This is a genomic window from Pseudoalteromonas sp. APAL1 (genome assembly GCF_021532475.1).
Lineage (GTDB): Bacteria > Pseudomonadota > Gammaproteobacteria > Enterobacterales > Alteromonadaceae > Pseudoalteromonas > Pseudoalteromonas lipolytica_C.
Window position 1 is genome coordinate 1 of the sequence record NZ_JAKGAW010000004.1, and the last position, 55784, is coordinate 55784.

The 55784-nt window shown below is 41.9% G+C and carries 63 protein-coding genes, 4 tRNA genes and 1 riboswitch (1 of these 68 running past the window's edge); of the genes, 41 read left to right on the forward strand and 26 right to left on the reverse strand.

The window, feature by feature from the left end; translation table 11 throughout:
- Positions 1-461: 461 nt before the first annotated feature.
- Positions 462-1475, reverse strand: coding sequence for a UDP-glucose 4-epimerase GalE (gene galE / locus L1264_RS03055; protein ID WP_235382406.1), 1014 nt, complete (start codon positions 1473-1475; stop codon positions 462-464).
- Between the two features lie 229 nt (positions 1476-1704).
- Between galE and L1264_RS03060 the strand changes: the two genes are divergently transcribed.
- On the forward strand, positions 1705-2208 hold the full coding sequence (locus L1264_RS03060) for a DUF3016 domain-containing protein (RefSeq protein ID WP_135923396.1): 504 nt from the start codon (positions 1705-1707) through the stop codon (positions 2206-2208).
- 291 nt (positions 2209-2499) lie between these two features.
- On the forward strand, positions 2500-3015 hold the full coding sequence (locus tag L1264_RS03065; protein WP_135923397.1) for a DUF3016 domain-containing protein: 516 nt from the start codon (positions 2500-2502) through the stop codon (positions 3013-3015).
- A gap of 156 nt (positions 3016-3171) precedes the next feature.
- Here L1264_RS03065 and L1264_RS03070 read toward each other — a convergent pair whose 3' ends face one another.
- Positions 3172-3462, reverse strand: a complete 291-nt coding sequence (locus L1264_RS03070) for a hypothetical protein (RefSeq protein WP_054561134.1) — start codon at positions 3460-3462, stop codon at positions 3172-3174.
- Between the two features lie 72 nt (positions 3463-3534).
- Between L1264_RS03070 and L1264_RS03075 the strand changes: the two genes are divergently transcribed.
- Positions 3535-3747, forward strand: coding sequence for a hypothetical protein (locus L1264_RS03075; protein WP_135923398.1), 213 nt, complete (start codon positions 3535-3537; stop codon positions 3745-3747).
- A 249-nt stretch (positions 3748-3996) separates the two neighbouring features.
- Here L1264_RS03075 and epmB read toward each other — a convergent pair whose 3' ends face one another.
- Entirely contained in the window at positions 3997-5010 is a 1014-nt protein-coding gene (gene epmB, locus L1264_RS03080) for an EF-P beta-lysylation protein EpmB (protein WP_235403621.1), read from the reverse strand.
- A gap of 41 nt (positions 5011-5051) precedes the next feature.
- Here epmB and efp point away from each other — a divergent pair, with 41 nt between their 5' ends.
- Both efp and epmA read left to right on the forward strand, forming a co-directional pair.
- Complete coding sequence (gene efp / locus L1264_RS03085; protein WP_135923400.1) at positions 5052-5618, forward strand: elongation factor P; 567 nt, start codon at positions 5052-5054, stop codon at positions 5616-5618.
- Between the two features lie 66 nt (positions 5619-5684).
- Complete coding sequence (gene epmA / locus L1264_RS03090) at positions 5685-6659, forward strand: elongation factor P--(R)-beta-lysine ligase (protein WP_235403623.1); 975 nt, start codon at positions 5685-5687, stop codon at positions 6657-6659.
- A gap of 60 nt (positions 6660-6719) precedes the next feature.
- On the opposite strand, the gene L1264_RS03095 is transcribed toward epmA, so the two are convergent.
- A complete protein-coding gene (locus L1264_RS03095; protein WP_235403624.1) occupies positions 6720-8819 on the reverse strand; it encodes a TonB-dependent receptor in 2100 nt (699 codons plus the stop codon).
- A 123-nt stretch (positions 8820-8942) separates the two neighbouring features.
- Between L1264_RS03095 and L1264_RS03100 the strand changes: the two genes are divergently transcribed.
- From L1264_RS03100 to L1264_RS03135, 8 genes are all read left to right on the forward strand, one after another.
- Positions 8943-9332 (forward strand): acyl-CoA thioesterase, encoded by a 390-nt coding sequence (locus L1264_RS03100; protein WP_054561129.1) that lies wholly within the window; start codon positions 8943-8945, stop codon positions 9330-9332.
- A 123-nt stretch (positions 9333-9455) separates the two neighbouring features.
- The gene (locus tag L1264_RS03105; RefSeq protein WP_235403626.1) at positions 9456-9860 is read left to right on the forward strand and encodes an META domain-containing protein; all 405 of its coding nucleotides are present in this window, start codon (positions 9456-9458) and stop codon (positions 9858-9860) included.
- 66 nt (positions 9861-9926) lie between these two features.
- A riboswitch (TPP riboswitch) is annotated at positions 9927-10028 on the forward strand.
- 144 nt (positions 10029-10172) lie between these two features.
- Complete coding sequence (thiC, locus tag L1264_RS03110; protein ID WP_235382410.1) at positions 10173-12125, forward strand: phosphomethylpyrimidine synthase ThiC; 1953 nt, start codon at positions 10173-10175, stop codon at positions 12123-12125.
- 72 nt (positions 12126-12197) lie between these two features.
- Positions 12198-13202, forward strand: a complete 1005-nt coding sequence (locus tag L1264_RS03115) for an FAD-dependent oxidoreductase (protein WP_235403627.1) — start codon at positions 12198-12200, stop codon at positions 13200-13202.
- An 8-nt stretch (positions 13203-13210) separates the two neighbouring features.
- Positions 13211-13408, forward strand: coding sequence for a sulfur carrier protein ThiS (thiS, locus tag L1264_RS03120; RefSeq protein ID WP_058585948.1), 198 nt, complete (start codon positions 13211-13213; stop codon positions 13406-13408).
- A gap of 1 nt (position 13409) precedes the next feature.
- A complete protein-coding gene (locus tag L1264_RS03125; protein ID WP_235403628.1) occupies positions 13410-14192 on the forward strand; it encodes a thiazole synthase in 783 nt (260 codons plus the stop codon).
- A 15-nt stretch (positions 14193-14207) separates the two neighbouring features.
- Positions 14208-15731 carry a thiamine phosphate synthase gene (gene thiE / locus L1264_RS03130; protein WP_235403629.1) on the forward strand — a complete coding sequence of 508 codons (1524 nt, stop codon included), beginning with the start codon at positions 14208-14210 and terminating at the stop codon, positions 15729-15731.
- Position 15732: 1 nt separating this feature from the next.
- Entirely contained in the window at positions 15733-16488 is a 756-nt protein-coding gene (locus L1264_RS03135; protein WP_199527672.1) for a HesA/MoeB/ThiF family protein, read from the forward strand.
- Positions 16489-16567: 79 nt separating this feature from the next.
- Here L1264_RS03135 and asd read toward each other — a convergent pair whose 3' ends face one another.
- Positions 16568-17434, reverse strand: coding sequence for an archaetidylserine decarboxylase (gene asd, locus L1264_RS03140; RefSeq protein WP_171040440.1), 867 nt, complete (start codon positions 17432-17434; stop codon positions 16568-16570).
- An 18-nt stretch (positions 17435-17452) separates the two neighbouring features.
- Positions 17453-18511 carry a small ribosomal subunit biogenesis GTPase RsgA gene (rsgA, locus tag L1264_RS03145; RefSeq protein WP_138558220.1) on the reverse strand — a complete coding sequence of 353 codons (1059 nt, stop codon included), beginning with the start codon at positions 18509-18511 and terminating at the stop codon, positions 17453-17455.
- A gap of 122 nt (positions 18512-18633) precedes the next feature.
- On the opposite strand from rsgA, the gene orn reads away from it, so the two are divergent.
- The 5 genes from orn to L1264_RS03170 all read left to right on the forward strand — a co-directional run bounded on the left by orn (position 18634) and on the right by L1264_RS03170 (position 20053).
- Positions 18634-19179, forward strand: a complete 546-nt coding sequence (orn, locus tag L1264_RS03150; protein WP_135923411.1) for an oligoribonuclease — start codon at positions 18634-18636, stop codon at positions 19177-19179.
- Positions 19180-19292: 113 nt separating this feature from the next.
- Positions 19293-19368 (forward strand) — tRNA-Gly (locus L1264_RS03155).
- Between the two features lie 103 nt (positions 19369-19471).
- Positions 19472-19547: transfer RNA gene (locus L1264_RS03160), tRNA-Gly, on the forward strand.
- A gap of 102 nt (positions 19548-19649) precedes the next feature.
- Positions 19650-19725, forward strand: a tRNA-Gly gene (locus L1264_RS03165).
- Between the two features lie 252 nt (positions 19726-19977).
- Positions 19978-20053 (forward strand) — tRNA-Gly (locus L1264_RS03170).
- A gap of 70 nt (positions 20054-20123) precedes the next feature.
- Here the strand turns inward: L1264_RS03170 and L1264_RS03175 are convergent.
- The 3 genes from L1264_RS03175 to L1264_RS03185 all read right to left on the reverse strand — a co-directional run bounded on the left by L1264_RS03175 (position 20124) and on the right by L1264_RS03185 (position 21523).
- The gene (locus tag L1264_RS03175) at positions 20124-20549 is read right to left on the reverse strand and encodes a secondary thiamine-phosphate synthase enzyme YjbQ (protein WP_130166180.1); all 426 of its coding nucleotides are present in this window, start codon (positions 20547-20549) and stop codon (positions 20124-20126) included.
- Positions 20546-21013, reverse strand: a complete 468-nt coding sequence (locus L1264_RS03180; RefSeq protein ID WP_135923412.1) for a chemotaxis protein CheX — start codon at positions 21011-21013, stop codon at positions 20546-20548. Before L1264_RS03180 ends, L1264_RS03175 begins: the two co-directional genes overlap by 4 nt.
- A gap of 75 nt (positions 21014-21088) precedes the next feature.
- Positions 21089-21523: a transcriptional repressor gene (locus tag L1264_RS03185; RefSeq protein WP_138558083.1), complete on the reverse strand. Its 435-nt coding sequence runs from the start codon at positions 21521-21523 to the stop codon at positions 21089-21091.
- Between the two features lie 94 nt (positions 21524-21617).
- Here L1264_RS03185 and L1264_RS03190 point away from each other — a divergent pair, with 94 nt between their 5' ends.
- From L1264_RS03190 to L1264_RS03230, 9 genes are all read left to right on the forward strand, one after another.
- A complete protein-coding gene (locus L1264_RS03190; protein WP_135923414.1) occupies positions 21618-22238 on the forward strand; it encodes a MarC family protein in 621 nt (206 codons plus the stop codon).
- Between the two features lie 97 nt (positions 22239-22335).
- Entirely contained in the window at positions 22336-22815 is a 480-nt protein-coding gene (locus L1264_RS03195; protein WP_135923415.1) for a hypothetical protein, read from the forward strand.
- A gap of 226 nt (positions 22816-23041) precedes the next feature.
- Entirely contained in the window at positions 23042-24019 is a 978-nt protein-coding gene (gene dusA / locus L1264_RS03200) for a tRNA dihydrouridine(20/20a) synthase DusA (RefSeq protein WP_135923416.1), read from the forward strand.
- A 236-nt stretch (positions 24020-24255) separates the two neighbouring features.
- Positions 24256-24930 (forward strand): PspA/IM30 family protein, encoded by a 675-nt coding sequence (locus L1264_RS03205; protein ID WP_235403630.1) that lies wholly within the window; start codon positions 24256-24258, stop codon positions 24928-24930.
- Positions 24931-24940: 10 nt separating this feature from the next.
- Positions 24941-25147 carry a PspC domain-containing protein gene (locus L1264_RS03210; RefSeq protein WP_135923418.1) on the forward strand — a complete coding sequence of 69 codons (207 nt, stop codon included), beginning with the start codon at positions 24941-24943 and terminating at the stop codon, positions 25145-25147.
- Between the two features lie 9 nt (positions 25148-25156).
- On the forward strand, positions 25157-25483 hold the full coding sequence (locus tag L1264_RS03215; protein ID WP_135923419.1) for a hypothetical protein: 327 nt from the start codon (positions 25157-25159) through the stop codon (positions 25481-25483).
- Between the two features lie 80 nt (positions 25484-25563).
- Complete coding sequence (locus L1264_RS03220; RefSeq protein WP_135923420.1) at positions 25564-26070, forward strand: copper chaperone PCu(A)C; 507 nt, start codon at positions 25564-25566, stop codon at positions 26068-26070.
- Positions 26071-26078: 8 nt separating this feature from the next.
- A complete protein-coding gene (locus tag L1264_RS03225) occupies positions 26079-27065 on the forward strand; it encodes a DUF2333 family protein (RefSeq protein ID WP_135923421.1) in 987 nt (328 codons plus the stop codon).
- A gap of 4 nt (positions 27066-27069) precedes the next feature.
- Entirely contained in the window at positions 27070-27837 is a 768-nt protein-coding gene (locus tag L1264_RS03230) for a TIGR04219 family outer membrane beta-barrel protein (RefSeq protein ID WP_235403660.1), read from the forward strand.
- 31 nt (positions 27838-27868) lie between these two features.
- Here the strand turns inward: L1264_RS03230 and L1264_RS03235 are convergent, their stop codons facing one another.
- Both L1264_RS03235 and L1264_RS03240 read right to left on the reverse strand, forming a co-directional pair.
- On the reverse strand, positions 27869-28756 hold the full coding sequence (locus L1264_RS03235; RefSeq protein ID WP_138558040.1) for a TIGR03899 family protein: 888 nt from the start codon (positions 28754-28756) through the stop codon (positions 27869-27871).
- The gene (locus L1264_RS03240) at positions 28725-29261 is read right to left on the reverse strand and encodes an SRPBCC family protein (RefSeq protein WP_135923423.1); all 537 of its coding nucleotides are present in this window, start codon (positions 29259-29261) and stop codon (positions 28725-28727) included. The genes L1264_RS03235 and L1264_RS03240 overlap by 32 nt, the downstream gene beginning before the upstream one ends.
- 233 nt (positions 29262-29494) lie before the next feature.
- Between L1264_RS03240 and L1264_RS03245 the strand changes: the two genes are divergently transcribed.
- Positions 29495-31690, forward strand: a complete 2196-nt coding sequence (locus tag L1264_RS03245) for a bifunctional diguanylate cyclase/phosphodiesterase (protein WP_235403631.1) — start codon at positions 29495-29497, stop codon at positions 31688-31690.
- A gap of 121 nt (positions 31691-31811) precedes the next feature.
- Positions 31812-33989: a YgiQ family radical SAM protein gene (locus L1264_RS03250; RefSeq protein ID WP_235403632.1), complete on the forward strand. Its 2178-nt coding sequence runs from the start codon at positions 31812-31814 to the stop codon at positions 33987-33989.
- A 35-nt stretch (positions 33990-34024) separates the two neighbouring features.
- Here the strand turns inward: L1264_RS03250 and mgtE are convergent, their stop codons facing one another.
- The 12 genes from mgtE to L1264_RS03310 form a co-directional block, all read right to left on the reverse strand.
- Positions 34025-35383, reverse strand: a complete 1359-nt coding sequence (gene mgtE / locus L1264_RS03255) for a magnesium transporter (protein ID WP_135923426.1) — start codon at positions 35381-35383, stop codon at positions 34025-34027.
- A gap of 211 nt (positions 35384-35594) precedes the next feature.
- Positions 35595-35867 carry an HPr family phosphocarrier protein gene (locus L1264_RS03260; protein ID WP_135923427.1) on the reverse strand — a complete coding sequence of 91 codons (273 nt, stop codon included), beginning with the start codon at positions 35865-35867 and terminating at the stop codon, positions 35595-35597.
- Between the two features lie 11 nt (positions 35868-35878).
- The gene (gene rapZ, locus L1264_RS03265; protein ID WP_135923428.1) at positions 35879-36724 is read right to left on the reverse strand and encodes an RNase adapter RapZ; all 846 of its coding nucleotides are present in this window, start codon (positions 36722-36724) and stop codon (positions 35879-35881) included.
- Positions 36725-37177: a PTS IIA-like nitrogen regulatory protein PtsN gene (gene ptsN / locus L1264_RS03270; protein ID WP_135923429.1), complete on the reverse strand. Its 453-nt coding sequence runs from the start codon at positions 37175-37177 to the stop codon at positions 36725-36727.
- A 3-nt stretch (positions 37178-37180) separates the two neighbouring features.
- On the reverse strand, positions 37181-37468 hold the full coding sequence (gene hpf / locus L1264_RS03275) for a ribosome hibernation promoting factor (RefSeq protein WP_135923430.1): 288 nt from the start codon (positions 37466-37468) through the stop codon (positions 37181-37183).
- Between the two features lie 26 nt (positions 37469-37494).
- Positions 37495-38991 carry an RNA polymerase factor sigma-54 gene (locus tag L1264_RS03280; protein WP_135923431.1) on the reverse strand — a complete coding sequence of 499 codons (1497 nt, stop codon included), beginning with the start codon at positions 38989-38991 and terminating at the stop codon, positions 37495-37497.
- A gap of 117 nt (positions 38992-39108) precedes the next feature.
- A complete protein-coding gene (lptB, locus tag L1264_RS03285; RefSeq protein ID WP_135923432.1) occupies positions 39109-39834 on the reverse strand; it encodes an LPS export ABC transporter ATP-binding protein in 726 nt (241 codons plus the stop codon).
- Positions 39831-40352: a lipopolysaccharide transport periplasmic protein LptA gene (gene lptA, locus L1264_RS03290; protein ID WP_135923433.1), complete on the reverse strand. Its 522-nt coding sequence runs from the start codon at positions 40350-40352 to the stop codon at positions 39831-39833. Before lptA ends, lptB begins: the two co-directional genes overlap by 4 nt.
- A complete protein-coding gene (gene lptC, locus L1264_RS03295) occupies positions 40342-40896 on the reverse strand; it encodes an LPS export ABC transporter periplasmic protein LptC (protein ID WP_135923434.1) in 555 nt (184 codons plus the stop codon). Before lptC ends, lptA begins: the two co-directional genes overlap by 11 nt.
- Positions 40893-41444 carry a 3-deoxy-manno-octulosonate-8-phosphatase KdsC gene (kdsC, locus tag L1264_RS03300; protein WP_235403634.1) on the reverse strand — a complete coding sequence of 184 codons (552 nt, stop codon included), beginning with the start codon at positions 41442-41444 and terminating at the stop codon, positions 40893-40895. The genes lptC and kdsC overlap by 4 nt, the downstream gene beginning before the upstream one ends.
- Before the next feature lie 3 nt (positions 41445-41447).
- Positions 41448-42419 (reverse strand): KpsF/GutQ family sugar-phosphate isomerase, encoded by a 972-nt coding sequence (locus tag L1264_RS03305; RefSeq protein ID WP_138558036.1) that lies wholly within the window; start codon positions 42417-42419, stop codon positions 41448-41450.
- 3 nt (positions 42420-42422) lie between these two features.
- A complete protein-coding gene (locus L1264_RS03310; RefSeq protein WP_138558035.1) occupies positions 42423-43394 on the reverse strand; it encodes a calcium/sodium antiporter in 972 nt (323 codons plus the stop codon).
- Between the two features lie 247 nt (positions 43395-43641).
- Between L1264_RS03310 and mlaF the strand changes: the two genes are divergently transcribed.
- From mlaF to murA, 7 genes are read left to right on the forward strand one after another with little or no spacing between them, the layout of a single operon-like run.
- The gene (gene mlaF / locus L1264_RS03315; protein WP_135926228.1) at positions 43642-44460 is read left to right on the forward strand and encodes a phospholipid ABC transporter ATP-binding protein MlaF; all 819 of its coding nucleotides are present in this window, start codon (positions 43642-43644) and stop codon (positions 44458-44460) included.
- Positions 44453-45232, forward strand: a complete 780-nt coding sequence (gene mlaE, locus L1264_RS03320; RefSeq protein WP_135923438.1) for a lipid asymmetry maintenance ABC transporter permease subunit MlaE — start codon at positions 44453-44455, stop codon at positions 45230-45232. The genes mlaF and mlaE overlap by 8 nt, the downstream gene beginning before the upstream one ends.
- Before the next feature lie 13 nt (positions 45233-45245).
- Positions 45246-45794, forward strand: a complete 549-nt coding sequence (gene mlaD, locus L1264_RS03325) for an outer membrane lipid asymmetry maintenance protein MlaD (RefSeq protein WP_135923439.1) — start codon at positions 45246-45248, stop codon at positions 45792-45794.
- Between the two features lie 2 nt (positions 45795-45796).
- Complete coding sequence (locus L1264_RS03330) at positions 45797-46474, forward strand: MlaC/ttg2D family ABC transporter substrate-binding protein (RefSeq protein WP_199526676.1); 678 nt, start codon at positions 45797-45799, stop codon at positions 46472-46474.
- On the forward strand, positions 46467-46760 hold the full coding sequence (locus L1264_RS03335; RefSeq protein WP_199526666.1) for an STAS domain-containing protein: 294 nt from the start codon (positions 46467-46469) through the stop codon (positions 46758-46760). Before L1264_RS03330 ends, L1264_RS03335 begins: the two co-directional genes overlap by 8 nt.
- A gap of 5 nt (positions 46761-46765) precedes the next feature.
- The gene (locus L1264_RS03340) at positions 46766-47023 is read left to right on the forward strand and encodes a BolA family protein (RefSeq protein ID WP_065978178.1); all 258 of its coding nucleotides are present in this window, start codon (positions 46766-46768) and stop codon (positions 47021-47023) included.
- Between the two features lie 15 nt (positions 47024-47038).
- Complete coding sequence (murA, locus tag L1264_RS03345; protein ID WP_135923441.1) at positions 47039-48298, forward strand: UDP-N-acetylglucosamine 1-carboxyvinyltransferase; 1260 nt, start codon at positions 47039-47041, stop codon at positions 48296-48298.
- Between the two features lie 49 nt (positions 48299-48347).
- On the opposite strand, the gene L1264_RS03350 is transcribed toward murA, so the two are convergent.
- The 3 genes from L1264_RS03350 to L1264_RS03360 all read right to left on the reverse strand — a co-directional run bounded on the left by L1264_RS03350 (position 48348) and on the right by L1264_RS03360 (position 51448).
- Complete coding sequence (locus L1264_RS03350; protein ID WP_135923442.1) at positions 48348-49430, reverse strand: trypsin-like peptidase domain-containing protein; 1083 nt, start codon at positions 49428-49430, stop codon at positions 48348-48350.
- A gap of 98 nt (positions 49431-49528) precedes the next feature.
- Positions 49529-50881, reverse strand: a complete 1353-nt coding sequence (locus L1264_RS03355) for a Do family serine endopeptidase (protein WP_135923443.1) — start codon at positions 50879-50881, stop codon at positions 49529-49531.
- Between the two features lie 123 nt (positions 50882-51004).
- The gene (locus L1264_RS03360; RefSeq protein ID WP_135923444.1) at positions 51005-51448 is read right to left on the reverse strand and encodes a YhcB family protein; all 444 of its coding nucleotides are present in this window, start codon (positions 51446-51448) and stop codon (positions 51005-51007) included.
- Positions 51449-51626: 178 nt separating this feature from the next.
- On the opposite strand from L1264_RS03360, the gene zapE reads away from it, so the two are divergent.
- From zapE to L1264_RS03385, 5 genes are all read left to right on the forward strand, one after another.
- Positions 51627-52715, forward strand: a complete 1089-nt coding sequence (gene zapE / locus L1264_RS03365) for a cell division protein ZapE (protein WP_135923445.1) — start codon at positions 51627-51629, stop codon at positions 52713-52715.
- Positions 52716-53056: 341 nt separating this feature from the next.
- Complete coding sequence (rplM, locus tag L1264_RS03370; RefSeq protein WP_062568574.1) at positions 53057-53485, forward strand: 50S ribosomal protein L13; 429 nt, start codon at positions 53057-53059, stop codon at positions 53483-53485.
- Between the two features lie 8 nt (positions 53486-53493).
- Positions 53494-53886, forward strand: coding sequence for a 30S ribosomal protein S9 (gene rpsI / locus L1264_RS03375; RefSeq protein ID WP_095209788.1), 393 nt, complete (start codon positions 53494-53496; stop codon positions 53884-53886).
- Between the two features lie 632 nt (positions 53887-54518).
- On the forward strand, positions 54519-55109 hold the full coding sequence (petA, locus tag L1264_RS03380; RefSeq protein ID WP_054554178.1) for a ubiquinol-cytochrome c reductase iron-sulfur subunit: 591 nt from the start codon (positions 54519-54521) through the stop codon (positions 55107-55109).
- Positions 55109-55784 carry the 5' portion of a cytochrome b gene (locus L1264_RS03385; RefSeq protein WP_135923447.1) on the forward strand. The gene runs 590 nt beyond the window's last position, so only the first 676 of its 1266 coding nucleotides appear in the window; the start codon lies at positions 55109-55111; the stop codon falls past the right edge of the window. The genes petA and L1264_RS03385 overlap by 1 nt, the downstream gene beginning before the upstream one ends.

A 55784-nucleotide genomic window follows, 5' to 3' on the forward strand; every position in this document is an offset into this window, starting at 1 on the left:
TTACAAACTTGATAATTATTTTTTGCTAAATCAATCGCAATAACGTTAAGATTCACCATGTATGGACTCCTTTTGTAAAAGTTTTGTCGCTTATTACGTTACCCCCCTGTGGGAGGGGAGTCCATACATCTCTGTGGTTCAAATATTGTTTTTACATGATTTGCACAAATACATGATTTGCACAAAGGAAAGTGAATGATAAGAGAGTGAATGAATCACGAGATTACTTTTTACTTCCTCTTAAGCGCAGCGCCTCTTATCCTCTTTGTGAATTAAAGAGCTTTTTCTAACCACAGAGGACACAGAGAGCACAGAGGAAGAGAAGATGAGACTTAACTTTTTTAAATATAGGTTTCTCTGTGTAGCGCGCAGCGCCTCTTGTCCTCTTTGTGAATTAAAGATCTTTTTCTAACCACAGAGGACACAGAGAACAGCCATTTGTCTAACACCTAGGCTAGTGCTTATTTATAACCGTTAGGGTTTTTACTTTGCCAGCGCCACGTATCTTGCATCATCTCGTCAATGCCGCGCTCAGCTTGCCAACCAAGCTCCTTAAGCGCCTTTTCTGGGGCAGCGTAACATGCAGCTATATCACCCGCTCTGCGCGGCGATATTTGGTAAGGAACAGCTTGTCCGCTGGCTTTTTCAAAGGCATTAACCATTTGTAATACCGAATAACCATTGCCTGTGCCAAGGTTAAATACGTGCGAACCTGTATCACTAGCAATGCGGTTCAGCGCTTTTAAGTGACCAAGTGCTAAATCAACTACATGAATATAATCACGCACGCCCGTGCCATCTACCGTATCGTAGTCATCACCAAACACACCTAGCTTTTCTAATTTGCCAACTGCCACCTGAGAAATATACGGCAGTAAGTTGTTAGGAATGCCATTAGGGTCTTCACCGATTAGCCCCGACTCGTGCGCACCAACAGGATTAAAGTAACGTAAAATTACAAAGGCAAAGCGTTCATCCGATTTAGCAATATCTTGTAGCATCATCTCAACCATGAGTTTAGATGTACCGTATGGGTTTGTTGTGCCACCAACAGGGAAGTCTTCGCGAATTGGTAAGCTTGCTGGGTCGCCATAAACCGTTGCTGATGAGCTAAATACTAATTTGAATACACCAGCGTCGCGCATTGCATCAACCAGCGTTAACGTGCCTTGTACGTTGTTTTGGTAATACTCAATAGGTTTAATAACCGATTCGCCCACGGCTTTTAAACCTGCAAAGTGGATAACGCTGTCGATTGAGTGCTCACTAAAGATTTTATCTAAACAGGCTCTATCTAAAATATCACCTTGGTAAAATGTGACATCTTTACCCGTAATTTTTTTAACACGAGCCAATGACTCATTTGATGAATTGCTTAAATTATCAAGTACAACAACATCATTACCCTGTTGTAATAATTCTAAAACGGTATGTGAACCGATATATCCGGCTCCGCCGGTGACTAAAATGGTCATAAGATTTCCATAAACTATACCTGATTAAATTAGGCTTATTTCATCATATTTAGCGCTAAATTACATGAATAAAATGTGATTATTATTCTGTATGGCAAGGTGAGGTAGTTGTTTTTGATTACACTTTATACCATATTGGTTACACCTAGCTGATTACATATTAAGCTATAGTTAATCGTCAGCTGCTAAATTTTTAAGCACTAGCTAAACCTGTTAACTGGAGAATATGATGAATATAGTAAAAAAAGTTGCGTTAGCGCTTATGGTTACGCTCCCGGCTTTTGCTCATGCAGGCGAAGCAAAAGTTAAATGGCATGACTTTAATGATTATCGTGATGTACGCCCAGGGAATAACTCACCAAAAGGCGCATTTCATAAAAATGTGGCAAATAATTTTGAAAAACACTTTAACAAACTAGCTGAAAAGCTACCCGAAGGTTATACCTTTAATGTTGAGGTGACAGAGCTCGATCTAGCTGGTGATGTGCGTTTTGGTACCATGAATGAGCTACGTATTATCAAACCAATTTACTTTCCGCGTATCGACCTAAATTATTCAATTACCGATAAAAACGGTAAAGTCGTAAGCGAAGCAAACGATGTAAAACTCAAAGATATGGGATTTATGGATCGTATGAAGATGGGTCGTGATGAGGCTTATTATTACGATAAACGTTTAATTACTGATTGGTTCGAAGATGAGCTATTACCTTCGTTAAACCTTGATGAATAAACTTAGTCACTATGTGGCTGTAGCAGTAAGTAAATAGTACAACTAAATACATATTTAACTGCTGCTACAACTTATAAATTTCATTTTATTGAGACTACCCGTATATAAGTTTTTCTTTTAGCTTATTCGTTTAACGTTCAATACCTAAAGTACTAAAAGTATTCATAGTCTTGATCTTGGTTACATTTTGAACCATATTATTATTCTATTACATGATTTTTACTTGGTGTTCACACTATACATTTTATAAATGTTGATTATGTAATAGTTTGAAACCTATGGAGAAATGGAATGATTAAGATCAATAAAGCTTTACTTGTAACTAGTTTACTTTTACCTGCTTTTGCCTACTCTGGTGAAGCCGAAGTAAAATGGCAAAATTTTGATGAATACAGTGATGTGCGCCCAGGGAGTAACTGGAAAAAAGAAAATTACTATAACAGCGTTAAGCGTAACCACGAAAAAACGTTTAGAAAGTTAGCAAGTAAATTACCTGATGGTTATGTTTTTTCTGTTGAGGTAACAGATTTAGATCTTGCTGGTGAAGTACTGTTAGGTAATGGCAATGGCAATAGTACCGAACCTCGCGTAATGTCATCTACATACTCACCTAAAATTACCTTAAATTATACAGTTAAGAGTAATGATGGAAAAGTTGTTAGCCAAGATAGCAACTTGAAACTTAAAGATATGAGCTATCTAGATGGTATCGTAATGCGTTACAAAGATTCATACTATTACGATAATAAACTGATTGCCGAGTGGTTTGAGGATAAACTGCTTCCGTCAATTGACTCAGCTGAATAAATACGCTTTTATGGCAGCAACTTTATATCGAGTGCTTTTATTTGCATAATTAACAAGATATAAAAGCGCTGCCAAAATTAACTATATGAGTTTTAACGATGAATATACTCATTGTTAAACTTATGGCTAAAGAGCCACTTTCACTTTTCCGTTAGTTTACTTAAACGTCGCTAACAGTTGTAATAGCTGTTGCAGTTTAATAACGGTTTTTTTCAGTTTTTCTTCGTCCATACCGTCGTTGCTTAAGCTTTCTACATCAGCAGCAACATCGAGAACGTAAGGTTTAAAGCGTTTAGCTTCAAAATCAAAGCCAGCATCTTTTGCAAATAAGGCTGTGAATTTGCCGTGCCCTTGCTGCTGTAAGTCATCTAATTTTTTATCGGCATCAAGTGCCTGACGGTAAACGATTTTTAGGTTAGCATTTAGCTGTTCTATAATTGAATCCATTTTTTTCCTAAAGCTTTAGACTGCAATGCCGATATAGTACGTGGATTGTCATAAAAAGTCAGGTAATGAACTATGAATATATCAGGATCAAGCTTACCAGCGATGAGTGGCGGTGGTGAAAGCGCCGAAGTTTACAGCGCATCGCTTGCTAAAAAACAGCAAAAAGCAGAAGGTGCAGCAGCTCTAGCGCTAATCGAAGGTGCAGCCACATCGAGTGCAGCAGCGCAAACACCTGCTAAGTCGGTAACTGCGACACTAGGTAATAACGTTAACGTATACGTTTAACTAGATAGGGCGTGTTGACCCTTTATGATTGATTTTGCAGGTATTTAGGCAAGGCAGAGCCTATGCAGTGTAGTTGTTCCCCATAAATAGGCGATAACGCAGCATTAATGCCAAACACGCGCTGCCCTTCGGGTTCTTCCTAGGGGCGATTAACTCTTTGTTACTCGATTTTTACTTAGTCCACTAGGTTACAAATCTCGCGCCGCGATTAAATCGCCCCTAGAGTGAACAAATTTCAATCAACAAAGGTCAACACGCCCTTAGATCGATTGGCGTTTTACTTTTTTCGCCGCCGATCTCGCGCACCAGTTTAGGAACCAAAAACCCCGGCAATGCTGCCAGCATAGCCGTCACGATTTCTCGTGCCTGACCCTCAGCTATATCAAAATGGCTGGCACCTTCCACTTTATCTAGTAGATGTAAGTAGTAAGGTAATATATCGGCCTCGAACAGTGCCTCACTTAGCGCAACTTGCGACTCGACAGAGTCATTCACATCTTTTAGTAACACCGCTTGATTTAATAAGGTAACACCCACAGCTTTTAATTTTTGCATGGCAGCTTTAAAGTCATCATCAATTTCGTTGGCGTGATTGATATGGTTTATAAACACCACTTTTAACGATGATGCAGCAAAGCGTGCACATAGCTCATCAGTAATTCTTGCAGGGATCACCACAGGTAAGCGGCTGTGAATACGTAGGCGCTTAATTTGCGGTAGCTGCTCTAACTCATCCATAAACCAACTAACGGCATCGTCTTTGGCCATCAATGGATCACCACCACTTAAAATGACTTCGTTGATGTTGCTGTCGGCTTTAATATAAGCCAGTGCGTCAATTAAGCTGCGTTTGTTTAATTGGTTTTCTTGATACGGGAAATGGCGTCTAAAACAATAGCGACAATTTACCGCACAACCGGTTTTAAACATCACTAAAACGCGAGAGCGATACTTGTGTAACAAACCCGGTTGGTTGTTATCTTGCTCTTTTAAGGGGTCTTTGTCGTAACCTGTTTTTGCTAAAAATTCTTGATGGCGAGGCATCACTTGCAGCAAAAGAGGGTCGTTTATGTCGCCATAACGCATTTTTTTGATAAAAGGCAGCGGCACGCGGACAGGAAAAAGACTGCGTGCTTTGAGGTCTTTTTCGTCTACTTTGCTTGATAATCCTAGCATTTCTAGCAAGCGTTCAGGACAAGTGACAACATTTGCCAATTCTTTTTGCCAGTTTTTATGCAAATTTACTTCATTTCTTTGTATCATTGACACGTAGATTACTCGAAATTATTTAGACAGAGGAAACGATGGCGAATTATAGCACCAATGAGTTCAAGGGCGGCCTAAAAATTATGTTAGACGGCGAACCTTGCAGCATCTTAGAAAATGAAATGGTAAAACCAGGTAAAGGCCAAGCGTTTAACCGTGTTCGTATTCGTAAACTTATCACAGGTAAAGTACTAGAAAAAACGTTCAAGTCAGGTGAGACCGTTGAAGGTGCAGACGTAATGGATACCGATTTAGCGTATCTATATACTGACGGTGAGTTCTGGCATTTCATGAACAACGAAACATTTGAGCAAATCGCTGCTGACGAAAAAGCACTTGGCGACAACGCTAAATGGTTAGTTGAAAATGACGTATGTACAATCACGCTTTGGAACGGTAATCCAATCGCCGTTACTCCACCAAACTTTGTTGAACTAGAAATCACTGACACAGATCCAGGTCTAAAAGGTGATACAGCAGGTACTGGCGGTAAACCAGCAACATTAAGCACTGGTGCTGTTGTTCGTGTTCCTCTATTCGTACAAATCGGCGAAGTGATCAAGGTTGATACACGTAGCGGTGAATACGTGAGCCGCGTTAAGTAATAGGCTTTGTTAAGCAATTTATTATAAAATCCCAGCTTCTGCTGGGATTTTTTTGAGAAACAGTTTATGTCTAAAGCCCTTTGGCAACCAAGCGCCGATATTGAAACTTTACGCCACCGTGCCGCCATCATTCGCTGTATTCGTGAGTTCTTTTATGCACGCGATGTTATGGAGGTTGAAACACCAAGCCTAAGTGCTGCCAGTGTAACCGACGTTCATTTAGCGACATTTAGTACCGAGTTTGTTGGCCCAGGTCATGCTGGTGGCTTACCACTTTATTTGCAAACGTCACCAGAGTTTGCCATGAAGCGTTTACTTGCTGCGGGCTCTGGGGCTATTTTCCAGCTGTGCAAAGCCTTTCGTAATGAAGAGGCGGGTAGTCATCATAACCCTGAATTTACGATGCTTGAGTGGTACCGCCCAGGCTTTGATGAGTTTGCGCTTATGGATGAAATGGATGAGCTTATGCAATTGGTGCTTGGCGTAGAAAGCGCAGAGCGACTCACTTATCAGCAAGCCTTTATGAACGCCTTAGGTGTTGACCCTTTAACTGCTGATATCAGCACATTGCAGCAACTCGCAACAGAGCAGGGCTTTGCCGATATTGCTGCGAATGAAACACATCGCGATACCTTGTTACAGCTATTATTTTGTATGAAGGTAGAGCCAACAATTGGCCAAGAAAAGCCTTGTTTCGTTTATCATTTTCCAGCTTCGCAGGCAGCTCTTGCACAAATTTGCCAGCACGATGAGAGAGTTGCAGGGCGCTTTGAGTTATATTTCAAAAATATGGAACTGGCAAACGGCTTTAATGAGCTGACCAATGGCAAAGAGCAAGCAGCTCGTTTTAGTGAAGATAATCAGTACCGTGAAGCAAATGGCTTAAAGCAAGTGCCAATGGATGAGCGTTTAATAGCTGCTCTAGAGCATGGTTTGCCACAATGTGCGGGTGTCGCATTGGGTATTGATCGACTCATTATGCTGGCAACGAATAAGCAAAAGATCAAAGACGTGATCGCTTTTGATGTTGAAAGGGCTTAACTTATTTGGCTCTAGGCTCAAGGCTCATGGTGCTAGGTAAAAAACCTAGCACCCAATTACTTATAGCTCGTAAATAAATGTCACACCGGCAACCATTGGTTCGCCAAGTTGTGTGTATGTATGAGTGGTGTAACCGTCTAATGGATCGTTACCAAACTCAAAACCACGAGTTGGTACGTCTTCATCAAATAAGTTACGTGCCCATGCATTAATGCTCCAATTATCACTTTCATAACCAAACGAAGCATTTACCAAGTTGGTGCTTGGTGCTTGTGAGTTATGGCTGTCAGAGAAGTAATAATCGTCTTTGCCTTCTACACCAATTGATGCGTAAAGTGCTGGCGTAAAGTTATAACGCGCAGTGAATGCATATTGGTATTTAGGTGCTTGTGCTTGGTCACGGCCATCTTGATCAAGGCCTGATTGCGCAACAAAGTCATTGATTTCTGTATGTAAATAACCTGCACTACCCGTAAGTAGTAAATTGTCAGTGGCTTGGAAGCTACCTTCAATTTCTAAACCGTAGTTTTCACCAGAGCTGGCATTATCGATATAGCCTGTGAATTTTTGACCTTCAACCTGCCACGATTTTAACTGCATATCTTCGCGATACATGTAGAAAGCAGCAAGACGTAACACAAACTTATCGTCTAGTGAGCTGCCTTTCACACCAAACTCACCGCTCCAAAGGTATTCAGGGGCAAATGATGTGTGATTAGCGAAGAAATCAGCATCTAGATTTAAGCTTTCATCTTTTGCTTTTGCTAACGCTTCAGAGTTAATACCGCCAGCCTTATAGCCACGAGTAATGCTGGTGTAGATCATGGTGCGATCAATCACTTGGTATTCAAGTGCAAGCTTACCGCCCACCATGACATCATCAGTTTCTTCAATAAAACCGTTGTTGTCGGTGTAGTCGCCTTGATACTGCTCGACACGCAAACCCGTAATTAAGGTTGTTTTTGGACCAATAGGTGTTGCTAATTGACCATACGCTGCAATATTGCTGGTTTCATAATTTGATGCAAATGGTTGCGTAAGCCAAGTGTATTGGCGTTCTAAATCAACTTCGCGGCCTTGGTAGTAAATACCGGCAACCCACTCACCAGACTTACCGCTAAATTGCAGCTCGGCTGCTTGATCTTGACGATCGCGAAAGTAAGCATCTGTTGAGCTATAGCCCCATTCATGCAAGCCTGCAGCACATAACTCTGGTTGGGCTTCATCATTACACACCCAGTCTTCGTCGTAGCTGTATAGCAGCTCGCTGTCGATACCTGAAAGGTTTAGGCTAACATCAAACCAGTCGAAGCCGGTGTAAATGTTGGCAAGGCCAACTGCAATGCTTTCTTGGTTATCTTGGCCTGGTTCATCAGCCACACTGTAACGGCTGTTATCCAAGGTGAAGGCATCATAGCCGTTATTAATATCAATGTAATGAACGCTCAGTTCAGTACGTAGGTGATCGGTCAATTGGCTGTGTAATTTAAAGCGAGAAACGAGCTCATCTTGTTGTTGGGTATCTTCGCCTAAATAACGGTTTTCAACATAGCCATCAGACTCACGTTGATAAATACTGGCGCGTACTGCTGTGTCGTCGGTAATACCCGTACCTGCGGCAATACCTGCTTCATAGCTGTTGTAGTTGCCCGCACCTAATTGTACTTTCACACTTGGGTCAAGGGCGGGTGTTGCAGATTCCATTTGAATCATGCCAGCTAATGCATCAGCACCAAAGCGAGTCCCTTGTGGGCCGCGATAAATTTCTACCTGGTCGATATCAAATAACAGTGAACTGCCGCCTAAACCAGAGTAGTTGATGCCGTCGATCACTAAGCCAACCGAAGGATTAATGGGGTCAACAAACTGTGAGCGTAAACCTACACCACGAATTTGCACGAAACGACCACGAGATGCCCCTGAGGTAAAGTTTACATTCGCTGCACTAGCAAGCATTTCATCTAAAAACTTTGCACCACGTTGATTGATTTCATGGTCTGAAAATAAACTAGCACTGGCACTTAATGTTTGAATGCTTTCTTTTTTGAAATCACCGGTAACTACAATTGTTTCCAACTCACCATCTTCAGCGTAGGCAATCGAAGATGCTGCAAATAAAGGCAGGATGGCAGCAGATAATAATGATAAACGTCGTTTCATGTGGATTCTTAACTCCATTTTCGGGACTGCTATTCTAGCAACCTAGCTAGCCAAATGGCTATAAAATCAATTTTTATGGTATAAACGCAGGCAATTATACGTAAATTGATTAGGAATACGACTATGACCTTTAAAGTCGACTTTAAAGTGCGTGATTATGAGTGTGATTTACAAGGTATTGTAAATAACAGTGTTTATTTTAATTACTTAGAACATGCTCGCCATGAATTTTTACATGCTCAAGGTATCGACTTTGCAAAGCTAGCAAGAGAAAAAGTGAACCTTGTGGTGCTTCGCAGCGAAATGGATTACAAGGCATCACTTGTGCCGGGTGATGAATTTTACGTGGCCGTTGAGCCTGAGCGTATCAGCCGTTTAAAGTTTGCATTTAGGCAAACGGTGTATCGCAAACATGACGATAAAGTGATGCTACAAGCATTAGTGATTGGTACGTCGGTAAATGAAAAAGGTCGTCCTTTTTTACCAGAAGAAGTCGATAACTTATTCAAGTAAACGAGAGTGTTTCAAAAAAACGGGGCTTAGAACAATTTTTTACAGATAAAACATGTTTTTTTAACGATCAAAGCAGTCAAATATTGTTACTATTATGGTATTGGAATTTGAATTGTAAAAAATATGAAGCGTTTAGCCGTACCACTTTTGTTTGTATTATTTTGTTTAGGGTGTTCATCAACCAGTACAGTCACAAGTGAACAATTAAAATATACTCAGTGGCAGCTATCAAAGGTGAATGGCTTAAGTCTTGATGTGTCGCAAAGTGCATCAATGCGATTTATTGAAGCAATGCAAATAAATGGCTTTGCAGGCTGTAATAAATTCTTTGGCGAAGCAGTTCTAACTGACGATGATTCAATTGTAGTAAACAAGCTAGGCATGACACGTAAATCGTGCGGTGAGAAAGCCGATGAACTCGAACGTAGTTTGTTAACCGCGTTAAGAGAAGGTGCAGCTATTAAGCTTGAAGGTGAGCAACTGACTTTGCAAGGTATGCATCGCTTTACCTTTATCGCCAAAAACTAAAGCGCATGTGCTTGCAGCAAATTTTTAACTAACGTACACTCATTGCGTTAATAAAAAATAACGAATTTAAACTTGTCGGAGTGCCTTTAACAAGGCTGAGATCGCGAAAGCGGGATCCGTGAACCTGATCAGGCTAACACCTGCGTAGGGAACAAGCTGCCTCACTAGGCGCTTGTGCGCCAAATTTTGGGGCATAAGCGGCACAGGCTGCACTGGTAAGCATTTAACTTACTAACGATCCAATGGCGTTTGCCACTCTCTATTGCACTTGCAATATCTGACAAGACAACCCTTAAAGCAATGAGGTAAGTCATGTCAAACACAACAACTAAACCATCTCGCCGCGAAGTTCGTGCGGCTGCATCAGAGTATATTTATAACTTAACGGGCCAACCGTTTCCTAATTCTCATAAAGTTTATGTAGAAGGCACGCAAGATAATGTGCGAGTAGGGATGCGTGAAATCACCCTCAGCGATACCTTCATCGGTGGTACTGAAGAGAATCCCGTATTTGAGCCTAACGCGCCAATTCGTGTTTACGATACATCAGGCCCATACACTGATCCGGATTTTAAACTCGATGTGCGCAAGGGCCTTGAGAAATACCGTGAAAAGTGGATTGAAAGCCGCGGCGACACTGAAATTTTAGACTCAGTGACTTCGCAATTTTCTCAACAGCGAATGGCAGATGAAGGGTTAGATCATATCCGCTTTGAACATCTACCAAAGATCCGCCGTGCAAAAGCAGGCAAAAACGTAACGCAAATGCATTATGCGCGACAAGGCATTGTGACGCCTGAAATGGAATATGTGGCGATCCGTGAAAACATGGGGCGCGCTAAAATTCGTGAAGAGTTACTTGCAGCCCAGCACAAAGGCGAATCGTTTGGCGCTAGCATTCCTGATTTTATTACCCCTGAATTTGTGCGTGATGAAATTGCCCGTGGCCGCGCCGTGCTTCCTAACAACATCAACCATCCAGAAACCGAGCCGATGATCATTGGCCGAAACTTTTTAGTTAAGGTGAACGCGAATATTGGTAATTCGTCTGTGACTTCATCAATTGAAGAAGAAGTCGAAAAAATGGTGTGGTCTACTCGTTGGGGCGCTGACACGGTAATGGATTTATCAACGGGTCGCTATATTCACGAAACCCGTGAATGGGTGGTACGTAACTCACCAGTACCAATTGGCACGGTACCAATTTACCAAGCGCTTGAAAAAGTAAACGGTGTGGCTGAAGACCTAACGTGGGAGATTTTCCGCGATACCTTGATTGAACAAGCTGAACAAGGCGTTGATTACTTTACTATTCATGCTGGGGTATTACTGCGTTACGTGCCGATGACGGCAAAGCGTGTTACCGGTATTGTTTCGCGTGGTGGCTCTATCATGGCGAAATGGTGTTTAGCGCACCATAAAGAAAACTTCTTATACACGCACTTTGAAGAAATCTGTGAAATTTTAAAACAGTATGATGTGTGTTTTTCATTAGGTGATGGCCTGCGTCCAGGCTCTATCGCCGATGCTAATGACGAAGCCCAGTTCAGCGAATTACGTACTTTAGGTGAGCTGACAAAACTTGCTTGGAAACATGATGTGCAAGTGTTCATCGAAGGCCCAGGCCATGTGCCAATGCATATGATCAAAGAGAACATGGAAGAGCAGCTAAAACACTGTGAAGAAGCACCGTTTTATACTCTAGGTCCATTAACCACGGATATTGCACCGGGGTACGATCATTTCACATCAGGTATTGGCGCTGCGCAAATTGCTTGGTACGGCTGTGCCATGCTTTGTTATGTAACCCCTAAAGAGCATTTAGGCTTACCAAACAAAGAAGACGTTAAAGAAGGTTTAATCACCTACAAGATTGCTGCTCATGCAGCCGATTTGGCAAAAGGCCACCCGGGTGCGCAAGAGCGCGATAATGCATTATCAAAAGCACGCTTTGAGTTCCGTTGGCATGACCAATTTAACCTAGGTTTAGACCCAGAACGCGCCCGCGAATATCACGACGAAACATTGCCACAAGAATCAGGCAAGATTGCACATTTCTGCTCTATGTGTGGCCCTAAGTTCTGCTCGATGAAGATCACTCAAGAAGTACGTGATTATGCCAAAGATCTTGAAGCAAGAGGCATTGATCCAAATAACGTAGGTGATGCTATCGAAATCAAAATGGTCGATGTTGAAGCCGAAATGAAAGCGAAATCAGACGAGTTCAAAAAAACAGGCTCTGAGATTTACCACAAAGCAGTTTAATTGATGGAGCTAGGCATCAGCGATAGGCTCTAGGTATTTACCTAGGGCCTAGAGCTTAGGCCTAGAAAGTTTATGTCATTAAAGATAGCGATATTGGGCTTTGGTTTAACTGGCCGTTTAACTGCATTAGCACTTGCTAAAGAGCATCAGTTAAGTGTGTTTGAACAAGATGATGAACATGCTAGCAACAGTGCCGGTAGCGTTGCTGCAGCGATGTTAGCCCCCCTTGCAGAATCAGTCCTGTGTGAACAGGATTTAGCCATACAAGGGCTTAATAGCATCATTCGTTGGCAGCAAATTTTAAGTGAGCTCGATGAAGCGGTGTATTTTCAACAAACAGGCAGTTTAGTGGTTGCTCATCAGCAAGATAGGGGCGATTTACAAAGTTTTGTGAGCCGCTTAAAACCGCTTGAAAGCTATCAGGCACACGCATTGGTTGGCACTCAAATCGCAGACCTTGAGCCAGAACTAGCTGGGCGGTTCCATCAAGGTGTGTATTTACCTTGTGAAGGGCAACTCGATAATCAGGCATTTTATCGCGCTAGTTTTAAAAAGCTTACCTCGCAAGGAGTGCAATTTAACTTTGGCTGTAAAGTTGAATTGAACGCTCATCGGGTGAATGGCCAAAGCTTTGATTATGTATTTGATTGCCGCGGCTTAGGTGCTAAACAGGCTGAACCTTTACTGCGTGGAGTAAGAGGGGAAGTAGCGCGTTTATATGCACCAGAGGTGAACCTAACTAGACCGATACGGCTGATGCATCCGCGTTACCCAATTTATATTGCTCCTAAGCCAAATCATCAATTTGTGATTGGTGCGACTGAAATCGAATCGCAAGACCGCGGTAAAGTCACCGTGCGCTCGGCGCTGGAGCTATTGTCTGCTGCTTATACGGTGCATAGCGGCTTTGCTGAAGGACGTATCGAGAGCTTGCAATCAGGGCTTCGTCCAGCGTTTGCAGACAACCGCCCGAAAGTCACAAAACAAGATCGAGTGATCAGTATTAATGGCTTGTACCGTCATGGCTATTTACTTGCGCCTCAGGTGGTTGATGACGCAGTGAGCTTAATTGCTTAAGGATAAAAATGAATATTTTAATTAATGGTCAGTCAGTTACAGTAAGCGAGAATACATCGCTCACTCAGGCGTTGAGCCAGTTTGGTGCAAGACCGCCATTTGCCGTTGCCGTCAATGGTGACTTTGTACCGCGCAGTCAATGTGATGCTAAAACCCTCAACGAAGGCGACAGCATTGAGTTATTGTCGCCAATTCAAGGAGGCTAAGATGGATAGTTTTTCGGTTTATGGTGAGCAGTTTACAAGTCGGTTACTGATAGGCTCAGCATTGTATCCTTCACCTAGTGTTATGCAGGATTCGATAGTGGCCTCACAGGCTGAGATTGTCACGGTTTCATTAAGACGTCAGCAAAGCGCTGTTGCGGGTGATGATTTTTGGCAATTGATAAAAAACACTGGGTTAAAGGTGCTGCCGAATACGGCGGGTTGTCATAGCGTAAAAGAGGCGGTGACCTTGGCGCAAATGTGCCGCGAAGTATTTGCCACTGACTGGATCAAGTTAGAACTAATTGGTGATGAATATAATTTACAGCCCGATCCAATCGCATTGCTTGAAGCCACTAAAATTTTATTGGCCGATGGCTTTAAAGTTTTACCTTATTGCACAGATGATTTAGTGCTGTGTCAGCGCCTCGCTGATTTAGGCTGCGAAGTATTAATGCCTTGGGGCGCACCGATTGGCACGGGTAAAGGCTTGCTGAATCCTTATAACTTAAAAATGATCCGTGAGCGCTTGCCAAACCATACTTTAATTGTTGATGCAGGCTTAGGTTTACCATCTCATGCCTGCCAAGCGCTTGAATTAGGGTATGATGCCGTATTATTAAATTCGGCAATTGCGGGTGCAGGTTGCCCAGTAACGATGAGTAAAGCGTTTAAGAGTGCGGTTGAGGCGGGGCGATATAGCTATGTGGCTAAAGCGATGCCAGAAAAAGACGTAGCAAGCCCATCAACGCCGACGCTCGGTATGCCATTTTGGCATCAAGAATAAAATGTGAGGAATAACATGAATCAGGTTGTATGGACCATAGCTGGCTCAGATTCGGGCGGCGGTGCAGGAATTCAAGCCGATATCAAGGCAATGCAAAGTTTTAATGTACACGGCTGTACGGTTATTACTGCTTTAACGGCACAAAATAGTTTAGGTGTAGAAGCACTTAACCCGATTTCAACAGAGGTGATTGAGTCGCAACTATTAGCCTTAGCCAGTGATATGCCTGCCAGTGTGATTAAAATTGGCATGCTTGCCAATGTGCAGCAAATACAGCTTATTAGTGAGCATTTAAAACATTACAAAGCAACTTGGGCAGAGCCACCTTTGGTTGTTTATGATCCGGTTGCCATTGCCTCAAGTGGTGACTTACTTACAGAAGAAGATACTGTTAGTGCCATTAAAGAGTGTTTATTGCCATTAGTCGATGTAGTAACACCGAACACTCACGAAACGCAGCTATTAACCGGTGTTTATTTGATTGGCCCAAGCGCAGTGAAAGAAGCCGCCGAGAAGTTAACAGGCTATGGTGCAAAAGCGGTGATCATCAAAGGGGGTCATTGGGATTACCCAAGTGGCTATTGTATTGATTACTGCTTGCAAGGTGATCATGCATATTGGCTTGGTAACGAAAAAATTCAAACTCCGCATAGTCACGGTACTGGATGCAGTATGGCTTCTGTTATTGCTGCGTGTTTAGCCAAACAGTATCCACTCAAAGATGCCTTTATTTTAGCGAAAGCCTATATCAACCAAGGATTAAAAGCAGCTGTTCGATATGGTGAAGGGATTGGCCCCGTTGCACATACTTGCTTTCCTACAACGCTGACGGATTACCCACAAGTTATCGAGGCCGGAAGTTGGCTAGGTGATGAGCTCGACTTTGATTGCCCGGTTGATTTTACTATGGCAGCAGGCTTTGCCGAATGCGACTCTAAACAGCTTGGGTTATATGCCGTTGTTGATACGGTTGATTGGTTAGAGAAGTGTTTAGCTGAAGGAGTTAAAACCGTTCAATTAAGAATGAAAAATGTAGACGATGCAACACTCGAAGTTGCCATTGCAAGTGCAGTTATGCTAGGGCAAAAGTACGATGCGCAGGTGTATATCAATGATTATTGGCAATTAGCGATTAAACACGGCGCTTATGGTGTGCATTTAGGGCAAGAAGACTTACAAACCGCTAATCTAATTGCCATAAAAGAGGCTGGGTTACGCTTAGGTGTTTCGACTCATGGCTTTTATGAGATGCTACGCGCGCATAATTACAGACCAAGTTATATGGCGTTTGGCGCTATTTATCCAACCACCACCAAAGACATGACAGGGCAAATTCAAGGTTTAGAAAAGCTCGAAAAATTTGTACCGCTAATGGCTGATTATCCAACGGTGGCGATTGGTGGAATTGATATATCACGTGCAGAGCAAGTTGCGAGTACGGGGGTTGGCAGTGTTGCAGTAGTACGTGCGATTACTGAAGCCGAAGACTACCAAGCAGCCATTGCCAAGTTAAAACAGCTAGTCGAAGGTCAGTCTTAGCATGAGCGCGTTAAGCGACAAAGAGCAAATTCGTTATAGCCGCCACTTGCTACTCAAAGAGGTGGGGCATGCGGGGCAGCAAAAGTTAAAGACTGCACATATTGTGGTTGTCGGGGCAGGTGGGCTTGGCTCACCTGCACTGTTTTATTTAGCGGCGGCGGGTATCGGAACGCTCACTTTGATTGACGACGATAAGGTTGAGCTTTCAAATCTACAGCGACAAATACTTTATAAAGTAAACCATATGGGGCAGGCAAAAACACAGGCGGCTGCCAAGGTGTTAAGTAGTTTAAATAATCAAATTACGGTTAAGCCCCTATGCCAAAAGCTTGATGAAAGTAACTGTGCTGAGCTTCTTGATGGCGCTGACATCATCCTTGATTGCAGTGATAACTTTGCTACCCGTTATTTGGTTAATCGCTATTGTTTAGCTAAATCTATCCCTCTTGTGTCAGCTGCTGCCATTGCAACACAGGGGCAAGTGATGAGTTTTGATTTTCGTGATGAACAGAGCCCTTGCTATGGTTGTGTGTTCCCGCAAACTGAGGAGCAAACAGCGCTTAATTGCGATAATGCTGGGGTATTGAGCCCGTTACTGGGGGTTATGGGCAGCATACAAAGCTTATTGGCTATCAATATATTGCTTGGCCATAAAGTCGGTAGTGAGTTTATTCAATTTGATGGGCTAACACTAAAACAGCAGCACTTTAATATTCAAAAAGATAGTGAATGTTCAGAGTGTAATAGCAGAGTGTAGGCGCGGTTTTGTATTGAATTTTAAGCAAACCACTTTTAGTTAAAGTGGTTTGCTTAATTGGTTTGCTTAATTGAACTTATTAGTCGTTAATTTTCGCAAATGGTGTGCCCATACGTGTTACTGTCTCTGGGTGTTGATCTGATAAGAACTCAGCTTGATTTGCACCCCAGGCTAAAATAACGGTAGAGCCTAATTTAAAGCGACCCATTTCTTCACCCTTCTTCAGGGTAATTGCATTGTCACCTTTCGTTGGGTAATTCCAACTAAATACATCTTTACCTGCTGGTGGCGTTACTGTGCCTGCCCAAATAGTCTCGATGCTAGCAACAATTGTCGCACCAACAAGTACCATAGCTAGCGGGCCAATTTCGGTTTCGAAGATAGCCACAACTCGCTCATTACGAGCAAATAGGTTAGGTACATTTTGCGCTGTTAACGGGTTTACCGAAAATAAATCACCCGGAACGTAGATCATTTTGCTCAGCGTACCATCAACAGGCATGTGAATACGGTGGTAATCTTTAGGCGCTAAATAAATAGTCGCAAACTTACCGCCTAAAAACGGCGCTGTGTCTTCTTCTTTGCCACCAAGAAGTGCTTGTAAGCTGTAGTCGTGGCCTTTTGCTTGGATGATTTGACCGTCTACTACATCGCCTAATTGGCTAATTGCACCATCAACGGGGTGAGCAATAATGTCGCTTTCTTCAGCAAGTGGACGAATGCCTTCTTTTAATGGGCGAGTGAAAAACTCATTAAAAGTTTTGTAATGAGCTGGATCTGGGTATTTAGCCTCACTCATATCAATTTTGTATTGTTTGATAAACAATTTAATTAAGGCCGTTGTTAAGCCACCCGCTTTTGCTGCTGCCAACTTGCCAACCATGCGCGAAATGAAATGTTTTGGCATGGCATATTGCATAGCAATTTTGAATTTATCTAAACTCACTTGTTATTTCCTAAATAGTTATACGCGAGGAGCGCGTGCACCAGCACGGCCGTCGGCCATAGTTTCTAAAATTCGGTGGTAACTGTCAAAACGAAGTTCTGAAATTTCACCATCATCAACAGCTTGGCGAATTATACAGCCAGGATCGTTTAAATGCTTACAATCTCGAAAACGACAGCCACCAATAAAATCACGGAACTCTTTAAAGCACCATGTAACGCGCTCAACATCTAAATGCCACAAGCCAAACTCACGAATTCCTGGTGAGTCGATAAGATTACCGCCACTAGGTAAATGGTGTAATCGCGATACGGTTGTTGTGTGTTGACCAAGGCCACTGTTCTCGGAGACCTCTTGGGTTAGGATGTCAGCATCTGGCAGTACAGTGTTCACTAAGGTTGATTTACCCACACCACTTTGACCAACAAAAATGCTGTTTTTACCGACCAGTTTTTGTTTAAGTTCATCAATGCCTTGACCCGTTTTATTACTGACTAACAGTACTTGATAACCTAACTCTCTATAGATATCGAGAATTTCATCAATAAAAGCAAGGCCTTCATCGTCAATTAAATCTATTTTGTTGAGCACTAAAATAGGCTCAATTCCCATGTCTTCACAGGCAACTAAATAGCGATCGATAATGTTTGGCGTAAACTCAGGCAGTACTGCAGAGACCATTAAAATTTGGTCGATATTGGCAGCGACGACTTTTACCCCGTCATAAAAATCTGGGCGCGTTAGTTGTGAGCGACGTTCATGAGTTGCCTCAATAACGCCAGCTAAGTCGCCTTCACTAACTTTTGCACGGCGAAAAATAACTTCATCACCACAGACAAGGCTCGATACTGTTCTGCGAATATTACAACGTAATATGCTGCCTGATTCGGTTTCGATGTCGGCATGTTGGCCAAATCGACTGATCACTACCGCATTTTCGGCAGGACCTAAATTGTCATTTTGCCATTGCACAGTTGCCCCTTTCTCTTGCTTTTTATCTGCATTAGAGAGGCGTTTTTGATGGTTGGCCTTAATTCGACGCGATTGGCCTTTACTTAATTTCTTTTGTTTTGCCACTTTTGGCCTATAACTTGAGTAAATGTCGGGCTTTTTGAAAAAAAAGCTTTAGGTCGACTGATGATACTAATATGATATATCTAAATGCGTTGGATCTAAAGGAAAGCACCGCTAAGGTAACTATGTCTTTTCATAAATCAAATCTTATCTGGCTCGACCTGGAAATGACCGGCCTCGAACCAGCAACAGATAAAATACTCGAAATTGCCACTGTTGTCACCGACAGTGATTTAAACATTTTGGCTGAAGGCCCTGTTATTGCTATTCATCAAAGCGATGAACTGCTTGATGGCATGGATGAGTGGTGTACGACTCAGCACGGTCAATCTGGTTTAACAGCTCGCTGTAAAGCAAGCACATTCACAGAGCAAGATGCCATTGAGCAAACACTGGCATTTTTGAAGCAATGGGTACCTGCGGGTGCTTCGCCTATGTGTGGTAATTCTATCGGCCAAGATCGCCGCTTTATGAATAAGTACATGCCTGAATTGGAAGACTACTTTCACTACCGTAACCTCGATGTAAGCACAGTTAAAGAGCTTGCGCGTCGCTGGAAACCTGACGTGTTAGCACAAGTGAACAAAAAAGGTTCGCATCTAGCCCTCGACGATATCAAAGATTCGATCATGGAATTAAAGGTTTACCAAGAAAAATTCTTTAATTTGTAAAAAACATTTGCAAACACATCGGATTATTGTAGAATCCTGCCCCGCTTAAGACGTTAACCCCCGCGGGGTTAGTGTGTCTTTAGCTAAACTTTTATAGTTGAAAGTTATAATTTGCGGCACTAGCTCAGTTGGTAGAGCGCAACCTTGCCAAGGTTGAGGTCACGAGTTCGAGCCTCGTGTGCCGCTCCAATTTCTCACCAAAAGAAATTGATATAAGTTTCAAGTGGAAAGTTGAAAGCACCAAGCTATTCAAACTTGTAACTTGAATCTTGTAACTAGAAACTATTTGAATGCGGCACTAGCTCAGTTGGTAGAGCGCAACCTTGCCAAGGTTGAGGTCACGAGTTCGAGCCTCGTGTGCCGCTCCAATTTCTCACCAAAAGAAATTGATATAAGTTTCAAGGGGAAAGTTGAAAGCACCAAGCTATTCAAACTTGTAACTTGAATCTTGTAACTAGAAACTATTTAAAGCGGCACTAGCTCAGTTGGTAGAGCGCAACCTTGCCAAGGTTGAGGTCACGAGTTCGAGCCTCGTGTGCCGCTCCAATTTCTCACCAAAAGAAATTGGCTTAAGTTTCAAGAGGAAAGTAACTAACTTGAAGCTTGTAACTTAAAACTAGTAACTTATTGTGCGGCACTAGCTCAGTTGCCAGAACGTTTTACCGCAACCTTCAAGGTTGTGCACCAACGGACAAATTACTGACTACTTTTGAATGCGGCGCTAGCTCAGTTGCCAGAACGTTTACCGCAACCTTCAAGGTTGTGCACCAACGGACAAATTACTGACTATTTTTGAATGCGGCACTAGCTCAGTTGGTAGAGCGCAACCTTGCCAAGGTTGAGGTCACGAGTTCGAGCCTCGTGTGCCGCTCCAATCTCTAAATAAACCCCAAAACACTTTCTTAAATATAAAGCCAAGTTTTGCTTACAGCTTACCGCTAGTTTTAGATCTGACCTTGGATTGTCGCGACAATGCGTCTAGCGCCACCATGATCTCGGTGTTCACCTAAATAGATACCTTGCCAAGTACCTAGCATTAAGCGGCCTTGATTAATTGGTATGGTGAGTTCAGCACCTAATGTACTGCTTTTTATATGGGCTGGCATATCGTCATCACCTTCATAATCATGACGATAATAACTTTGTCGTTCTGGCACAAAGTGATTGAAGTGACTTTCCATATCCATTCGCACAGTCGGATCTGCATTTTCGTTAATGGTTAAGCTTGCAGAGGTGTGCTGAATGAAGAGGTGTAATAAACCGACTTTGTACTGTGTTATCTCGGGGAGTTGACGAAGTATTTCGTCATCAATAATGTGAAAGCCTCGCGAGCGAGGCTTTAATTGAATTGTTTTTTGCTGCCAACTCATAGTTTATCAAAGCTTACTTCGATATTGGCGTTACCGTCAGCTGACGTGAATGGAATTAACACCTTGGCACCTTCGCATTTGTGAGCAATTGTATGTCCTTTGCCAGACACTACAACTGGCGTTGCCATATCAAACTCATAGCCTTTTTCGCCAAGTAAGTTTTTAGCACCACCTGTCACCATGTTAGTGATTTCACCGACCATATCGGTAACTTCTTCATCGATAGTTTCTGGTCGTTCTCCGAGCATTCTTTCCATAATGGTTAATGCTAGGCTTTCATCAAATGAGATTGAAAGTGAGCCTTTTGTTTGTGGTCCAACCATACCTATTAAACCGGAAACATCACCACGGGCTACTTCATCTTTTTTTAAACTAGGTTTACCCGGTTTCAATTCTGTTTGAGCCATGGTGCTCAATACATTTAATAATGATGATAAAAATGGGTTGATGAACTCCACATTCATTATTTAATTTCCCTCAGGTTACGCAGCCAAGCTGCAATTATAACTTAAGTGTAGTGGCTGTTCTGAACAGTGCACTTAATCTTTGCAATTTTCACACTTTCCATGTGCTTCGATAGTTTGTCCAGAGACAATAAATCCACTTTCTGCGGCGAGATTATTCAGTTCGTGAGAAATCACTGTTGAATGTAACTCTTTAACAAAACCACAGCTGTCGCAAATTAATAGTTGTACAGGGTGAATATGATCGAAATGATGGCACAACATAAAAGAGTTAGTACTTTCGATTTTATGAATAAAGCCAAGTTCAGACAAAAAATCTAACGCGCGATAAATAGTGGCAGGTTTTGCACCAGACTCAGTTAATTTAAGTTGTTCTAATAAGTCATAAGCACCTACACCACCTTGCGCACTAGCTAAAAGGCGAAATACTTTTTCACGGATAGGCGTGAAACGTGCACCACGATTGTCGCAGACTTGTTTTGCTTTACTAACGAGTGATTCTATATTCATCTTCTCTTATCCTTACGCTACCGTGATATACTAACATACTGTATTGTAGTTGCAGTGTTTTTATTCGCTATCTCGTTTTCAAGGAAGTTTGTTAATGACTGAGTTGCTCGCCGCGTTCATTTTCTTTTTTGCTGTGATTGATCCAATCGGTACGGTGCCTGTCTTTATTGCTGTAACCCGCTGGGATGATGCCAAGTTTAAACGCAAAGTTGCACTTAAAGCGGTAGGAGTGTCGGCATTAGTTTTGCTTTTCTTTGTTATTGCTGGGGAGTTGCTGTTAAACGCAATTAAAATCCCTTTATCGGCATTTCAGATTGCTGGCGGCATTGTTCTATTACTTTTTGCGCTGTCTATGATCTTTGGCGAGAGTAAGCCTGAAAGCGAAATTAAAAGTGTCCGTGATAGTACCGAAACGGCTATCTTTCCGCTGGCAATTCCATCAATTGCAAGCCCGGGGGCAATGCTCGGTGCAGTGTTGATGACACGCAATAATGAATACACATGGTTAGAGCAACTAGTTACCTCTGCGATAATGTTATCGGTGCTCATTATCGTCTTAGTGTTACTTTTATTGGCTACTCAAGTTCACAAATTAATTGGTGATAGTGGTGCCAGTATAATCAGCCGAGTGATGGGACTAATTTTATCTTCAGTGGCTGTGACGAACATTCTTGGCGGCATAGCTCACTACTTTGGTTTGAGTGTCGTTGGATAAGATGAATTAAAGTGCATTTTCAGTAATTTAAACTTTGAATATTTGTCTTCTTTTATCTAAGTTAAGAAGTAGGCAATAAAAATTTAAGGAATAGAGAATGCTACTCAAAAATGTTGTTTTATCAGTTTTTCTGATTTTTAGTTTAGGTGCTTGCATGGAGCCAACCTATGACAGTGGTAAGTTAAAAGTTATTGAAGTAACTGATCATGATTTTAAAATTAATGGTGAAAGCGCAGTAACAGTGATCATTGGTCATGCAAATGTTGCTGAGTACAGCTTTTCACTTCGTAAAAGTGATTTAAAGAAAGGTACACTTTTACAATCAGTGTCTGACAGCAACCCGAATGTTCGCGCTGATGGTACATTTTTTAGTGAATACTATGTGCAGTCAAAAGATCATGATACTCATGCATCAATTGAAATTGTTGAAATCGACCCTGTTGAAAAAGTAGCGCGTATTGCAGTGGGTGCCAAACTAGTTAACCTTAAGAACGAAGATTATAAAGAGTTAGAAATCACCATATTTGAACTTACAGGCAAAAACTTAGAACACCTCCTTAATGAAGTTAAAAGTTAATTTATCCACCATTTTGTAAGAAGTGAGTGTGTAGTCCACTTCTTTTATTCTTTTCTTCCCCATCTTTGATTATGTCATGTTGCGATTGAGCATTAGTGATATAATATCGAAAATTTTGTCAGGGCATGATGCATCTCTTAAAATTGCGTCATCGCTGTACTGAGCGTTAATCGTATTAGGTAATCAAGTTGCAAGTAAACGTATTGATCTTTAAAGGGGCCATGTTATGAGCACAACGACATTAAACCGCCGTTTTTCCGTGGCACCCATGTTAGATTGGACAGATCGTCACTGTCGAACTTTTCACCGTAAAATGACTAAGCATGCTGTGCTTTACACTGAGATGGTGACAACAGGGGCTATTTTATTTGGTAAAGGCGACTACCTTCATTTTAACCAGCATGAAGGGCCTGTGGCATTGCAGCTTGGTGGCTCAGATCCTGAAGCGTTGGCTAAGTGTGCAAAGTTAGCGGCAGAGCGTGGCTATGATGAGGTTAATCTTAATGTTGGTTGTCCTTCTGACCGTGTGCAAAATGGTCGTTTTGGTGCTTGTTTAATGGCAGAGCCGAAGCTGGTTGCTGACTGTGTTGCAGCAATGAAGGCCGAAGTGACTATTCCTGTTACAGTTAAAACGCGCATTGGTATTGATGAGCAAGACTCGTATGAGTTTTTATGTGCCTTAATTGAAGCAAGTCATGATGTTGGTTGTGATGACTTTATTATCCATGCCCGTAAAGCATGGTTGAATGGTTTAAGCCCAAAAGAAAATCGTGAGATCCCACCACTTGATTACCCGCGTGTTTATCAGCTGAAAAAAGATTATCCGCAACTTCACTTAAGTTTAAATGGTGGCGTGAAAACCATTGCTGATAGTGTGGCTCACCTTGAGTATGTTGATGGCATTATGATTGGTCGTGAAGCGTATAGTAATCCGTTTATTTTGTCTGAGGTTGATGAAAACATTTATGGTGATGAAGCCTTTACGCTTACTCGTCATCAGGTTGTGCGCTCTATGTATGACTATATCGAAGATGAAATGAGTAAAGGTGCTAACTTTTGGCATATTGCTCGCCACATGTTGGGGATTTTCCAAGGCCAACCTGGCGCGCGTGGTTTCAGACGTCACCTTTCAGAAAAGGGTCATGGTAAAGCGGCTGATTTATCTGTTATGGATAAAGCCTTAAGTTTTGTCCCAGAAGCCTAATCATTTCCCTCATTAAAAAAGCCACATTTTGTGGCTTTTTTTGATCCTAAAATTTGGTGAAAAAGTTAATTTTTTAGTCAAATTAGTTATTTTTCATTCAGTCACCAGTCAGTCTAATTCTTGATTTTTAAATCTCAACTTATTGTATTTAAATAGTTATTTATATTTTCGTGGTAGTTGGCACAAGAATTGGAATCTCCTTGATGTATTAACCCAATAATCAACAGGAGAGTCACATGGGTGTATTAAATCGCGTAAATGACATTATTCAGGCAAACCTTTCAGCTGCATTAGACAAAGCAGAAGATCCTGAAAAGCTACTGAACTTACTTGTGCAAGAAATGCAGGATGCATTGAGTGAGTGTCGTGCAACTGCAGCCACGTTTCTAACGCAAGAAAAGCAAATGAAGCGTGAAATTGCCGCTAAACAAGCAAAAGTAGCTGACTGGCAAGCGAAGGCAGAAAAAGCACTGAGTAAAGATCGTGACGATCTTGCCAAAGCGGCATTAGTTGAAAAACAGCGTTTAACTACAGAAATCGAAGCGCAACAAGCTGAAATGAATAAAGTGGCTGAGTCACTAGCAAAGCTCACTGAAGATTGTCAGCGTTTACAAAATAAGCTTGCAGATGCAAAAGCAAAGCAACTGACTTATATGCAAAAAGAGCGCGTTGTTACAGCACGTTTAAAAGTAAAAGAGCAGCTGCATAGCAGCAAAGTTGAAGATGCATTAGCGCGTTTTGACTACTTAGAGCAACGCGTTGAAAATATTGAATCGCAGGTTGAAGCGTATGAACTTACGCAAAGTGATGCGGCAAATTCAGCAGCAGCACAAATTGCAGCGCTTGAGAAAAATGACGCGATTGATAAAGAACTTGCTGATTTAAAAGCAAGTATGAAGCAATCTGCTTAGGAGTTTAGTGATGAATACATATCATACATCAACACGTTGGTACCGAGATCTAAGCAACAAGAAGATCTCTGGTGTGTGTAGTGGCTTAGCTGCACGATTAGGCTTTCCGGTATGGTCTACACGTTTAGTCATGATCATACTACTTATTCAAATGCCGTTGTTAATAGGCTTGGGTTATTTAGTGGCTCATTGCACTTTACCAGTTAAAGGTTACTAGGAGTCTTTTATGAAAACGTTAGCTATCATCATCTTAGCAATGTTATTACTGTGCACAGATACAATTTCGTTTGTATCGTTTGATACATGGCAGTTGCCTTTGTCGATTGCAGATATGAGCTGGGCTGGGCTTGAAGTGCTTGGTGCTATCATCGCAGTAATTGCCGTTGTGGCTGGGGTTGCTTTATTTACTATTGGCTTAATTGGCGCAGGTGTTGTTGCTGTGATTGGCGTAGTGCTTGCGTTTTTATTTGGCTCAGTTGTAATTGCATGGCCGTTATTGTTAATCGCCGCGTTGTGTTGGCTGGTTGCCGATAACAAAAAATCAGTGGCTTAAGCTGTGAATAAACTGCCTTAATAGCCAAAGTATGCTAAATTTAGCGGGTAAGTAGATGTCTTAACAAGGATTAAAACATAATGAAGTTGTTACCCGCACTGTCTTTTTTTACTGCAAGTTTATTATTTAGTACGTTTACATCTGCCCATAGCGGTCATGAGCACAGCGAGGTTGCAGAAGTTACCGTGAGTGACGCCCAAGTTCGAGAATTCTTACCCGCTAGTAAAGCGACTGTTGCTTATCTTACTATTACCAATCCAAGCGATCACGCCACAGTGCTTACTAAAGCCGAACTGGATGGTTTAGGCCGCGTTGAGATTCATCAGCATACGCATGTTGATGGCATGATGAAAATGCAACAGGTTCTTTCACTGGAAATTAGCGCTCATAGTCAGGTGGAGTTTAAACCTGGCGGTTATCATTTAATGGTTTTTGAACCAGAGGATGAACTAAAAGCAGGGCAAGAGCGTAAACTCACGCTATATTTTAAAAACGGCAACCGAGTTTTTACTCAAGCTAAGGTTGTGTCTTTACAAGAAATGTCTGAACAGGCTGCAAATAAGAGTGAACAACACTCACACCACTAGGAGGTACCATGTCTGAGCATAAAGGAAAAATAGCCAGCGCATTACTTATCATTTTAATTATTTTCTATGCAATTGCGGTTTACTGGAGTAGTGAGCCAGATCGCATGGATGTTGTAAACAAGGCAAAACAAGAAGCCCAACAACGGGGTGAAAAGTTTGTCACCGGTTACACAACCACGTCAACACTCATTAATGTTGCAAGTACATTGTTAAACAAACCGGGTGGCTATTTATCAAATGATATTATGCCACCAAGTGTGATGATGGATAATATGCCGGCATGGGAATACGGGGCGCTTGAGATGACTCGAGACCTGGTATTGTCGATGCGTAAAGACTTTAGTCGTTCACAATCACAGTCGACCGAACATGAGGCTCTGAAAAAAGCGCAGCCGCAATTTAATATAAGTTCAGTAGCATGGGCATGGCCAAGTGCTGAGGCTGAATATCAAAAAGGCATTGATTTACTGATTGTATATCGAACTCAAATTGCGGATCAAAATGACCGCGATAGCCAGTTTTATGCCCGTGCAGATAATCTACGTGGTTGGTTAAAAGAAGCTGAAAAACGCCTAGGTAGTTTAAGCCAACGCTTAAGTGCCAGTGTCGGCCAAGAACGCTTAAACACAGATCTAGCCGGTGATACCGCAGCCCATCAAGCAACCTATACGCCTTTACAGAATCAGGTAAAAACATCATGGTGGCAAATTGATGATGTTTTTTATGAGTCTCGTGGTGCAACATGGGCGTTGCTGCATTTTTTACAGGCAGTTGAATATGATTTTGCCGATGTCTTAGAAAAGAAAAATGCGCGTGTTAGCCTGCAACAGATTATTCGTGAATTAGAGGCCACACAAGAAACCGTGTGGAGTCCAATGATATTAAATGGTAGTGGTTTTGGCTTTGTAGCCAATCATTCATTAGTAATGGCGAATTATATTTCTCGAGCCAATGCGGCTCTAATTGAACTTAGCGAACTTTTAGCGCAAGGATAAAATGATGAAAAAGTACTGTTTAGCGGCCGCTTTATCGATGGCCTGTTTAGCTCCGACAGCGCAAGCTGACACACTATTAGGTTTATATCTTGGTGTTGATGGCTGGCAATCTGATAACAGCGGTAGTTTTGCCCAAGACGGTAATCTACAAAGCTTCAAATTTGATGATGAGACGTTTACGAGCTACTACGCAGCACTAGAGCACCCAGTACCACTTGTACCAAATATTAAACTTAAGTACACAGAGCTTGAATTAAACGGTTCAACCATGCTTGATGAAAGCTTTAGCTTTGGCGGTTCTAACTATGTGGTAGGTACAACCGTTGGTACGGTAAGTGATTTGTCACATGTTGATTATATTCTTTACTATGAGATTTTTGATAACGATTTAGTGTCTATCGATTTAGGTGTCAATGCTAAACAGTTTGATGGTGAGATTACGGTAACGGGTACATCGCAAAACGGTGGACCAAGCACTACTGAGCGTGTTGATTTTTCAGGCTTTGTACCATTAGTGTATGGCCGTGCTGAAGTTGGCTTACCATTAACTGGCTTGAGTGTTTTCTTTGAAGGTAGCTTACTGGCTATTGATGATAGTAAGGTTCAAGATTATCAAGCCGGTATTGCTTATGCGTTACTTGATAACCTTGCTATTGATATGGATATTAAAGCGGGCTATCGTTCAATGACGCTAGAGCTTGATGATATCGATGATATCTACACAGATATTGATGCTTCTGGGCCATTTGCTGGTATTCAAATTCACTTCTAAATAGATGGTGAATCTATTATTAGCTGGCAGGCTATTTTAAAGCATGCCAGCTAACGTCAAACTCATCTTCTAAGGATGTCGATAAAATATTTTTATAAGCTTTATTTATCGGTGTACTAATGAGTTTTTTAAGCTCATCACCAGTTTGAGTAAACTTATAGTAACTAAGCACCAAATCATTACTTTTAGCTTTTAATACAAGGCGCTGATTCATAAAACTAAGGGCTAACTCTTGTCCTGCTTTTAATACTGCTGATTCAATTTCTTTTCGATACAACAAGTTAATATCCATTAAAGTCAAAATATCAGGAAAACTAACAGGGGTTTTGCCCAAATTAAATGACACTTTGTTGCCTTTTCTTAATAAATCAAATAGCGACGGCTTTTTGTAAAAGCCCAAGAGAATTAAGTGACTGTGGTCTTTTTCGTTAAATCCACACAGCGAGGTGCAGCGCTGTAATGCATCGGCTTCACGCTGAGTCATAAATTTAAGCGTTTGTAAGCTTTTGATTGAAAATGTACCTGGAGCAACAGTTTCACCTGCCAATATTTTTGCCCACAGTTTTTGCATTGCAGTATTTGCAGTATCTTCGCATAAGCTAATAAAGCGCTCTATCCAATCGAAATCTGGTCGTTGTTGACCAGTTACATCGGGGCAAAACGCCATCGCCATTGCCATAATGGTTTCGATATTTTCTTGGCGCTTTATTAATTGGATTTCTTGGCGTGTATGGGCTCTGTCGAGTAATGTTGCTTCAGCTTTTACTTGATAGGGTAGCTGTTGTTGTCCTTGCGGCGAGTATTGTTCATCGTTTGTTTGATTGATTTTTACAGACGATGTTTTATGGATAGGGTATCCAAGCTGGTTTTCGATTATGTTAGCAAGATTAATTCTCGCTTGAGCCGCTTTGACTGTCATCGGTAGCAATTGCCTTTTCTGTTGTTGCTAACTGCGCATAGGTTTTTATATTGTTCAAAGCCAACTTAACCGAGTTATTAAGTATATATTGGCTTAATAAAGCGAGGTAGCCGCCAATAATAGGAGTGTTGACTTCACCTTGTAATGTGCATCTAACCTCAACGCCATCTGCGGCATTTGAAAAACGTATCTCGCCTTTTGCAATGTGCTCTTGGTTAAACAAAATATTAAACATCATTGCATTTTTATTTAGTTGGGTAATGGTCATCTCGCCTTTGCCAAAGCGACTTTGCCAAAACTGATGAGCGCCAACGCCTTGGCTTGGCTCTGCAATTATAAATTCAATACTTGGGTCAACTGCTTGCCAAGGTTGCCACTCAGGCCATTGGTTAAAATCACTAACCAAACCTGCGATTTCTTCGGCGCTTGCTGATATTCTTATCGACTTATCAACAGTGTATTGTTGAGAAAGCATTAAACCCACCACAAGCGCGATGAGTGTCATAACAAATAATGCTTTTAAACTCACAAAGAATAATTTAATAATCTCACCTCAGGCAATAGTTTTATATCTTTCATAACATTATACGTATCTTAGGCTATAATCTTTTTGATACGACTGTATATGTTATCACTAATGTACCACAGTCGAATAAGTGATAGAATTTTTATGCATCGTTGTAAAGTGGAGAGTCACCATCGATACAGTTTTACGGTGTTCACTTTAAGGAATTATTAATGACATCAGACAGTAATGACTTTTTATTTAACGACCAAGATGATGAGCAGCTTCTCGAAGAAACTGTATCTGATTTTTGGGATGTATTAATAGTCGATGATGATCCTGAAATACATTCTGTCACTAAGCTAGCTTTATCTGGGGTTGAGTTTTGGGATAAAGGCTTGCGATTCCATCATGCCTACTCTGGTGCAGAAGCGCTCGAATTACTTAAAAAAGACCATTCTATTTCCGTTATTTTACTTGATGTTGTGATGGAGTCAGATGATGCTGGCTTACAAGTTGTGAAGCAGGTCAGGGAATGCCTAAAAAACCATAATATTCGTATTATTCTTCGTACTGGTCAGCCAGGGTATGCCCCTGAAGAAAAAGTAATCCGCGAGTACGATATTAATGATTACAAAACTAAAACTGAGCTGACTCGTAGTAAATTGATTACTTCACTGGTAACAGCTATCCGTTCTTATGAACAAGTTTGCCAGCTCGAATTTCAAAGCCGCGCATTGAACAATATTCTACTCGCCTCGAAGGCTATTTTAGGCTTTACCGATATCAAAGCTTTTACCATGGCTGTATTAAAGCAGCTTTCGTTTATTTTAGATTGTGAGCCTCACGGCTTACTGTGTGGTTCGATTGAAGATGACGATCGGGTTTTTGTTTTGGGCGGTGGCGCTGAATACAACGATGTAATTGGTCAGCGAATTGAGCAGCTTGATAATGGTCGTATCATTTTACAAGTGAAAAACTGCTTAGCACAAGGTGAGCATCAACATACTGAGCTTGACAGTACCTATCTACTAAAAAGTAAAAATCGCCAAGCCGCGATTTACTTAGAAACTAATCAAACGCCAAGCCCATCGCAGTTACAATTTGCCGAGATCTTTTTAACCAATGTAAGTGTTGGTCTTGATAATGTGCGCTTGTTTAACCGTTTATGTGATGCAGCGTATAAAGATATTTTAACAGGTCTTCCTAATCGTAATGATTTTATCAACAAAGTAGAGCGCTTTTATCAGCCCGGTAAAACAGACTATGTTTTTTTATTGATTGATGTTGCCCATTTCTCTGATATCAATAATGGTTTAGGGCAAGAAATTGGTAATTTGCTTTTAAATGCCATTGTTGAAAGGCTGCAACAAGAGTATCCAGATGCCGAGCTACTTTCTCGAATAGGTGCTGATGTGTTTGGTTTGATATTACCAAAACAGCGTTATGACCTTGAGCAGTTACGCGAACATCTTAGTTTACCTTTTACTGCTGGCGAACATATTTTACCTATCAATTTTAAGATTGGCTTGTGCCTTCAAGGTGACTTTCAGAAAGCGGGTATTGAAACACTAAAATTGGCATATATAGCTTTGAACCAAGCTAAAAAGAATTCCTCTGAAATGGTCGTCACGTATACTCCAGAAATGGAAGAACAGATGGCATGGCGCTTAGGGATTATTAGGCAGCTTCGTCAAGACTTTGAACAACGTAAACTTGAAGTGTGGTTCCAGCCGCAACTAGATTTGAATACATTAGAGATCATTGGCTGTGAAGCATTGCTACGTTGGCCGTCAGGGAATGGCCAATATATTTCCCCGGCTATATTTGTTCCCTTGGCTGAAGACGCAGGTTTAATTGTTGAAATAGGGCAGTGGGTACTAGAACAAGCATGTTTACAACAAAAGCGTCTTGAACAGCTTGGCTTTAACATTAGTGTTGCTGTAAACGTTTCAGTGCCACAGTTTAAAGTGAAAGGTTATGCGCAGCAGGTTAAAGACACTCTAATAAAATATGAAGTTAAGCCACAGTTTATAGAGCTTGAAGTAACCGAAAGTGTGGTAATGGACGAGCTGAGCAATGTTATTACCACTCTTGAGGAGTTAAAAGCATTTGGCATTGAAATTGCGATTGATGACTTTGGTACAGGCTTCTCATCGTTGAGTTATTTGCAAAAACTGCCGTTAGATAGACTCAAAATCGACAGAGCATTTATAAAAGATCTACCAGGTAAGGGGTGTGAGGCTATCGCTGCGTTAATTATTTCTTTGGGTGCAAGATTAGGTCTAAAAACAATTGCAGAGGGAGTTGAAACACAAGCACAAGCTGATTATTTACTTGAGCTTGGTTGTGATGAAGTACAAGGATTTATGTACGCTAAGCCTATGCCTGAGAACGAGTTAATCACATATTTACAAGCCAAACATTAATTAGCTTAGCTCTTGACCCTAGTTACTTGCAGCGCCCTTCAATGTGAAGGGCGTTTTGTTTTCTATAATAATCTATAAGAGTGGGTTATAATTCGCCCCTTTTGTTAGCAGAGTACACTTTATGAGCGCATTAAAAGCCGAGCGAGGCCTGTTTTCTTACCCTAAGTATTGGGCTGAATGCTATGGCACGGCGCCATTTTTACCAACCACCCGTGCAGAAATGGATGCATTAGGCTGGGATAGTTGCGATGTGATTATCGTCAGTGGCGATGCCTATGTTGATCACCCAAGTTTTGGTATGGCTGTAATTGGCCGCATGCTTGAGTCTCAGGGGTTTCGCGTTGGTATTATTGCTCAGCCTGATTGGAACTCAAAAGATGCCTTTATGGCGTTAGGTAAGCCTAACTTATTTTTTGGTGTGACTGCGGGCAATATGGACTCGATGATCAACCGCTATACTGCTGAAAAGCGTATGCGCCATGATGATGCATACACGCCGGGTAACATAGGTGGTAAACGTCCTGATCGTGCTGTGGTTGTGTATAGTCAACGCTGTCGTGAAGCTTATAAAGATGTGCCGTTAATTATTGGTGGTATTGAGGCGAGTTTACGTCGTATTGCGCACTATGATTACTGGCAAGAAAAAGTACGCCGAAGTGTTTTGTTTGATGCCAAAGCTGACATTCTAATTTACGGTAATGCAGAGCGTCCGCTTGTTGAAGTTGCGCACCGAATTGCTGGTGGTGAGTCGGTTGATACCATTCAAGATATTCGTGGTACCGCGGTTATTCGAAAAGAGCCTTTGCCGGGCTGGCGTGGCAGTGACTCTACGGCTATCGATAAAATCGGTAAGATTGATCCAATTCCAAACCCGTATGGTGCAGATGATGTCGGTTGTAGTAAGTCTGAGTTTAAACAAGCGGGTATTGATTTAAGCGCTGAGGCTGCCAAGCCAATCACTATTCAGCCTGCGCGTCCTAAGCCATGGGAAAAGACCTACGTTAAGTTACCAGCGTATGAGCAAGTGAGTGTAAATAAACCGCTTTATGCCCATGCGTCGCGTATTTTGCACCAAGAAACAAATCCAGGTTGTGCACGTGCCTTGTTTCAACGCCATGGCGACCGTTCTATTTGGGTGAATCCGCCAGCATTTCCGCTTGAAACTGAAGAAATGGATGGCGTATTTGGTTTGCCATATCAGCGTATTCCGCACCCAAGCTATGGCGATGAAAAAATTCCTGCCTATGAAATGATTAAAACCTCGGTGAACATTATGCGCGGGTGCTTTGGTGGTTGTTCTTTCTGTTCGATTACAGAACATGAAGGACGCATTATTCAAAGCCGTTCAGAGCAATCAATTATTGATGAAATTGAGCAAATTCGTGACAAAGTACCGGGCTTCACAGGGGTAATTTCTGACTTAGGTGGCCCAACAGCGAATATGTATAAATTGCACTGTAAGAGCAAAAAGGCCGAGAGCACGTGCCGACGTTTATCATGTGTTTATCCTGATATCTGTAAGCATATGGACACCGATCACACCCCAACGATTGAGCTTTATAAAAAAGCCCGTGATGTGAAAGGCGTGAAGAAAATCTTGATTGCGTCAGGCGTACGCTATGACTTAGCAGTAGAAGATCCACGCTATGTAAAAGAGCTGGTTACTCATCACGTAGGCGGGTACTTAAAAATTGCCCCTGAACATACCGAGGATGGCCCACTATCTAAGATGATGAAGCCGGGCATGGGGGCTTACGATAAGTTTAAAGAGCTATTTGATAAATACTCAAAAGAAGCCGGTAAAAAACAGTATTTGATCCCGTATTTTATTTCTGCACACCCAGGAACGAAAGACGAAGACATGGTTAACATGGCGTTATGGTTAAAGGCCAATGACTTTAAGCTTGATCAGGTACAAAATTTTTACCCGTCGCCAATGGCCAACGCAACGACAATTTATCATACCGAGATGAACTCGTTACGTAATATTAAAAACAATACTGAACAAGTGCCTGTGCCAAAAGGGGCACGTCAGCGTCGCTTGCATAAAGCTATTTTACGTTATCATGATCCTGCCGGCTGGCCGATGATCCGCGAAGCTCTTAGAAAAATGGGCAAAGCGAATCTAATCGGTAAAGGGCCAAACTGTTTGGTGCCTGAAGAGAGTCGCAACGAAAAAGCAGCAAATAGTAAAGGTGGTAAAGGCCGTGCGGCACTTACACGCCACACTGGTTTTAGCCAATTCAAAAAGGCCAATACCAAGCCTAGAGTAGGTAAAAATAAGCAGCGCGCAAAGTAAAAGATATAAATGGCCCTTAAAGGGCCGTTTTTATATTAGATCAATAACCAGGTTGCGGTGCCTAAAAAGGCAAAAATACCAACAATATCGGTGACGGTTGTCAGCACCACACTGCCGGCGAGGGCTGGGTCAATTTTCATTTTCTTAAGAATTAACGGAATACTCGCACCCGCGATACCAGCGGCAACAAGATTCATAAACATCGCAAACGCTAAGACCGCACCGAGCTTAAAGTCCCATTGCCATAGGGCAACCACACCAGCAATCAATATCGACCAAATAACGCCATTCAGTGCGCCTATCGCCAGTTCCTTAAGTAATAAGAAGCGTTGGTTTGTTTGGTTGATATGGCCAACCGCTATACCACGAATAACCAGTGTTAATGTTTGGCTACCTGCAACACCACCCATTGAAGGTACGATACCATTTAGTACCGCCAAAATAGGCAAGATTGCTAAGGTGTTTTCAAAAAAGCTTGCCACAATTGCTGCTAGCAATGCGGTTAATAAGTTAACTCCCAGCCAAATAGAGCGACGCTGCGAACTTTTGAGTACTGGCGCAAAGGTATCTTCTTCGTCGTCAAGACCAGCAAGGCTTAACATGCTGTGTTCAGCATCTTCACGGATGACGTCAACGATATCATCGATGGTAATACGACCAAGCAAGTGAGCGTTATCATCAACAACAGGGGCTGAAATCCAGTTATGACGCTCGAACAATTGCGCTACATCACTTTCATCCATTGAGATCAGGATTGACTCACACTCTTCATCCATTAAATCACGAACAATTTTATCCGATGAGTTGGTCAGTAATGTGGTTAACGAAAGCGCGCCTAAAAAGCAGTTATGTTTATCAACAACGTATAAGTCATCCGTACCTTCTGGTAGTTCACCACGCAAGCGTAAATAGCGCAGGACTACATCTAAGGTAACATCTGGACGGATTGTTACCGTATCGCTGTTCATCAGGGCACCGGCTGAACGCTCTTGGTACGACAGTGCCTGAGTTGCCCTTTCTCTATCTTGCGAGTCCATTGCACTGACTACGTCTTGATAAACGGTGTCAGGAAGGCTACGAAGAACTTCACCTAAGTCATCGTCGTCCATGTCTTCGGTTGCAGCAGCAATGTGCTCAGGCTCCATCTGAGCAATAATACCTAAACGTACGTCTTCAGAGAGTTCTTCTAAAACATCACCACGCACATCTGGGTCTACCAACTGCCATAGCATGCGACGAATTTTATGGGGAGATGACTCTAATAATAAAGCGGTATCACACGGAGCTGTTTTAGCGAGCATGCCTCGCACCTGAACAAATTGTCCACTATTGAGTGACTTGGTCACTTGTTTAAGTTGTTGTAGTGGGTAGTCTTGTTCAAAGGCTTCTGGCATTGGCGTCCTTACAACTGAAAATAGATTAATACAGATTCTGCAAATACAGCATAGTTGCTAAGTGGTGTATTTGCAGGATATCTTCACACTGCGATAAAATTATTAAGTGCTTTGTATTTTTAAGGTGTGAACGATATAAAAGTAGGATATTTAAAGAGAATTATAAATACCTGAACTAAGTTTAACTTAAACGGTTAAGCCTTAGCAAACGCTATTCTTGTTCATGAAAGCGTTGTGCAATTAATTCTCCAATTGCGTTCAGTGCAGCCTCTGCATCTGGGCCTTCACATACCACACGCACTTCTTTACCTTGGCTACTTTCAAGTAACATTAAGGCTAAAACACTATCACCTTCAGCTTCTTTATCGTCTTGATAAAGCATAATTTTAGCATCAAATTGCAAAGCAAGTTGTGCTAAAACAGTGGCTGCTCGTGCGTGCAAGCCAAGCTTATTTTGAATTAAAAACGTGTCTTCTGCGTGCATCTGGCATCCAATTAAATATCTTGCTCGCGATGGCGGATTTTTACGTTCGCATGCGTTTTTGAAAAGCTATCACCAATGGTCTGCGCTAAATATACCGAGCGATGTTGCCCGCCAGTACAGCCAATTGCGATAGTAAGATAGCTTCGATTGTTACGCTCAAGGTGAGGTAACCATGTTTGCACAAATGTTTGAATTTGCCATGTAAATTTTTGCACTATGCTATGACTTGCAAGGTAATCTTTTACTGGTTGATCTAAGCCTGTGAGTGGCTTTAGATCTGGCTCCCAATGTGGATTTGGTAAAAAACGTGCATCAAATACGTAATCGGCTTCTTTAGGAATACCATGTTTAAAGCCAAACGACATAAAGGTGATAATCAGCTTTTTATCTTTTTTACCTAAGATCTTTTCACGAATAGATTCAGCTAACTGATGAACACTCAGGTCGGTGGTATCAATCATAAAATCAGCGCGCGTGATCAGTACATCCAGTAATACTCTTTCTTGCTTAATTGCTAAATCGAGTGGCAGCGAGTCAATCGATAGAGGATGTAAGCGTCGCGTTTCAGAAAAGCGTTTGATCAGAGTTTGGTCATCACTGTCTAAATAGAACAGTGTTGGGTTTGCGAAACCTGGCAGGTATTCAAGAATATCATTAAACTCTTGCTGCTCTTTCGGTAAGTTACGCACATCTATGCTGACTGCTATTTTGTCATAGTTGTCTGAAACGCTACGAACAAGCGAAGGTAATAAGTTGACTGGGATATTATCAACACAGTAGTAACCCAAGTCTTCAAGTACACGTAAAGCGACCGATTTACCTGAGCCTGAGCGACCGCTGATGATAATTAATTCCATTTATGCCTCTGCTGATATGACCTGAAACAGTTCGTGGTCTGTTTTGGCGCTACGTAACTGTTTACAAAACTCCTTATCTTTTAGTCTATCAGCAATTGTCGATAAGGTCTTTAGGTGAAGTTGGCTGTCTCCATCTGGTACGATGAGTGCAACGAAAATATCCACAGGTCGGTTATCAATTGCGTCAAAATTGATTGGGGATTCACTCACTATGACAAATGCCTGTGGTTGCTCTGCACCACTCATGCGGCCATGTGGAATAGCAATGCCACGACCAATACCTGTACTGCCTAATTTTTCTCTATTGAGTAAGGCATCAAGGACGTCTTGTTGAGATAAATGAGGAAGCTGCTGGTGAGCCAGCTCGCTGATATATTCAAGGATTCTTTTTTTGCTATTAAAAAGGACCGCAGCTTTGCTGCAGTCCTGGTTAGTAAGTGAACTAAGTTTCATAATTTAGTGTCGAGCTAATTTCTCTTTGTGTTTAATGACTTGACGATCTAGTTTATCGATTAGCGAGTCAATGGCTGCATACATATCTTGGTGTGCAGTTGAGGCAAAGAGCTCGCCTCCATTTACATGTAAAGTTGCTTCTGCTTTTTGGCTTAATTTTTCTACATCTAGAATGACATGTACATTATTAATGTGGTCAAAATGCCTTTCTAGTTTTGCAAACTTGCTGTTTACATAGTCTCTTAATGAATCAGTGATTTCTACATGACGACCAGTTAAATTTAGTTGCATAAGCATTTTCCTTCTATGTAAAACGTCTAAATCAAACTCTTACGCTGATTAGACGGAGGTATCGCTAGAGACTCTCGATATTTTGCAATTGTGCGTCTAGCTACTTTAATTCCTTGCTCAGCCAATATATCTGCAATTTTACTATCACTCAATGGTTTAGCTGAGTTTTCTGCAGCGATAAGCTTTTTGATCAAAGCGCGAATTGCTGTTGATGAACACTCACCACCGTTTTCTGTGCTGACATGGCTTGAGAAGAAATATTTCAACTCAAAAATCCCGCGAGGGGTGTGCATGTATTTTTGTGTTGTAACACGTGAAATTGTCGATTCATGCATTTCGACCATTTCTGCGACATCGTTCAGCACCATTGGTTTCATGGCTTCTGGGCCATGTTCAAAAAATGCTTGTTGTTGCTGTACGATACAATTGGTCACTTTTAAAAGTGTATCGTTACGGCTCTCTAAGCTTTTAATAAACCATTTAGCTTCTTGTAAATGAGAGCGAATAAACTGGCTATCGCTGCTCGATTTTACTGAGCGTGACATAGCTGCATATTGGCTATTCACTCTAATTTTTGGCATACAATCTGGGTTTAATTCAACGACCCAACGACCTTTAACTTTTTTAACCGATACATCGGGTATAACGTACTCAGACTCTTCGCGAACTATGCTGTCAGCTGGCTTAGGGTTTAAGCTGTGGATCAGCGTCATTACTTCTTTTAGTTCGCTTTCTTTAAGCTTAGTCTTTTTCATCAAAGTGCGATAGTCGCGACTTGCTAATAATTCAATATGCTCAGATAAAACCATTTTAGTTTCAGCTAAATACGGCGTACTCGCATCGAATTGGCGAAGCTGGATACATAAGCACTCTTGTAAGCTACGGGCACCAATCCCTACTGGATCAAACAACTGTATTCTCTTTAAGACCGCTTCGACTTCATCTAGTTCGATTTCTTCTTCATCATTATTTTGATTAAAACTTTCGACTATGTCTTCGCAGCTAACAGTTAAAATACCTGAGTCATCAATTGCCTCTACGATGGCGACAGCGATCGCTTCATCGGTTGGGCTAAATGGTGTGAGTTGTAATTGCCACATAAGGTATTCATGGAGGGTTTCAGTCGATGCACCCTGATAAATTGACTCATCTTCAGGCATTGGACCTGATGATGTTGATGGGGCAGCACTCATGTACTCATCCCATGTCACATCCATGGCTAAATCGTCACTAACGGTGTCTTTGTTAAGGGCATCGCTGCTTTCTTGTTCGTACTCACTCGGCGCTTCTTCGGCCGATGCACTTAGCTGAGTATCATCAGATTCAGCTTTTTGCTCGTTCTTACCAATGTTTTCATCGTTGTAATCTGCTTCTTCCACTTCAAGCAGAGGGTTACTATCAAGTGCTTCTTGAATTTCTTGCTGGAGATCCAATGTACTAAGCTGCAGCAAGCGAATTGCTTGTTGCAGTTGTGGAGTCATTGTAAGTTGCTGGCCCATGCGCAGCTGTAATGATTGCCTCATGTATCCCTAACAATCCTTTTATGTGTTATCGACACCTGTGCAGTCACAGGTAAATTTATATCGATTTATTGTCATTGTTATTTAGTTTAGCAGATGCGCTAGATGGTGGCTTATTGGTTATAGCCTGAATTGCTCACCTAGATACACATCGCGTACGGTTTGGTCAGCTAAAACATGCTCAGGTGTTCCTGATGCAATTAGCTCCCCATGAGAAACAATGTAGGCTTTTTCACAAACATCAAGGGTTTCTCTAACATTATGGTCAGTGATTAATACACCAATACCACGATTTTTTAAGTGTTCAATAATTTTCTTTATATCTAACACTGAAATAGGATCAACACCAGCAAAAGGCTCATCTAACAAGATAAATTTAGGGTTTGCGGCTAATGCCCGAGCAATTTCTACGCGACGACGCTCGCCCCCAGATAAGGCCATACCTTGACTATCACGAATATGCTGAATACTAAATTCATCAAGTAAGTTGTTGAGTGTTTCTTCTCGGCCTTGTTTATTTAAATCTTTACGCGTTTCTAAAATAGCCATTAGGTTTTGATAAACCGTTAACTTTCTAAAAATAGATGACTCTTGTGGTAGGTAACCAATCCCTAAACGTGCTCGGCTATGCATTGGCAAAAGTGTAATATCATTATCATCAATGCTGATCTTGCCTTTATCGCTAGGTACTAAGCCAACAATCATATAGAAAGTGGTGGTTTTGCCTGCGCCATTTGGGCCAAGCAAACCAACGATACTGCCCGCTTCAACCTCAAGACCCACATTTTTGACAACTTGGCGGCCTTTATAACTTTTTGCTAAAAGCTCTGCTTTTAATGTGCTCATGGTTGGCCTTTATCGTCTTGTTTGTTGTCAACAGGCACTAAGATTGTGTGTACACGGTCTGTTGAGTTTTCGTCTTTTTCTGCGCTAATTAGTTGTTGTGCCATATCATAAGTAATGCTTTTCGCTGTTACTTTTTGGCCTGCTTGAGTTACTTCGGCTTCCCCATTTAAAGTTAAGAAGCGCTTGGCTACGTCGTAGCGAACTTCTTCTGCACTGGCGCTCATTACCGTGCCATCTGCTTGCTTTTCTTCAAAATAAGCAGGCTTACCTGTGGCGATAATTAACTCAACAGTACCTTCTGTATCACCACCATGGGCTTCAAGGCGTTCGGCTGTGATCCGGCGGTTACCATGTATAATTTCGACATTGCCTTCAAATATACCAACGCCATCTTTTAGCTTACCAGTTTGGCGATCTGAGCTTATGCTAATTTGTGCGCCTGTCTGCTCGGCAGCTACGCCTGAAAAGGCAATCAATAAGCTTGGGATCAGGAGTAATTTCTTCAGTTTATTGGTCATAGTATATGGTTCGTGTATGGTTAGTTAACTCTACAATCTCGGTTTTTAAATTAGCTTTTAGGCCTTTACCGGTAATTTTTAAATTTGGTCCTGTTAGCGTCACAGGTTGCTTCGAAAACATGGTCATTTGTTCTATATCAACATTAATGTTTTCAGCTTTAATATCTTCGATCATGCCATTATGGGTTAAGTTTTTAGCAACAACATCGCCTTCAAAAATAAGCTGATCGTTTTCATATAAGGTGGCTTCTTTAGCTTTTACTTGCCAAATTTGCTGGTCGCCATAAAGTGTAAAAATAGGTTGCTCAAAAAAGGTAAACCCAAGTTGCTGATAAAGCTCCATTTTCGCAGCGGCCACTTTATGGCTAATCTTGCCTTGCTCATCATAAGCGGTTTGCTTTAGTGCAACGGCCGTATAATCGGGAGTTGCAATAATCTCGTCTTCACTATTTATTGTGTTTGTTGTTTGGTTAAAGTACGGATACCACAACCACACCATGCAACAAACAAAAACAATACTCAGTAAAATACGGGCTATATTCATGCGCTGGTTCCATTGCTAGTTAACGGCTTACCGTTTTCTAACATCAGTAAATCTGTTAATTCACGTACAGCGCCAAAGCCACCCGGTAGCATGGTCGTATAGTGAGCCAGTTTTTTTATCAATGGGTGCGCATCATTGACTGCTACCGCAAAGCCTACTTTTTCCATTACAGGCAAATCAGGGCCATCGTCACCAATGTACGCTATTTGCTCATCTTCTAGGCCAAGTTTATCTTTTAACTCTTGGTATGCAATCAGCTTTGTTTCTTGGCCTTGATAAATATGCTGTACGGTTAGGCTAGTCATTCGCTGCTGAACTATTTGTGAATGGCGCCCGGTAATAACGGCAACTTCAAAGCCACTATTAATGAGTGCTTTGATGCCAAAGCCATCTTTGGTATTAAATGCTTTAAGCTCTTCGCCCTGATTTCCAAGATAAATTCGGCCATCAGAAAAAACGCCATCAATATCACATATTAGTAACTTAACTTTTTGAGCACGCTGACTTACATCAGGACTAAGGGGCTGGTATAGCTCGGCGAATGTCATTACTTACAGAACTCCTGCTTTTAATAGGTCTTGCATATTAAGCGCGCCAATCGGTGTGTTATTTTTATCGATTACAATCAAGCCGTTGATACGTTTGCGTTCCATAATATTTAACGCCTCAGCAGCCAGCATCTCTGCACTGGCTGTAGTACATGAGCGCGTCATGACCTGACTAATGGCGGTACTATGAATATCAATACGTTGCTCTAAAATACGACGTAAATCACCATCCGTAAATAAGCCGCAGAGTTTTTGGTCTTCCGCGACCACGGCTGTCATACCTAACCCCTTCGCAGACATTTCAATAAGCGCATCTTTAATGCTTTGCGACTCGTGCACTATTGGTGTTGCATCACCACTGTGCATTACATCGTTTAATGTAAGCAACAAGCGTTTACCTAGGCTACCTCCGGGATGAGATAATGCAAAGTCATCGGCTGTAAAGCCACGTGTTTCGAGTAAAGCAACAGCCATTGCATCACCCATAACCAAGGTTGCTGTAGTGCTTGCCGTTGGTGCAAGACCCAGTGGGCATGCTTCTTGGCTAACTTTAATACAAACATGCACATTAGAGAGCTTTGCCATTGTTGAGTCAGGGTTACCTGTTAGCGAAATCATTTTTGCGCCAATTCGTTTAATAACAGGAATAATGCTTAACACTTCACTGGTTTCACCCGAATTCGAAATGCACATTACTACATCATCTCGAGTGATCATCCCTAGGTCGCCATGGCTTGCTTCGCCAGGATGAACGAAAAATGCCGGTGTACCAGTGCTTGCTAATGTGGCAGCTATTTTATTGCCAATGTGGCCAGACTTACCCATGCCTATAACGATGATACGGCCTGTGCATTGGTACATTAGCTGACAAGCTTGCTCGAAATGTTCATCGATGTACTGATCTATTTCGTGTAAAGCTTGCGCTTCAATTTCAAGAACGCGCTTACCTTGCGCAATAAAATTTAGCTGGGTCATTGATTATCCTATTTGGCTAAAAATATAGCCTTGATATGCAATAAATGCGACTAACAAAAAGCCACCTTCTACTCTATTGATGCGGCGAGCACCTTTAAAGTTCAATGACATGGCAATCAGCACTAAAGTAGCTGCAATCATGATAAGGGCATCGCGGTTCGCTGCAGATGGGTCGATAATCGATGGGTTGATGATCCCAGCCAGTGGTAAAACAGCGAGTAGGTTGAAAATGTTCGAGCCTACAATATTACCCAATGCTAAATCATCTTCGTTTTTCAATACCCCAGCAATACATGCAGCCAGTTCAGGAAGACTGGTACCAATAGCGATAATTGTTAAACCAATTACAAGGTCTGAAAGGCCAAAGTATTTAGCAATATCAACGGCTGATTCGACTAAAAAATGTGAGCTGATAGGTAAAAGTATCATACCGATAACAAGCCATAGGATAGCTGATTTAGTACTGACATTATCGGGAACATCTTCACATGCCTCGCTCACGAAAGGGTCATCGTCTTGATTTTTAGCGCGTAAAGACACAATCACTAAGCCTGCGATGAAGACAACAAAGGCAAGAGCTAATGCGATACCTTCGGCAAACGAAAAGTAGTTATCTGAAAACACGTACCATGCCGCAATTGAGACAAGCAGTACTAAAGGCATTTCTCGTTTTAAGGTCATTGACGAGACAGAAAGAGGGCGAAGTAGTGCTGTTACGCCCAGTACAAGTAAGATATTGGTGATATTTGAGCCAACAGCATTACCTACTGCTGTATCAGTTTTACCGGCAAGCGCGGCAGAAGCAGATACCATCATTTCAGGGGCTGAAGAACCCATAGCAACAACCGTTAAACCTATGATTAGGGTCGGGATCCCCATATTTTTTGCGAGTGCAGCCGCACCATAAACAAACCGATCGGCACTCCAAACAAGTGCTGCAAAACCAATAATTAAAATGACAAAAGAAGTCACCATTGTGATACGCCAACATTACTGAAACAGATGACTGCAAATAGTAACAAAAGCGAGCAGGAAAGTATAAGTAAAAGAATAGGCTGGCAGGCACAAAGCGCGGTTTTTCAGGAATGAGATTTCAGGTGTGGTTAAGGAGCAACTGCGTAGAGTTTAATTTGACGAATAGAAAATATTACAAAATTTTACGAATTGTTTTTTCCATCTTGACTAAAAAAACTTTAAAATGGCAAAACGAGTGAAAAACGTTATGGAGAGCGACTTGTCGCAATCAATAGTAGAAATCAAGGATGTAACCTTTTCACGGGGCGATAGAATCATATATAAAAATATGAGTTTTAACATTCCGAAAGGCAAGATCACCGCTATCATGGGACCGAGCGGCATAGGTAAAACCACCATGTTACGCTTGATAGGTGGTCAACTTAAGCCTGATTCTGGTGATATTTTGTTCGAAGGCAATAGTATTCCTAGCATGTCTCGCAAGGAGCTTTATGCTGCTCGCACTAAAATGAGTATGCTTTTTCAAAGTGGTGCTTTATTCACTGATATGTCTGTGTTTGACAATATCGCTTTCCCCTTACGCGAACACACTCAACTTAGTGAAGATTTAATTCGGCTTGTAGTCCTTATGAAGTTACAAGCTGTAGGTCTTCGTGGTGCACAAGATTTAATGCCGTCTGAATTATCAGGTGGTATGGCACGCCGTGCAGCTTTGGCTCGCTCGATAGCCCTTGACCCCGAACTGATTATGTATGATGAGCCTTTTGCCGGCCAAGACCCTATTTCGATGGGGGTACTTGTTAAGCTGATCAAATCACTGAATGAGGTGTTAGGTTTATCGTCGCTTATTGTAACGCACGATGTAACCGAAGTGCTTAGTATTGCAGATCACGTGATCATTATTGCTGATCAAGGTGTGATTGGTGAAGGCTCACCTGAGCAAATGCAAAATCATCAATCAGAGCTTGTTCAGCAGTTCTTAAAAGGATTATCGGATGGTCCTGTACCATTCCATTATCCTGCTCCTGCTTATGATGATGAATTATTGGGAGTACCGAATGCTTGATCTGTTTCAAAAGCTAGGTCACAAGACGTTAGGCCGTTTTGCTGCGCTTGGTCGCTCTACGCAAATGTTGTTTGGCGCATTAGTAAATATGCCAAACTTCAAAAAAGGTACGCCGTTACTGATCCGTCAGTTGTATATGGTCGGCTCACAATCGCTTTTAATCATTATGGTGTCGGGCCTGTTTATCGGCATGGTGCTCGCTTTACAAGGCTATACCGTATTAGTCGGTTATGGTGCTGAAGATAGCTTAGGGCCATTGGTGGCACTAAGTTTGTTACGCGAATTAGGGCCTGTGGTCACGGCGTTATTATTTGCTGGTCGCGCGGGCAGTGCACTAACAGCTGAAATCGGCTTGATGAAAGCCACTGAGCAATTATCTAGCTTAGAGATGATGGCAATTGACCCACTAAAACGCATTATTGCCCCGCGTTTTTGGGCTGGCTTTATTAGTATGCCATTGCTTGCATTGATATTTTCTGCTGTTGCTATTATCGGCGCTCACTTAGTTGGCGTTGATTGGCTTGGTGTTGATTCAGGTAGTTTCTGGTCAATCATGCAAGCGCAAGTGTCGTTTCAGCAAGATATTGTTAATGGCATGATTAAAAGCTTTGTATTTGCCTTGATTGTAACGTGGATTGCGCTTTACAAAGGGTATGACTGTATCCCTACTTCTGAAGGGATAAGTAAAGCGACAACAGAAACCGTTGTACACTCATCACTGGCAGTTTTAGGTTTTGACTTTATTTTAACAGCGGTAATGTTTACCAGCTAATTAGGGTATAAAGATGAATTCACGGAAATTAGAAATTTTAGTTGGCTTTTTTGTAGCCCTAGGTATTGCGGCTTTTGCATTGCTTGCATTCAAAGTAGCAAATGCCGGCATTAGTGGTAGCGGTGAAACGTACCAACTAAATGCCAAGTTTGAAAACATTGGTTCGTTAAAAGCCCGCGCGCCAATTAAGGTCGGCGGAGTTGTTGTAGGGCGTGTTGAGTCAATTTCAATTGATCCAAAAGAGTTTGTGCCAGTGGTTAATATGGCGATTGACGCAAACTATTTGTGTAAGTTTTCAGATACAACCTCTATCTCTATTTTAACATCAGGTATTTTAGGGGAGCAGTACTTGGGTATTAACCCGGTTATTGCTGCCGATTCTGCAGAGCAACGCTGCATGGGTGAAAAAGTGACAGCCGCTCAAGATGATGCTGCTTTAGATGATTTGTTTGGTGTTGAAAGTAAAGCGCTTGCTGATGGTGATTACATTACCGATACCAAGTCAGCATTAGTATTAGAAGAGCTGATAGGTCAGTTCTTGTTCAACCAAGGAAGTGAATAATGATGTTTAAAAAATTTCTAATCGCTTTAAGCGTGGTGTTTACGGTAGGTGTACACGCTGCAGAGCCTGATGTCGATTTAAAAGACCCATACAAAATGGTGCGCAAAGTATCAGATAATACCTTTGCACGTATTACTAAAGATCAGCCTTTAATCGCCAAAGATAAAGAGTATCTACGAGTGATCGTAGAAGAAGAGTTAATGCCTTACATTGACTACAAGTACGCTGCACTTCGTGTGTTAGGTAACCATGTATCAAAAGTACGTGCAATCGAAGATAAAGAAGAAAAGGCAAAAGCAATCAAAGATTTGCAACACTTCATTGATGTGTTTCAAAAATACCTAATTGCTACATACGCTGGTGTGTTTACGCAGTATACAAACCAAAGTGTTGAGTTTGGCCCAGCCCAGCCTTTTAAAGGTCAAGATGTGGTACTAGTCAAAACGAAAATTGTGGAACCAGGTAAGCCTGATATTAAAATTGACTTTAAAGTACGTGAAGACCGAGATGGTGATTGGCGTGCATACGACATGATTGCCGAGGGTATTAGCCTGCTTGACGCTAAACAAAGTGAATTACAAGGCATTTTGCGTCAACAAGGTATCGAACACGTGAGTGACTTACTTGAGCAAAAGAGCCAACTACCAGTGCAGTTTAGAGGTGAAGGTGGCGATGAGTAACGTTGATATTACTCAACTCGAGGATAATCAGTTTCGGGTCAGTGGTGAACTGACCCGAAATTCTATCACCAATGAACGCCTTCTGAACACCAAGTCACAATCTACACACAAAACGTGGTATTTTGACCTTTCTGGTGTATCTAGGGTTGACACGGCGGGCTTAGCTTGGTTAATTCACTCTTTCGCAGAATTAAAGCAGCAAGGTATTCGCCTTGAATTGCAAAATATTCCTGAGCAACTGCAAAACTTGATGCAGTTGGGACAGGTCACAACCTTATTTGAGTGAGATTTATGGAAACAAGCCAAGTCGAAACGTTATTACGCGACGAATTAAAGCTAGACGAAGTGATTGTTAAAGCAAACGGTAGCCACTACGAAGTGATTGCTGTTGGTGAGTGTTTTGACGGTTTAACGCGCGTTAAGAAACAACAATTGGTCTATGCTCCGTTAATGTCAACAATCTCAGACGGTACAATCCACGCTGTATCAATCAAAGCGTTCACGCCGACTGAATGGAAACGCGAACAAAAATTTATTTTACCTCAATAGTTTCAGGGCCTCCTCATGGATCAATTTGTTATTCAAGGTGGCACCTCGCTGGCAGGTGAAGTCACTATTTCTGGCGCTAAAAACGCCGCACTTCCTATTTTGTTTGCAGCACTGCTTGGGCAAGGTAAAAGTACCTTTAGTAACGTACCTCGCTTACGTGATATCGGCACCACCGAAGCTTTACTTAAAACGCTTGGTGCAACGGTAGAATGGCAGCAAGATACGCTGATCATTGATGGCGCGACGGTTGATAAAACTTTAGCTCCGTATGAGCTGGTAAAACAAATGCGTGCCTCTGTGCTTGCTCTGGGGCCTTTAGTGGCACGTTTCGGTGAAGCACAAGTTTCACTGCCTGGTGGTTGTGCCATTGGTGCCCGCCCGGTTGATATTCATATTCAAGGACTTGAGCGCATGGGCGCAGTGATCAAGGTTGAAAATGGTTATATCAATGCCAAAGTTGATGGTCGTTTAAAAGGCGCCGAAATCTTCATGGAAATGGTGAGTGTTGGCGCAACAGAAAACTTACTTATGGCCGCAACGCTGGCTGATGGTAAAACAGTTCTTGAAAACGCTGCACGCGAACCTGAGATCACTGATCTTGCGAATTGCTTAATTGCGATGGGTGCTAAAATCAGCGGTGCAGGTACAAGCCGCATCGAAATTGAAGGTGTTGAGTCGTTATCTGGTTGCGAGTACAGTATTCTTCCAGACCGCATTGAAACAGGTACTTTCTTGGTAGCTGCTGCAATGGCTGGCGGCGAAGTATTGTGTAAAAACACAGATCACCATAGCCTAGATCCCGTGATTGAAAAGTTACGCGCCACGAATGCTTTGGTTGAAGTGACTGATAACAGTATTTACCTTGATATGCGTGGTCGTGAATTAAAAGCGGTTAACATTAAGACCATGCCACACCCGGGCTTTCCAACCGACATGCAAGCGCAATTTACCGCTTTAAATGTGGTAGCGAAGGGCAGTGCTACCATCACTGAAACTATTTTTGAAAATCGTTTTATGCATGTACCTGAACTACAGCGTATGGGCGCAAATATTCGCTTAGAAGGTAATACAGCAATTTGTGGTGATACAGAAAGGTTATCGGGCGCGCAAGTGATGGCGACAGATTTACGTGCGTCAGCAAGCCTTATTTTAACTGGTATTGTGGCGCAAGGTGAGACAGTTGTTGATCGCATTTACCACGTTGACCGTGGTTATCAGCGTATTGAAGACAAACTAAGTGCGCTGGGTGCTAATATTAAGCGCCGCTCAAGCTAATCGCTAAATACTTATAAAAAAGCCTAACGTCTGTTAGGCTTTTTTTTGGTTAAGATTTTGACTCTAGTTCGCCAACAGTAACCATAATCTTTAATATCTCACCATCACGATAGACTTCAAATTCTAGCTTATTGCCCGGTTCAGTTTTTGCTAGTTTGTCTAAAACTAGTTGTGGGTTAGCAACCGAAATACCGCCGATTTTAATTACGATATCGGTTTCTCTGATCCCCGCTTGCCACGCTGGTCCAAACGGGTCTAGCTCGGTAATACGCATTCCTGCTACAGGCGTAAAGTTATCACTAACATCTTTGCCTGTGCTATCTATGCCGGTGCCTCTAAAACCTAAATAACCTCGTACAACACGACCATGTTTGATTAATATATCCATGATGTCTTTAGCGATTGAGTAGGGCACTGCAAAGAAAATACCTTGGATATCCAAATCTGCATGGGTTTTAAATTGCGCCGACGTGATACCTACTAAGTCACCACGTGAATTAACTAATGCGCCACCTGAGTTTCCTACATTTATGGCGGCATCCATTTGTAATAGGCTGCTGTATGGGCTGTCTATTAAGTTTTGCTTACCTGTAGCGCTAATAATCCCTTGGGTAATGGTTTGACCTAAATTAAGTGGGTTACCAATGGCTAAAACAACATCGCCTACACGTGGTTTAAAATTGTCATTAACAGGAATGACAGGTAAGTGTTCAGCGTTTATTTTTAATAAAGCTAAATCTGTTTCACTATCAAAGCCAATCACTTGAACATCATAAAAACGACGACCGTCTGCCAGTGTAATAATGATCAAGTCGGCATTTTTAATAACGTGATAATTAGTCAGAATGTAACCGTCTTGCGACATAATGACGCCTGAACCAAGTGCCTGAACAGTGTTTTGACGTTTGTAGCGTGGTTGGTTAGAAATACTTTCGGAAAAAATAGTTACCACAGAAGGGGCTGCACGTTGCACTGCATCGGCAAAGCTCATGTGCTGCGAGCTGATCGCAACGGGTAAATTCATGTTGGGTAATAAAGCGCTACGTAAACTCGGGCTAAAAAGCACGACCAAGAAGGCGATACCTAAACCAGTAAAAAGCGGCGGTAGGATAAATTTTAAAAGTTTTAGCACAATATTCTTATTATCAATGAGCAATTATTTAATGATGGCACAAAAAAAATAACAGCGGCAAGCACCACTGTTATTTTTTCATGAAAAATCAAATAAAATTATTGAATTAATACAAAAATAAGCTCTCGACCTCGTTTTACTCCTAGGACGATATTACCTTTAGTGTTTTCGATAATCTTATTCATGTCGCGGATTGTTTCAACACGTTGACGGTTTACTTGCATAATCACGTCACCTTCTTCAAGGCCTACCCGCGCAGCTGGAGAGCGTGCTGCCACACTGGTTATTTCAACTCCTTTGCCATCACTCTTCTGAGTGTTCTCTAATGTTGCACCTTGGAAAGCTGGGTGAGTTTCTTCGCCAGCTGCTGTTAGTGAAGCTGCGCCATCGAGGGTTACATTTACTATTTTAACTTTACCATCTCGATAAATACCTAGTTTTACGCGTTTGCCTTCACCAAGCGTAGCAATTTTGCTGCGTAGTTCATGGAACCCGCTGATCTCAGTGCCATCGACGCTGATGATCACGTCACCGGCTTTGATACCCGCTTTGCTTGCTGCGGTGTCATCCATCACCTGCATAACGTAGGCACCCTGTTTTACATCAAGTTTTTGTGCTTTAGCAAGGCCAGCGTCAAGCGGGCGACCTGAAATGCCCAGTGAACCGCGACGAACTTCGCCATGCTCAATAATTTGATCAACGAGGTTTTTCATCATGGTTGATGGGATAGCAAAGCCAATACCTACGTTTCCACCTGATGCGCCTAAAATTGCGGTGTTAATACCAATCAGCTCACCATTTAGGTTTACTAATGCACCACCAGAGTTACCTTGGTTAATAGCCGCGTCGGTTTGAATAAAGTCTTCATAACCTTCTATGTTTAAACCACTGCGACCAAGCGCACTCACAATACCAGAGGTTACTGTGTGGCTTAAACCAAATGGGTTACCGATTGCTACCGCAAAATCACCCACGCGCAGTTTATCTGAGTCGGCAATTTTTAGCTCAGTTAAGTCATCAGCATCAATTTGCAGCAATGCAATATCTGATTCTTTATCACTGCCAATTCTGGTTGCCTCGTACTCACGACCATCCTCAAGGGTGACAATCATTTTTTCTGCATCTTCGACAACGTGGTTATTGGTAACAATATACCCTTCGTCTGCATTAATTATGACGCCAGAACCAAGGCCGCTAAATTCACGTTTTTGACTACCGCCGCGTGGTACGCCAAAAAAGTCATCAAACGGTGTTGGACGACGACGAACTTCTTTTGAGCCTGAAACTTGAATACTCACCACGCCAGGGGTTATTTGTTCTAACATTGGTGCAAGGGTTGGTAACTGTTGACCATTTACCGCCACTGGCAGTTTAGCCATTGAAACTGCAGGCGCTAACAATAAGCTTGAAGATAAAATAGCAGCACTAATAACAGATAATTTCATTTTCATAGTCAGGGTTTACTCCACATCAGAGATAAAGCAAAAACTAAAAAGGGCTGCATAAGCAGCCCTTTTCTTGGTTTAGATATAAAGCTGTTATATCTAAAGACTATGGGGTCAAAAAAAAGTTCATCAAGAGGCTTTAGAATGTTCTGAAACTTTATTTGAACCAGTAAATAACCCTGTTTCACCGACCACATAGTCTGCAGGTTGTGCTTCTGCACTTGAGCGATCGCCACGACGGTCTTGTAATGAGCTTTGCAATTGCTCAGTGGTTTCTTTTGAAAAGAACGGCTCGTTAGGGTGTTGCTTTTTATCTGCTAATAATAGTTTGTTCGTTTCTTCAACATGGTTGAGAAGCTGGTCATAGTTATCTTTCATCTTTGAGACAAGTTTCCCTGTGCTTGCCAAGTGATCGGCAACATCTTGGCGGTATTGCTCAAGTGCATTATTAGCTTGCTCTACTTGTTGTTCTAACTCATCTTGCTTAAATTGTTTCTTTGTTACAAACGCACCAATGAAAAATGCCGAAATTGCAACGATGATAAGAATACCTACCCAGGTAATTGTGCCCATAAATCTACCCCTTTGGGAAAAAATAACAAAAACAAATGCTGTAAAAGCACTTATAGTCCAATCATTATTAAAATATGCTTAATTTGATTGTGAAATCATACTGCGGGTTAATATACCCTGAGATACGATGCGTGTTAATATACTCTGCAAATTTAACTGTGTTTTATTGTAACGACCTATGACTCCTTGGCAGAAGTACCAACAAGATTTACAACGTGAAGACTTTGTACATGATGCAGCGCAAGAAAATGCTGTGCGTCATTTGCAAAGGCTCTATGATGACCTAACGGCAGAGAAACCAGCCGCTAAGGGGTGGTTTGCCAAACTCTTCTCTAAAGATAGCACGCCAGCCATAAAAGGGCTCTATTTTTGGGGGGGAGTAGGTAGAGGTAAGACCTATTTAGTCGATACTTTCTACGAAGCTTTACCTACTGAACGTAAGATGCGTGTGCACTTTCACCGTTTTATGCATCGTGTTCATGATGAGCTCAAAAAGTTAAAAAATACCAGTAATCCATTAAATGTGGTTGCAGATATCTTTAAAGCAGAAACAGATATTATTTGTTTTGACGAGTTTTTTGTTCAAGATATCACTGATGCAATGCTGTTAGGTGGCCTGATGGAAGCGTTATTTGAGCGCGGTATCGTATTAGTGGCAACTTCAAACATTGTACCTGACGAGCTATACCGAAACGGTTTGCAACGCGCGCGTTTTTTACCAGCTATTGAACTAGTAAAAGCTAACACCGAGATTGTTAATGTGGACTCGGGTGTTGATTACCGCTTACGTACCCTTGAGCAAGCCGAAATTTTTCATAGCCCACTTGATCAGCAAGCGGATGATAATTTATTTGAATACTTTGATAAGTTGTCGCCAGAGCCTGGCGTGCTCGATAAAGCGATTGAAATCGAAGGCCGATTGATAAAAACGCGAAAGGTAGCTGATTGTATCGTTATGTTCGACTTTAGTGAGTTGTGCGAAACAGCGAGAAGCCAAGTCGACTACATGGAAATCAGCCGACTCTATAACACTGTTATTTTATCGAATGTTAAAGCGCTCGGCCAAGCTAATGATGATGCAGCTCGCCGTTTTATTGCGTTAGTTGATGAGTTTTATGAGCGTAATGTGACGTTAATTATTTCTGCTGAAAAGCCCATAACTGAGCTGTATAGCGAAGGTAATTTAAATTTTGAATTTAAGCGCTGCATCAGTCGATTGCAAGAAATGCAATCGCTAGAATATTTAGCGAGAGAGCATTTAGCTTAGTGAGCAGTTAGCCGTCACTTTAAAGCCGAAAGGTTTTGAATATAAGGCGCGCCAAGCAAGCGTGACGCCTACGATTGATGTAGGCGTGAAATTTATTTCGCGCGCACTTATTAGCTGATAGCTGAATTTCTCGAATAAAAAACAACCATCATATAGCAATGTGGTTTAAGTGCTGGTATACTCCCGCGTCTGCCACGTTGCGTTCTATTGCCAGATATTAGTTTAGCCTCTAATTGATGGCTCAAAGTCTTAAACTCGAAGGGGTTAAAGCATTCAACTTAGAGCGGTAATTAATAATAATTACCTGTGGTTTTAAATTAAAAAACATTGGATTTTAATAAATGAAAACGTTTGTTGCTAAGCCAGAAACAGTAAAACGTGACTGGTACGTAGTTGACGCTGAAGGTAAAACTTTAGGTCGCATCGCTACTGAAATCGCTCGTCGCCTACGCGGTAAGCATAAAGCTGAGTACACTCCTCACGTAGATACTGGTGATTACATCATCGTTATCAATGCAGAGAAAGTTACTGTTACTGGTAATAAAGCAAAAGACAAAATGTACCACGCACACACTGGTTTCCCAGGTGGTCTTAAGTCTACTACTTTCGACAAGCTTCAAGCTGCAAAGCCTGAAATGATTATCGAAAAAGCTGTTAAAGGCATGTTGCCACGTGGTCCTTTAGGCCGCGCAATGTACCGTAAACTTAAAGTTTACGCAGGTACTGAGCACAACCATGCTGCACAACAGCCTCAGGTTCTAGACATTTAAGGAGCACTATCATGGCAAATCAATACTACGGTACAGGTCGTCGTAAAAGTTCAAGTGCTCGCGTATTCTTACGCCCAGGCACTGGTAACATCGTAATCAACAAGCGCTCTCTAGAAGAGTACTTCGGTCGTGAGACTGCTCGCATGGTTGTTCGTCAAGCATTAGAGCACGTTGAAATGACTGAAAAGTTTGACCTACACATCACTGTTTCAGGTGGTGGTACTACTGGTCAAGCTGGTGCTATCCGTCACGGTATCACTCGTGCACTTATGGAGTTTGACGAGTCTCTACGTCCTACACTTCGTAAAGCAGGTTTCGTTACACGTGATGCACGTAAAGTTGAGCGTAAGAAAGTGGGTCTTAAGAAAGCACGTAAGCGTCCACAATTCTCAAAACGTTAATATTTACGTTTATCAGAATACCAAAAACCCAGCTCCGGCTGGGTTTTTTGTTTCTTGGAGCCATCTGCTTTCAGACGTCAGTTTTTAGCAGATCGAGAGGGGGCTCAGTTTTTGATGTTTTACATCCATTTCTCAGGTTATATCGGGGTCAGATCACAGATCAGAACGCTGACGACTGATAGCTGATAGTAAAAACCCTACCTTTTTTCGTTCGATATTTAACCGCTGATAGTAATTACTGCGTATTACAGTAAAAAAACTTCACGATTTAGCGAAATTAGCTTAAATCCATCAGTTAATTGATGAATTTTTTTGCTACAATTGGAGGGCAAGTAATGTGAGTGAGTTCAACAACAGCTAATACAGAATTCTGTTTCCTCTTAGTGAGGTTGATCTTGGTCAGTATATTGTTTTTTTATATGCGTTATCATAACCAGCGGCTTCATGCTCGAGCTGGCCCTAATTAATCAACTATTAAAATGGGTTTATTCGAGCATGGGACTGTGAATAACCTTGTTTTAATCAAGGCTTTTAATTATGATCGCGTCTATTTTAAAATTTCTAAAAATTAACCTGCTGTAACTGATGTTCTCAATATGGCAAGTGTTGGGAATCATAGTGGAGATAAGTGGATGAGCAATGCGCCTGTAGACAATGGCCGACGTCGCTTTTTAACCATAGCTACCTCTGTTGTTGGTGGTGTTGGTGCGGCTGGGGCTGCTGTTCCTTTTATTGCGTCTTGGAATCCAAGTGAGCGAGCTAAATCTGCGGGTGCGCCTGTAGAAGTAGATATCAGCAAGCTTGAGCCAGGACAATTAATACGTGTTGAGTGGCGAGGAAAACCTGTTTGGGTTATTAATCGTACACCAAGAATGCTTGAACAGATGAAAGAACATGAAGGTCAACTTCGTGATCCTGCATCTGAAGAGCCTCAACAACCTGAATCATCAACAAACGAATACCGTTCTCAACGTCCTGAGATCTTCGTTGCTGTTGGTATTTGTACGCACTTAGGTTGTTCTCCTAGCTTCCTACAAGGTGGCTTTGGTGAAAAAGTAGAGGGCACAGACGACGGTTTCTTCTGTCCGTGTCACGGTTCTAAATTTGATATGGCGGGTCGTGTATTCCAATCTGTACCTGCACCATTAAATCTAGAAATCCCTCCGTATACCTTCCTTGATGACACGACTATTTTAGTCGGTGAAGAAAAAGGAGTGGCGTAATGTTTGGTAAAATTATTGGTTGGATCGACGATCGTATTCCAATGACACGTGTTTGGAACATGCACATTGCACAGTATCCAGCACCAAAAAACTTTAACTTCTGGTACTTCTTTGGCTCTCTAGCCATGTTAGTACTTGTTAACCAAATCGTAACTGGTATCTGGTTAACAATGAACTTCGTACCGTCTGCTGAAGGTGCTTTCGCATCGGTAGAATACATCATGCGTGATGTTGAATACGGTTGGTTACTACGTTACCTTCACTCAACAGGTGCATCAGCGTTCTTTATCGTTGTATATCTGCACATGTTCCGTGGCATGATCTACGGTTCTTACCAAAAACCACGTGAACTTCTGTGGTTATTCGGTATGTTCATCTTCTTAGCGCTTATGGCTGAAGCTTTCATGGGTTACTTATTGCCTTGGGGACAAATGTCTTTCTGGGGTGCACAGGTAATCATTTCACTATTCGGTGCGATTCCGGTAATTGGTGATGACTTAACGCTTTGGATCCGTGGTGACTACGTAATTTCAGGTGCAACGCTTAACCGCTTCTTTGCACTACACGTAATTGCACTACCTTTAGTTATCGTTATCTTAGTATTCTTACACATTGTTGCACTACACGAAGTGGGTTCAAACAACCCAGACGGTGTTGAAATCAAACGTAAGAAAG

Coding starts and splice junctions, on each gene's coding strand:
- galE (WP_235382406.1), bottom strand. CDS start 1,475: ATGACCATTTTAGTCACCGGCGGAGCCGGATATATCGGTTCACATACC.
- L1264_RS03060 (WP_135923396.1), top strand. CDS start 1,705: ATGAATATAGTAAAAAAAGTTGCGTTAGCGCTTATGGTTACGCTCCCG.
- L1264_RS03065 (WP_135923397.1), top strand. CDS start 2,500: ATGATTAAGATCAATAAAGCTTTACTTGTAACTAGTTTACTTTTACCT.
- L1264_RS03070 (WP_054561134.1), bottom strand. CDS start 3,462: ATGGATTCAATTATAGAACAGCTAAATGCTAACCTAAAAATCGTTTAC.
- L1264_RS03075 (WP_135923398.1), top strand. CDS start 3,535: ATGAATATATCAGGATCAAGCTTACCAGCGATGAGTGGCGGTGGTGAA.
- epmB (WP_235403621.1), bottom strand. CDS start 5,010: ATGATACAAAGAAATGAAGTAAATTTGCATAAAAACTGGCAAAAAGAA.
- efp (WP_135923400.1), top strand. CDS start 5,052: ATGGCGAATTATAGCACCAATGAGTTCAAGGGCGGCCTAAAAATTATG.
- epmA (WP_235403623.1), top strand. CDS start 5,685: ATGTCTAAAGCCCTTTGGCAACCAAGCGCCGATATTGAAACTTTACGC.
- L1264_RS03095 (WP_235403624.1), bottom strand. CDS start 8,819: ATGAAACGACGTTTATCATTATTATCTGCTGCCATCCTGCCTTTATTT.
- L1264_RS03100 (WP_054561129.1), top strand. CDS start 8,943: ATGACCTTTAAAGTCGACTTTAAAGTGCGTGATTATGAGTGTGATTTA.
- L1264_RS03105 (WP_235403626.1), top strand. CDS start 9,456: ATGAAGCGTTTAGCCGTACCACTTTTGTTTGTATTATTTTGTTTAGGG.
- thiC (WP_235382410.1), top strand. CDS start 10,173: ATGTCAAACACAACAACTAAACCATCTCGCCGCGAAGTTCGTGCGGCT.
- L1264_RS03115 (WP_235403627.1), top strand. CDS start 12,198: ATGTCATTAAAGATAGCGATATTGGGCTTTGGTTTAACTGGCCGTTTA.
- thiS (WP_058585948.1), top strand. CDS start 13,211: ATGAATATTTTAATTAATGGTCAGTCAGTTACAGTAAGCGAGAATACA.
- L1264_RS03125 (WP_235403628.1), top strand. CDS start 13,410: ATGGATAGTTTTTCGGTTTATGGTGAGCAGTTTACAAGTCGGTTACTG.
- thiE (WP_235403629.1), top strand. CDS start 14,208: ATGAATCAGGTTGTATGGACCATAGCTGGCTCAGATTCGGGCGGCGGT.
- L1264_RS03135 (WP_199527672.1), top strand. CDS start 15,733: ATGAGCGCGTTAAGCGACAAAGAGCAAATTCGTTATAGCCGCCACTTG.
- orn (WP_135923411.1), top strand. CDS start 18,634: ATGTCTTTTCATAAATCAAATCTTATCTGGCTCGACCTGGAAATGACC.
- L1264_RS03175 (WP_130166180.1), bottom strand. CDS start 20,549: ATGAGTTGGCAGCAAAAAACAATTCAATTAAAGCCTCGCTCGCGAGGC.
- L1264_RS03180 (WP_135923412.1), bottom strand. CDS start 21,013: ATGAATGTGGAGTTCATCAACCCATTTTTATCATCATTATTAAATGTA.
- L1264_RS03185 (WP_138558083.1), bottom strand. CDS start 21,523: ATGAATATAGAATCACTCGTTAGTAAAGCAAAACAAGTCTGCGACAAT.
- L1264_RS03190 (WP_135923414.1), top strand. CDS start 21,618: ATGACTGAGTTGCTCGCCGCGTTCATTTTCTTTTTTGCTGTGATTGAT.
- L1264_RS03195 (WP_135923415.1), top strand. CDS start 22,336: ATGCTACTCAAAAATGTTGTTTTATCAGTTTTTCTGATTTTTAGTTTA.
- dusA (WP_135923416.1), top strand. CDS start 23,042: ATGAGCACAACGACATTAAACCGCCGTTTTTCCGTGGCACCCATGTTA.
- L1264_RS03205 (WP_235403630.1), top strand. CDS start 24,256: ATGGGTGTATTAAATCGCGTAAATGACATTATTCAGGCAAACCTTTCA.
- L1264_RS03210 (WP_135923418.1), top strand. CDS start 24,941: ATGAATACATATCATACATCAACACGTTGGTACCGAGATCTAAGCAAC.
- L1264_RS03215 (WP_135923419.1), top strand. CDS start 25,157: ATGAAAACGTTAGCTATCATCATCTTAGCAATGTTATTACTGTGCACA.
- L1264_RS03220 (WP_135923420.1), top strand. CDS start 25,564: ATGAAGTTGTTACCCGCACTGTCTTTTTTTACTGCAAGTTTATTATTT.
- L1264_RS03225 (WP_135923421.1), top strand. CDS start 26,079: ATGTCTGAGCATAAAGGAAAAATAGCCAGCGCATTACTTATCATTTTA.
- L1264_RS03230 (WP_235403660.1), top strand. CDS start 27,070: ATGAAAAAGTACTGTTTAGCGGCCGCTTTATCGATGGCCTGTTTAGCT.
- L1264_RS03235 (WP_138558040.1), bottom strand. CDS start 28,756: ATGACAGTCAAAGCGGCTCAAGCGAGAATTAATCTTGCTAACATAATC.
- L1264_RS03240 (WP_135923423.1), bottom strand. CDS start 29,261: ATGACACTCATCGCGCTTGTGGTGGGTTTAATGCTTTCTCAACAATAC.
- L1264_RS03245 (WP_235403631.1), top strand. CDS start 29,495: ATGACATCAGACAGTAATGACTTTTTATTTAACGACCAAGATGATGAG.
- L1264_RS03250 (WP_235403632.1), top strand. CDS start 31,812: ATGAGCGCATTAAAAGCCGAGCGAGGCCTGTTTTCTTACCCTAAGTAT.
- mgtE (WP_135923426.1), bottom strand. CDS start 35,383: ATGCCAGAAGCCTTTGAACAAGACTACCCACTACAACAACTTAAACAA.
- L1264_RS03260 (WP_135923427.1), bottom strand. CDS start 35,867: ATGCACGCAGAAGACACGTTTTTAATTCAAAATAAGCTTGGCTTGCAC.
- rapZ (WP_135923428.1), bottom strand. CDS start 36,724: ATGGAATTAATTATCATCAGCGGTCGCTCAGGCTCAGGTAAATCGGTC.
- ptsN (WP_135923429.1), bottom strand. CDS start 37,177: ATGAAACTTAGTTCACTTACTAACCAGGACTGCAGCAAAGCTGCGGTC.
- hpf (WP_135923430.1), bottom strand. CDS start 37,468: ATGCAACTAAATTTAACTGGTCGTCATGTAGAAATCACTGATTCATTA.
- L1264_RS03280 (WP_135923431.1), bottom strand. CDS start 38,991: ATGAGGCAATCATTACAGCTGCGCATGGGCCAGCAACTTACAATGACT.
- lptB (WP_135923432.1), bottom strand. CDS start 39,834: ATGAGCACATTAAAAGCAGAGCTTTTAGCAAAAAGTTATAAAGGCCGC.
- lptA (WP_135923433.1), bottom strand. CDS start 40,352: ATGACCAATAAACTGAAGAAATTACTCCTGATCCCAAGCTTATTGATT.
- lptC (WP_135923434.1), bottom strand. CDS start 40,896: ATGAATATAGCCCGTATTTTACTGAGTATTGTTTTTGTTTGTTGCATG.
- kdsC (WP_235403634.1), bottom strand. CDS start 41,444: ATGACATTCGCCGAGCTATACCAGCCCCTTAGTCCTGATGTAAGTCAG.
- L1264_RS03305 (WP_138558036.1), bottom strand. CDS start 42,419: ATGACCCAGCTAAATTTTATTGCGCAAGGTAAGCGCGTTCTTGAAATT.
- L1264_RS03310 (WP_138558035.1), bottom strand. CDS start 43,394: ATGGTGACTTCTTTTGTCATTTTAATTATTGGTTTTGCAGCACTTGTT.
- mlaF (WP_135926228.1), top strand. CDS start 43,642: ATGGAGAGCGACTTGTCGCAATCAATAGTAGAAATCAAGGATGTAACC.
- mlaE (WP_135923438.1), top strand. CDS start 44,453: ATGCTTGATCTGTTTCAAAAGCTAGGTCACAAGACGTTAGGCCGTTTT.
- mlaD (WP_135923439.1), top strand. CDS start 45,246: ATGAATTCACGGAAATTAGAAATTTTAGTTGGCTTTTTTGTAGCCCTA.
- L1264_RS03330 (WP_199526676.1), top strand. CDS start 45,797: ATGTTTAAAAAATTTCTAATCGCTTTAAGCGTGGTGTTTACGGTAGGT.
- L1264_RS03335 (WP_199526666.1), top strand. CDS start 46,467: ATGAGTAACGTTGATATTACTCAACTCGAGGATAATCAGTTTCGGGTC.
- L1264_RS03340 (WP_065978178.1), top strand. CDS start 46,766: ATGGAAACAAGCCAAGTCGAAACGTTATTACGCGACGAATTAAAGCTA.
- murA (WP_135923441.1), top strand. CDS start 47,039: ATGGATCAATTTGTTATTCAAGGTGGCACCTCGCTGGCAGGTGAAGTC.
- L1264_RS03355 (WP_135923443.1), bottom strand. CDS start 50,881: ATGAAAATGAAATTATCTGTTATTAGTGCTGCTATTTTATCTTCAAGC.
- L1264_RS03360 (WP_135923444.1), bottom strand. CDS start 51,448: ATGGGCACAATTACCTGGGTAGGTATTCTTATCATCGTTGCAATTTCG.
- zapE (WP_135923445.1), top strand. CDS start 51,627: ATGACTCCTTGGCAGAAGTACCAACAAGATTTACAACGTGAAGACTTT.
- rplM (WP_062568574.1), top strand. CDS start 53,057: ATGAAAACGTTTGTTGCTAAGCCAGAAACAGTAAAACGTGACTGGTAC.
- petA (WP_054554178.1), top strand. CDS start 54,519: ATGAGCAATGCGCCTGTAGACAATGGCCGACGTCGCTTTTTAACCATA.